We start from the raw sequence: 57149 nt of genomic DNA on the forward strand, positions 1-57149 counted from the left end.
GGGACGTGCCCCAAGCGCCAAAGGCGCTTGGCCGAACCGCTGCGGGTTTCGTCTTCTCCCCGCTTGCGGGGAGAAGGTGCCGGCAGGCGGATGAAGGGCAATCCAACGCAATTGCAGGAGCCATCCCATGCCCCTGATCGACATGCCCGACTTTGCCGCCACCCTTCTCGACGAATTCTCCGCCCGTGCCACCACCCGCGTCGACACGCCGGTGATCCAGCCGGCCGCTCCCTTTCTCGACATGGCCGGCGAGGACCTGCGTCGGCGTATCTTCCTGACCGAGAACGAGCGCGGCGAAAGCCTGTGCCTGCGGCCGGAATTCACCATTCCCGTCTGCCTGCGCCATATCGAAACCGCGACCGGAACGCCGAAGCGTTATGCCTATCTCGGCGAGGTCTTCCGCCAGCGCCGTGAAGGCGCGCAGGAATTCTACCAGGCCGGCATCGAGGATCTCGGCAATACCGGTGTGGCTGCCGCCGATGCAAGGGCTGTCGCCGACAGCGTCCAGATCCTCACACGCCTGCTGCCCGGCAAGCGCCTGTCGGTGATGCTCGGCGACCAGTCGGTCTTCGAGGCGGTGGTCCAGGCGCTCGGCCTGCCGGCGGGCTGGCAGAAGCGCTTGATCCAGGCTTTCGGCAATCCGGCCCAGATCGACCAATTGTTGCGCCGTCTCGCCACGCCGTCGCCGGTGCCGGGTCTCGCCGCGGAAGTGTCCGACCTGCTGTCGAAGGGCAATGAGGCGGCCCTTGTCGCCCATATCGACGAGACCATGCAGGCGACCGGTTATCTGACCAATGCCAGCCGTACGCCGGTCGAAATCGCCCGCCGGCTGAAGGAAAAGCTGGCGCTGGCCGAAACCCGCCTCGACGGCGCGGCTTTGCTGCTGCTGCGCGAATTCCTCTCGCTCGAGCTGCCGCTGGCGGAAGCCTCCGCCGCACTGGCCGGCTTCGCCGATGCCGCCGGCCTGAAGCTGGGCGCTGCCGTCTCGCGCTTCGATGAACGGGTGGCCGCCCTTGCCGATACCGGCATCGATCTGTCGGCGATCACCTACCGCGCCGCCTTCGGTCGTCCGCTCGATTATTATACTGGCCTCGTTTTCGAGGTGGTGGCCGAGAACCGCCCGGCGGTGCTTGCCGGTGGCGGCCGTTTCGACCGGCTGCTGACGCTGCTCGGCGCCGAAACCCATATCCCGGCCGTCGGCTTCTCGCTCTGGCTGGATCGCATCGAAACCGAGAGGGGCGACGCGGCGATCCGAGAAGTGGATGCCGATTTTCGGGCGGAATCGCCGCGCCAGCAAGCGAGAAAGCCATGACGATTACCATCGGACTTCCCTCCAAGGGCCGGATGAAGGACGATTCGTCCGCCGTCTTCGAGCGCGCCGGCATGAAGATCGTCGCCGTCGGTAATGACCGCTCCTATCGCGGCCGCGTCGAGGGCTTTGACGATGTCGAGATCGCCTATCTGTCGGCTTCCGAGATCTCCCGCGAGATCGGCAATGGCACGGTTGATTTCGGCGTGACCGGCGAAGACCTGATCCGCGAAGGCCTGGCGGACGCAGACAGCCGCGTCGAGATCGCCGCCCGTCTCGGTTTCGGCCATGCCGACGTGATCGTCGCCGTGCCGGAGATCTGGCTCGATGTCGATACCATGGCCGACCTTGGTGATGTCGCTGCCGAATTTCGCGCCCGCCACGGCCGGCGTCTGGCGATCGCCACGAAATACTGGCGCCTGACCCAGCAGCATTTCTCCGGCAGTCACGGAATCCAGCTCTATCGCATCGTCGAAAGCCTCGGCGCGACCGAAGGCGCGCCCGCTGCCGGCCAGGCCGATATCATCGTCGATATCACCTCGACCGGCTCGACGCTGAAGGCCAACCACCTGAAGATCCTCTCTGATGGCGTCATCCTCAAATCGCAAGCCTGCCTGGTGCGGGCGCGCAAAGCCGAGCATGATGGCAACCCGACCGTGGCAAGGATTATCGAGGCTGTGCGCGGGGTGCTTTAGCCAGCTGCAATCGTCTTTGCCCCTCACCCTGACCCTCTCCCCGCAAGCGGGGCGAGGGGACGGAGACGCTGCGGCCCTCTTCCTTCTCCCCGCTTGCGGGGAGAAGGTGCCGGCAGGCGGATGAGGGGCAGTAACAAGCTCAAACGAAAAAGCCCGCCGGATCGCTCTGGCGGGCTTTTCTGTAACCGATAAGGTCAGTCTCAGGCGGCGACGGCAGCCGAACCGCGGCGGGCGTCGATCGAGTAGGCGCCTGCACCGATGATGGCGAGCAGGATGTAGCCGCCGGCCAGCGTGATGTTCTTCATCAGCATGATCTGGTTCAGCGTGTTGATCCAGCCGAGTGCGCCTTCCGGCCAGCCTTCGATGGCAACGGTGCCGCTGTGGAAGACGAGACCGGTGAATACGCAGAACAGAGCGAGTGCCCAGGCGGTCAGCTTGGTCTGGAAGCCGACGAGAACGAAGAGGCCGGCGACCAGTTCGAACAGGCCGGCGGCATAGGCGAGCAGGGTCGCAGCCGGCAGGCCGGCGCCGGTGATCATGCCGGCAGTGCCAGACGGATCGGTCAGCTTGCCGAAGCCGGACAGGATGAAGATGAAGGACAGAAGGATGCGGGCGACAACAAGAAGGGTGTTGTTGGTGCTGGACATGAGGGAACTCCTTTGAATGGATGATGCTGAAACCCGGGCGAGGTGGGCTTCAGAAAGCTGTCCTCTAGATGCCTGTTTTTATCGTCATGCGATAGGTTGACGATAATTGACTGATCGTTCACAAAAACGAAACGATTGGCCTGTGCGTCCGCCCTTTGGGCGCTCTTCGCCTCCCGACCATACACCAGAAATGACGCAGTTGCCGTGCGGATGACGGGCGCAGCCGATCAGGCTGGGAACGGATCTGCTTCAGGCGCTGTTTGCCGCTGACAGTCGGAAACGGGGAAAAATGAACAGGCCGACGATTGTGCCGCCGTCATTGCCGTCGAAGCCGCCGGACTCACCGATACAGAACACCGGTTGACGCTGGGCGCTGCCGGACAGGATGGTGGTGGAGTAGCAGAACCGCGACGGCGCGGTGGCGGCCTGTTCGAACAGGCGCAGGATATGCCCACGATCGCTCTGGTCGTAGCAGCGCATCATGGTCAGCAGGCCGCATTCAGCGCCTTCCAGCCCGTGTAGCTGGGCCGCCTTTTCGCCGAGCTTCAACAGCCCGTTGGTCAGGTCACCTGTCCAGTCTTCCGATACACCGAAACGGGACGCATGTTCGCCCAGAGGGCTTTCGCCCTCGAGCAGGGGTGACGAGAAATTTGCGGCGAGATCTGCGTTTGCAATCTTAAACAAGGTAGTCCCCAAGTCGAAAGCCGGTACATGGCCCTATAAGTCTCGGATCAAATGTCTGTTCCAGAGCCAAACTTCCCCGTAAGGCCCTTCCGGCTATATGGCCGGACCCGACAAGCATGATGCTTGCCGATCTTCATTCCCCAGCGTTCCGGTTGAAACGCATTTCACCTCGACGCGCTACGCGCCATGCAACTCGCCCTCAGGTTACAATTCCGATCCTCACCTGCGTCATCCCGATTTCACATGCGAATGATCCGGTGAAGCGCGCCGAGTGATCGATTTCTTGCAATAACGCAAGAGTTGTAACTGAAGCTGCGTCCGCTAAACCAAGGCGGACTTCTTCTTATCTGCCTCTTCCCCTGCCGGCCGCAGCCGATCCTCGTATGTCTCATTTTGGGACAGGAGGAATAGGCTGGTGGATATCATGTTTCACAGCACATGAAAACGCCTCATGTTCTTCCCAAAGGAGAAATCATCTCCCTTTTCGGCTGATTTTCAGATATGCAATATTAGGATAATATAATTTAATGACCGCAGAAAATCGACGAGACGGCTTTAGTTGAAAACCGAAAATGTAATCTTGGATTTAGTAAGCTATCTTTTATATTCGGATAAGCTTTGTCAATTCCAGCTCCGAAAAGTTGTGTGCTTATTTTGGGTTTGTTCCCCGATCGTGCAAAACATGTAACGGCGCGCCCGCGGAATTAAAGGGGAAATGGTTAACGGATCAAGGTCTGATCCGGCAAGATCCCTTTTTGGTTTTCTAAACCAGCAAGAATCGTCATTCTGGGGAGTGTCGCAGTTATGCGACGCTAGGTAACGAAAAAGGGCGATCCGAAGACCGCCCTTTCCGTATTCTGACCGGTTGGCACCGATGTGAAGGCTTTTCGCCTGTCACATCATGTCCATGCCGCCTGTTCAGCGCGCTTGACGCGCTGAACCACTTGAAGTGATGGGCGACTTGTATGGCCAGATGTAAAGACCCGAAGGTCTTACATCATGTCCATGCCGCCCATGCCGCCCATGCCGCCTGGCATGCCGCCAGCAGCTTCCTTCTTTGGAAGTTCGGCGATCATGGCTTCGGTGGTGATCAGCAGCGAGGCAACCGAAGCTGCGTTCTGCAGGGCAGTACGAACAACCTTGACCGGGTCGACGATACCCATGGCGATCATATCGCCAAATTCGCCGGTCTGGGCATTGTAGCCGTAGTTGTCGTTGTCCTTGTCGAGGATCTTGCCGACGATGATCGAAGCTTCGTCACCGGCGTTGTCGGCGATCTGGCGAACCAGCGACTGCAGCGCCTTGCGGACGATGTTGATACCGGCTTCCTGATCGTCGTTTGCACCCTTGACAGAGATCTTGGTCGAAGAGCGCAGCAGAGCGGTACCACCGCCCGGAACGATACCTTCCTGAACAGCGGCGCGGGTCGCGTTCAGCGCGTCGTCGATGCGATCCTTGCGTTCCTTGACTTCGATTTCCGTCGAGCCGCCAACGCGGATCACGGCAACGCCGCCAGCGAGCTTGGCAAGACGTTCCTGCAGCTTTTCCTTGTCGTAATCCGACGTGGTTTCTTCGATCTGCGCCTTGATCTGGGCAACGCGGCCTTCGATGTCCGACTTCTGGCCAGCACCATCAACGATGGTGGTGTTTTCCTTGGTGATCGAGATCTTCTTGGCGCGGCCGAGCATGTCGAGCGTGACAGTTTCGAGCTTGATGCCGAGGTCTTCCGAGATGACAGTGCCGCCCGACAGGATGGCGATGTCTTCCAGCATGGCCTTGCGACGATCGCCGAAGCCAGGAGCCTTGACGGCAGCGATCTTCAGGCCGCCACGCAGCTTGTTGACGACGAGCGTTGCAAGAGCTTCGCCTTCGACGTCTTCAGCGATGATGACGAGCGGCTTGCCGGTCTGAACGACGGCTTCGAGAACCGGCAGCATGGCCTGGAGGTTCGAGAGCTTCTTTTCGTGCAGGAGGATGTACGCGTCGTCGAGGTCGGCGATCATCTTTTCCGGGTTGGTCACGAAGTAAGGCGACAGGTAGCCGCGGTCGAACTGCATGCCTTCGACGACTTCGAGTTCGGTTTCAGCGGTCTTGGCTTCTTCGACGGTGATGACGCCTTCGTTGCCGACCTTCTGCATGGCTTCAGCGATATCGCGGCCAACCTGGCTGTCGCCGTTTGCCGAGATCGTGCCGACCTGTGCGACTTCTTCAGAGGTCGAGATCTTCTTGGCCTTGGCCTGGAGATCCTTGACGACTTCCGAAACAGCCAGATCGATGCCGCGCTTCAGGTCCATCGGGTTCATGCCGGCAGCAACAGCCTTGTTGCCTTCGCGCACGATCGCCTGGGCCAGAACGGTAGCGGTCGTGGTGCCGTCGCCGGCGATGTCGTTGGTCTTCGAAGCAACTTCGCGGACCATCTGGGCGCCCATGTTTTCGAACTTGTCTTCAAGTTCGATTTCCTTGGCAACCGATACGCCGTCCTTGGTGATGCGCGGTGCGCCGAAGGACTTGTCGATGATGACGTTACGGCCCTTAGGACCGAGCGTTACCTTGACGGCGTCAGCGAGGATATCGACGCCGCGCAGCATCTTTTCGCGCGCAGTGCGGCCGAATTTAATTTCTTTAGCAGCCATTTTCAAAACTCCCGGGCATCAGCCCATTGGTGAATTGTTTAGAAGGGAAGGGTGAAACGGCTGATCAGCCGATAACGCCCATGATGTCGGCTTCCTTCATGATCAGAAGGTCTACGCCGTCGAGCTTGACTTCGGTGCCCGACCACTTGCCGAACAGGACGCGGTCACCAACCTTGACGTCGAGCGCGACCAGGTTGCCCTTGTCGTCGCGAACGCCGGAGCCGATAGCGATGATTTCGCCTTCAGCCGGCTTTTCCTTGGCAGTGTCAGGAATGATGATGCCGCCCTTGGTCTTTTCTTCAGATTCAACGCGCTTGACTACAACGCGGTCGTGAAGCGGACGGAAAGTTGTGCTTGCCATTGTCTAATCCCTCGATCAAATGACATTCGCGGACCGCAGAACGGGTCCGCATCGATACTGTTAGCACTCGCTCTTGGTGAGTGCCAGCGAGGTTGAGATAAGGAGAGGCCCCTGATGAGTCAAGCACGGGGCCAAAAAATTGTTGCCGTGACCGGCATGTTCCCGCTTGACTATTCTGCACGCGAATGTGGCGGCAGTGCCGGCGCCGATCCGCCTTTTTCGCGGCAATCCTTTGTCAGAGCGTCAACGCGTCATAGGTGCCGAACGTGCCCTTGATGCTGTGCCCGGCCATGAACGCGGCCGGATCGAACCCCAGCTTTTCGTAGAAACGGTTAACGGCGGCCTTGGCCTCAACAAGGGCCTCGCGGTCACGCCATTCGGCGACGGCGACGGTGACGATTGTCGCATTGCCATCGGCGTGGCTGACGCCGACCCGGCTGTAGAGGCAGCCTTCCAGCGTTTCCAGATAGCCGTGAATGATGGCCAGCCTCTCGGTGAACACGGAGAGATGGGCAACCGGGCAGGTGAAGTGATCGATGCGCATCACGCCGGATGGGCGCGCTGCTTGTGCAGCGCTGTCACCAGCGGCGACTGCGGCCGGCGTGGTGTCCTGAAGCAGAGTCTTTGCGTTCATCGGGTCTTCCTTTGCTGATTGCCCCTGCACGCCCGCTACGCTAAAACCTCAACCATGGTTGAGATCAAGCGAAATAATCGAAGGCCTGCCGAAGCGGCGCAAACCGCCCCGAAAGCCACTTCGAATGTGCCCCAGTCGCTCAGCGTCGGCGAGGTGGCCGAACGCGCAGGCGTGGCCGTGTCTGCGCTTCATTTCTACGAACGCGAGGGCCTGATCCAGAGCTGGCGCAATGGTGGCAACCAGAGGCGCTATCCGCGCGGAATCCTGCGCCGGGCGGCGTTGATCAAGACCGCGCAGCGCCTGGGACTGCCTCTGTCGCAGATCGCCGAAGCGCTGAGGCATTTGCCTTCCGACCGCCCGCCGACCGCTGCAGATTGGCGTAGGCTATCAGCCTCCTGGCGCGCCGATCTTGATAGTCGCATTGCTACGATGACCGCTCTGCGCGACCAGCTCGATGGCTGCATCGGCTGCGGTTGCCTGTCGCTCGATGCTTGTCCGCTGCGCAATCCGGATGATCGGCTCGGCCGATCCGGAGCCGGACCGCAGCTGTTGCGATAATGGTGAGCCCCCTCGCGATGCCCCTCGGCTTGCGATGTCGGGATGCCGCATCAGTGTGTTTGACAGCGTCCTGCAAATTTGAGAGGTTTCAGCCGTGGAGTGCGCGAAAGCTCCATGAGGCGCCATGCCGCAATTTCGCATCCGTCCGGATCAAAATTACGGAGCAAATCATGGCACCCTATGGCGCAATTTCCGCCGACAAGCTCTTTCGCTTGCTCGGTTCATCCCAGTCTCCTCTGATTGTCGACGTCCGCATTGCCGACGATGTCGCGGCGCATCCCTTCCTCATTCCCGGCGCCTTCCGCCGTGATCACCGGCAGATCGGTGAATGGGCGGCGCAAGTCGCCTCCACTCCCACATCCGTTGTCGTCGTCTGTCACCAGGGGCGCAAGCTGAGCGAAGGCGTCGCGGCCCATTTGCGCCTTCTCGGCATATCGGCCGAAGTTCTGGAAGGCGGCAATTCTGCCTGGGCCGCGGCTGGCCTGCCGCAGGTGCCAATCGACCGGCTCGGTGATGGCCAGGGCGCCGGCTCGTCACTCTGGGTCACGCGCAACCGGCCGAAGATCGACCGCATTGCCTGTCCCTGGCTTATCCGGCGTTTCATCGATCCCTTCGCCCGCTTCCTCTTCGTGGCCTCATCCGAGGTCGAAGGCGTTGCCGACAGGTTCAATGCCGTGCCCTTTGACATGGAAGGCGTCTTCTGGAGTCATCGCGGCGATCTCTGCACCTTCGACACCATGCTGTCGGAATTCCAGCTGGAAACGCCGGCATTGCTGACCCTGGCGGAGATCGTGCGCGGTGCCGATACCAACCGGCTCGATCTTGCGCCGCAGGTCGCCGGTCTGCTGGCGGTGTCGCTCGGCCTGTCGCGGCTCTATTCCTCGGATCTCCAGCAACTGGAGCAGGGCTTGCTTCTCTATGACGCCTATTACAGATGGGCGCGCGATGCGATGGATGAAAAACACGATTGGGTGACGCGCGGTGGGCGCGATGGAGTGAAATGACAAACGCTGCCGCTGGACACCTAGCGCTGCCTGCCGGGCAGCCGCCGAGCTTTGCCGAACTGACCGCCGCCTTTGCCCGCATCGGCGTCCTCAGCTTCGGCGGTCCTGCCGCCCAGATCGCGCTGATGCATCGCGTCTGTGTCGACGAGAAGCGCTGGATCGACGAGGATCGTTATCTGCATGCGTTGAATTATTGCATGCTTTTGCCTGGGCCGGAGGCGCAGCAGCTTGCCACCTATATCGGTTGGCTTCTGCATGGCGTGCGCGGCGGCATCGTTGCCGGCCTGCTCTTCGTCCTGCCGGGGCTCGCCGTCATCATGGGCCTCTCAACGCTATATGCGCTCTATCAGCAGGCCGATCTCGTTGCAGGCCTCTTCTTCGGTCTGAAGGCGGCCGTGCTCGCCGTCGTCATCGAAGCGGTGATCCGCATCGGCAAGCGGGCGTTGAAAACTCGGTTTCACCGGATCCTCGCAGCACTCGCCTTTCTCGCCCTGTTTGCCCTGTCGCTGCCGTTTCCGCTGGTCATCCTGCTGGCGGCGGTCGCGGGCCTCGTTCGCGCCCGGATCACCCCGACAGAAGATGTTCCTGCCCCCACGAACCTGAAGGCCCGCCCGCCGGCGCTGCGTCAGCTGCTGACGCTGCTGTTCTGGGTTGCCGTCTGGCTGGCGCCTCTGCCGATCCTTTGGCTGCTGGCGGCCGATACCGCCTTGCCGGATCTCTACGCCTTCTTTTCCAAGATGGCGCTGGTCACCTTCGGCGGCGCCTATGCCGTTTTGGCCTATGTCGCACAGGTGGCAGTCGAGCAGTATCAATGGTTGAAGCCCGGCGAGATGCTCGATGGTCTGGCGCTTGCCGAAACCACGCCGGGTCCGCTGGTCTTGGTACTCTCCTATGTCGGTTTCCTTGCCGGTTTCCGCCATGGCGGTGGGCTGGATCCGCTGTTGGCCGGCCTGCTTGGCGCACTGCTCACCGCCTGGGCCACTTTCATTCCGAGCTTCATCTGGATCTTCGCTGGCGCGCCCTATATCGAGCGCCTGCGCGGCAATCGCCTGATGAATGCCGCCCTGTCGGCGATCACCGCCGCGGTTGTCGGCGTCATCCTCAACCTGGCCATCTGGTTTGCCCTGCATGTCGTCTTCGCCCGCGTCGGCGTCTTCGAACGACCATTGGTCGGTCCTCTCGCCCCATGGCTGAATGTGTCGCTGCCCGTGCCGGACTGGACCTCGCTCGATCTGGCGGCCCTGGCCGTGGCCGTCATCGCGGCCGTGATGATCTTCCGCTTCCATCAGGGCATAGGACGGACGCTGGTCCTTGCGGCGCTGCTCGGCCTGGCGCTGCGCATGCTCGCCTGAGCCGCGATGCGGGCAGTCATTTTCTCGAAGAAACCGGCAAGGCTCTTGCCTTGCCGGCTTTCCTTTGCCATGTCAGCCCACACGATCTTGAAGTCAGGAATGAACATGGCACTCGGCATTTCCACCCTAGGCGACGTCACCGCGAACTATGATGTCATCCTCTGCGATGTCTGGGGCGTGCTGCATAACGGCATCGATGCCTTTCCGGCCGCCTCGGAAGCCCTGACGGCAGCCCGTAAGGTGGGTGTCACGGTTGTCCTGATCACCAATTCACCGCGTCCGGCGCCGGGCGTCATCACCCAGCTCCGCGCCATCGGTGTCGCCGATACCGCCTATGACAGGATCATCACCTCCGGCGACGTCACGCGCACGTTGATCGCGGCCGGTCCGAAGAAGGTCTTCCTGCTGGGTCCCGAGCGCGACATGCCGCTGCTCGAAGGGCTGGATGTCGAGGCCGTTGCCGCCGATCAGGCCGATTGCATCGTCTGCACCGGCTTCTTCGATGACGAGACCGAGGTGCCGGAAGACTATACCGCGATGCTGACCGAATTCGCCGCCCGCAAGGTTCCGTTGATCTGCGCCAATCCCGATCTGGTCGTCGAGCGCGGCCATCGGCTGATCCCCTGCGCCGGTGCCGTAGCTGCCTATTACAACACGCTCGGCGGCGAGACCCGCATTGCCGGCAAGCCGCATGCGCCGATCTATGCGGCAACGCTTGCCGCAGCCGGCGAGGCGCGCGGCAGCGCGATCGACACGGCCCGCGTTCTGGCGATCGGCGACGGCATGCCGACCGATGTGCGCGGTGCCATCGATGCCGGCCTCGACCTTCTCTATATCTCGGGCGGCATCCATGCGGCCGAGTATTCGCCGACCGGCACCACGGATGAACCGGCGCTGCACGATTTCCTCAAGCGCGAGAACGCCGCGCCGAAATTCTGGATGCAGCGGTTGGCATAAGGCAGACAGGCATGACCGTATTCCATCGCAACGAGAAGAAAGAAGCGCTGCCTTCGCTCCTGACCGGCGGTGTCGTGGCGATCGGCAATTTTGATGGCGTGCATCGCGGCCATCAGGCGGTGCTCAGTCGTGCATTGGAACGCGCCGAAGCCTTGGGCGTCCCGGCCCTTGTCCTGACCTTCGAGCCCCATCCGCGCTCGGTCTTCAATCCGCAAAAACCGGTTTTTCGCCTGACACCGGCCCCGCTGCGCGCCCGCATCCTCGAGGCCATGGGTTTCCAGTCGGTCATCGAATATCCGTTCGACGTCGATTTTTCCCAGCGCTCGGCCGAGGATTTCGTCCGCTCCATCCTGGTCGAATGGCTCGGCGCCCGCGAGGTTGTCACCGGTTTCGATTTCCATTTCGGCAAGGGCCGCGAGGGCGGTCCGGCCTTCCTGATGGAAGCAGGCAGCCGCCATGGCTTTGGCGTGACGCTGGTCGATGCCTTCCGTGACGAAGGCGCCGACGTGGTGTCGTCCAGCCGCATCCGCAATCTTCTCGCCGATGGCAATGTGTCCGAGGCGGCCGGCCTGCTCGGCTACCGCTTCACCGTCGAGGCGGAAGTGGTCAAGGGCAACCAACTTGGCCGCACGCTCGGCTTTCCGACCGCCAACATGAAGCTTGCGCCGGAAGCGACGTTGCGCGCCGGCATCTACGCCGTGCGCTTTCGCCGGGCGGATGGCGTGATCCGCGATGGCGTTGCAAGCTTCGGCTATCGCCCGACCGTTACCGACAACGGCGCCGCCTGGCTGGAAACCTTCGTTTTTGATTTTTCCGGCGATCTCTATGGCGAGACCTGTTCGGTCTCCTTCTTCGGTCACCTGCGCGACGAATGGAAGTTCGATGGCCTCGATCCGCTGGTCGCCCAGATCAGGAAGGACGAGCAGGAGGCGAGGGCGCTGCTCGCGGGCGTCCGGCCGATCGGCGAACTGGATGAAAAGATCAGCTTCTGAGATGCTTTCGGCGCATCCTTGACCATGCGTGCTGGCGCTGGATCTCTTGCCGGCAGGCGGCGCACCGCGCGCTGTTCCTTATGATTTCTTTACGTCCGCCCCCCAATTTCCAAATCGAGACTTTATCTCCATCGCCTTAAATTCTCATTGGCCGTCGATGACGGCGGTTGATGAGGAACGAAGCGATGAGAGTAGCAGGCGGAAACGGTGCATGGTCGGGCCTGGAGTTTCTGGCCCCGTTGCGCAGCATGCGTGATGATCGTGATGGCAAAACTCTTGAAGGCAAGGCTGACGAACCTTTAAAATCGCCATCTTCGGGTGCGGTCCGCACAGCAGCCAACACGGACCACCCCGGACCCGGCGGATACGAACCGCTGCACAATGTCGGCGGGCTGGACGATCTCGCCAAGCGCATCTCGGTGTCGCCGGTCCTGCGCGAGCACCTGATCTGGGCAGCAGTTCCGCTGCTGGAGCCGATGACCGGCCTGCGCGATGCCCCGTCTGATTTTCGTGCCTTTAGCGGGCTGATGGAGCGGGAGGCTCATGTCGAGGCGCTGCTGCTTCTGGCAAGCCGACTGGCGCCGAATATCGCCTTGTCCAGGCTTGTCCGGTCGCACGGCGTCTGGCTGTGCCGGGCCCAGGTGGTCTGCAAGGGCACGACGGGCGAACGGACCCAGCGGTGCTTCCGCGCTGTGCATTCCGATGCGCCTGCCGCCATGCTTCTGGCAATCCTCATTGCCGCAAGTCCCGCCTGGAGCACGGCCCGATGACACTGGCGCCCCAACGCATGACCGGGGTCTTCACCGATCTCGTCACGCCTTTCCGTCACGGAGCGCTCGATCTCATCGGTTTGAAGACGCTGGTGGAATGGCAGGTTCGCTCCGGTGTGTCCGGACTTGTCGTGTGCGGCGAGGGCGGTGAGGCACCTGTTCTGAATGATGCCGAGCGCGTTGCCGTGATTTCGACCACGCTCGAGGTTACGGCCGGAACGGTCCCGGTGCTGGTTGGCACCGGCACCAATGCGACGGAACGTACCATCGCGCTGACCCGCGAGGCGCGGGCATTGGGTGCAGATGCGGCCGTGGTGGTTGTGCCCTACTACAGCAAGCCGACCCAGGAGGGGCTGTTTCGCCATGTCGAGGCCGTGGCCAGCGCGGTAGACCTGCCACTGATCATCGTCAACCGGCCACGCCATACGGCGATTGACGTCTCGCCGGCCTTGCTCGAGCGGTTCGCCGGTCTGTCCGGCATCGTCGGCTTTGCCGACTACGCCGGCGACATCAGTCGGCCCTTGGTGCTGCGTGAGCAGGACCGGCGTCGCATACCCCGCAATGGTATGCCCCATGGCGGCCTGCCGGTGTATTCGGGGGATGATCGCACCGCGCTTGCGCTCGGCCTGATGGGTGCGCAAGGCACTTTTTCGCTGGCCGCCAACGTCGCGCCGCGCCTGGTCGTCGCGATGCATCATGCCTTCCATGGCGGAAACGTCAGCGCCGCCCGCACGCTGCAGCAGACGCTCTATCCGCTTTTCATCGCGATCGATGCCGAACAGGCGGTTGCCGCCACCAAGCAGGCGCTGGCCTTCGTGCTCGGCCTTGCTCCCGATGTCCGCCTGCCGCTCACCGAAGTCGAGCAGCCGGTGGTCGCCGAAATCAGGCAGGCTCTGTCCTTGCTGGCAGTCCCGGCCAAAGGCTTGGTCAGCGGCGATCCAAGCCTGCACAGACCGGCCTGAAACGCAATCACCACGCCGATATCATGAAACAACAGGAATTCACTGTCATGGGTTACTTCGATCATCAAACCTGGAACGCCAAGTCCGCCCCGCGCTTTACCGTCGGCCGCGATCACCATGGCTGGTGGGTCGTGCATGATCGTGAAGGCAGGGTCGGCGGACTGTTTGCCAGCGAGGATGCTGCCCTGCATTTTGCCGCCATCGAATGCGACAGGAAACCGGGCGCGATCTGCCGGGCGCCCGAAAGCGACGTCGTCGAACTGGGTTCCTTCACCAGCGATCGCTGGAGCGCTGGGGACGGCGGCGCGCCACGCCACTGATCCTCGGCCGTTGGCTGCCTGCAGAGCCGGCGCCGACCAAGCGACGACGCCGGGGCCTGTATATTGCCACGGCATCGATCACGTCCCGTGCCGGCCCCGTATATTCCTCTGCCGGCCCCCTTTCATTTTCCCGCAAAAACACATAGACAAACGCCCGATGACCAGGGCACGGACGCAGATATCCCTCCGAATTATAGGCCCGGCCTTCCGCGCGCTTTGAGCTGCCGGAGGGTCCGGGTTTTCAGCGCTTGCACAGCGCTTCTCCGTCCTAAACGACAGTTCCCGATTTTTTAGCGCTGCCCTCCCGGCGCGCATTCAATGGCTAGATCATGACCGATACCCCTGAAAAGCTCGATTATTCCAAGACCCTCTATCTGCCGGAAACCGAATTCCCGATGCGCGCAGGCCTGCCGCAGAAGGAACCGGAAATGGCCGCCAAATGGCGCCAGATGGACCTCTACAAGAAGCTGCGCTCGTCGGCTGCCGGCCGCGAAAAGTTCGTCCTGCATGACGGCCCGCCCTATGCCAACGGCAACATCCATATCGGACACGCGCTGAACAAGGTGCTGAAGGACGTCATCACCCGCTCGTTCCAGATGCGTGGCTATGATGCCAACTATGTGCCGGGCTGGGATTGCCACGGCCTGCCGATCGAGTGGAAGATCGAGGAAAAGTATCGCGAAAAGGGCAAGGACAAGAACGAGGTCCCGGTCAACGAATTCCGCAAGGAATGCCGCGAATTTGCGCAGGGCTGGATCGACATCCAGTCGGAAGAATTCCGCCGCCTCGGCATCGAGGGTGATTTCGACCGTCCTTATACGACGATGAATTTCCACGCCGAAAGCCGCATCGCCGGCGAACTGCTGAAGATCGCCATGTCCGGCCAGCTTTACCGTGGGTCGAAGCCGATCATGTGGTCGGTGGTCGAGCGCACGGCACTGGCGGAAGCGGAAGTGGAATATCACGAGGTCGAGAGCGATACGATCTGGGTGAAGTTCCCGGTGGTTGGTAAGTCGCCAATCGTTGGAAAAGGTGAAGATGGACGGTTTGAAGCGGGCCGCACGGAAGCTGAATATCAGCTTGGGAAAGCCTCGGTCGTCATCTGGACCACCACCCCGTGGACCATCCCGGGCAACCGCGCTATCTCCTACTCCTCGAAGATCGAATACGGCCTCTACGAGATCACCGAAGCCACGAACGATTTTGGCCCGCAGCCGGGCGAGAAGCTGATCTTTGCCAAGCGTCTGGCCGAAGATGCCGCCGCCAAGGCGAAGGTTGCGTTCAAGCTGGTTCGCGATGTGACCGCCGCAGAACTCGGTGCGATCACCTGCGACCATCCGCTGAAGGATCTCGGTTACGACTTCGCCGTTCCCCTCATCGATGGTGATCACGTCACCGATGATGCCGGTACCGGTTTCGTCCACACCGCCCCGTCGCACGGCCGCGAGGACTTTGAGGCCTGGACGGGTCACGCCAAGATGCTCGCCGAGCGCGGCATCGACACAAAGATCCCGTTCCCGGTTGATGATGCCGGCTTCTACACCGACGAAGCCCCCGGTTTCGGCCCGTCTGCCGAAGGCGGCGCTGCCCGCGTCATGGATGACAACGGCAAGAAGGGCGACGCCAACAAGCGGGTCATGGATTCGCTGATCGCTGCCGGAAACCTGTTTGCCCGTGGCCGCATCAAGCATGAATACCCGCATTCCTGGCGCTCGAAGAAGCCGATCATCTTCCGCAACACGCCGCAATGGTTCGTCTATATGGACAAGGAACTCGGCGACGGCACGACGCTGCGTTCGCGTGCCTTATCGGCCATCGACGACACTCGCTTCGTGCCATCAGCCGGCCAGAACCGCCTGCGCGCCATGATCGAGGGCCGACCGGACTGGGTGCTGTCGCGCCAGCGCGCCTGGGGCGTGCCGATCTGCGTCTTCGCCGATGCCGAAGGCAATGTGTTGAAGGATGAAGAGGTCAATGCCCGCATTCTCGAAGCCTTCGAGAAGGAAGGTGCGGACGCCTGGTTTGCCGAGGGCGCAAAGGAGCGCTTCCTCGGCAATGGGCACGACGGCGAAAAGTGGCAGATGGTCACCGACATCCTCGATGTCTGGTTCGATTCAGGCTCGACCCATACCTTTACGCTGGAAGACCGCCCGGACCTGAAATGGCCGGCGGATGTCTATCTCGAAGGCTCAGACCAGCATCGTGGCTGGTTCCATTCGTCGCTGCTCGAAAGCTGCGCGACGCGCGGCCGCGCGCCCTACAACGCCGTCGTCACCCATGGTTTCATCATGGATGAGAAGGGCGAGAAGATGTCGAAGTCGAAGGGCAATGTCACCGCCCCGCAGAGCATCATGAAGGACGCGGGCGCCGATATCCTGCGCCTCTGGGTCATGTCGTCCGACTATGCCGAGGACCTGCGCGTCGGCAAGACGATCATCCAGACCAATATCGACGCCTATCGCAAGATCCGCAATACGATCCGCTGGATGCTCGGCACGCTCGCCCACGACAAGGGCGAGGAGATTTCCTATGCCGACCTGCCGGAACTCGAAAAGCTGATGTTGCATCGCCTGGCCGAGCTCGACCAGCTGGTCCGCAAGGCTTACGACGAATTCGACTTCAAGCGCATCACCCGTGCGCTCACCGATTTCGCCAATGTCGAGCTGTCGGCCTTCTATTTCGACATCCGCAAGGATACGCTCTACTGCGATGCGCCATCGAGCCTGAAGCGCCGCTCGGCCCTGTTCGTCATCCGCAAGCTGTTCGATAGCCTCGTGCTGTGGTTTGCGCCGATGATGCCGTTCACTACGGAAGAGGCCTGGCTGTCGCGCGATCCGAATGCCGTTTCGGTGCATCTGGAACAGTTCCCGGTGATCCCGGCCGAATGGTCGAACGAGCCCGTGGCAGAGAAGTGGAAGAAGGTTCGCACCGTCCGCCGTGCCGTCACCGGCGCGCTGGAACTCGAGCGCAAGGACAAGCGCATCGGTTCGTCGCTGGAGGCAGCCCCGGTCGTGCATGTCGCCGATCCGGACCTGCTGGCGGCGCTCGAAGGCCTCGACTTTGCCGAGATCTGCATCACGTCGGATATCACCGTTGTCGGTGGCGAAGGCCCGCAGGACGCTTTCCGTCTGGACGACGGCACCAGGGTCTCGGTCGAGCCGAAGCTTGCCGAGGGCGTGAAATGCGCCCGCTCGTGGAGGATCACCAAGGACGTCGGCAGCGACGCCGACTATCCCGATGTCTCGGCCCGCGATGCCAAGGCCCTGCGCGAGCTGGCGGCAGCGCTCTGACGAAATATTGCCGGATGGTTTGCGCTTTGGCGGGTCATCCGGTAAAACTGCCTGAAAATGGCCGAAATTTACTGTCAGCGGACACGCTGGGAATTTCGACAAGACAGAACGAAATGCGGCGAGGCTGGTAGGCATTCATGAAATCGGCATATCTGTTCAGAGTTGGCTTTGGTGTAGCGGGCCTTCTCGGCGCGACGCTCGGCCTGACCGGCTGCCTCGGCAGCCCGACCTATGGCACCGACAAGACTGCGATCGAGCAGCTGGCCGATGACGTCGGCTCTGCCGTCTCGATCGCTGGCAAGGAACCCGCTAACAAGGGCACCAAATACAATCCGCGTCCGGAGCTGGTCATGCCGCCGTCTGTCGCCCAGGCCACGCTGGTCGCACCGCAGCAGTCGCTGGCCAGCAAGGAAAACCCGGAATGGGTCGAAGCCCCCGAACAGACGCGTGAGCGCCTTGTCGCCGAGGCCGATGCCAATGCGGACAACCCGAATTACCGTTCTCCGCTGCTCGCCGGTTACGGCACCGCCGGCACGATGACGGAAACCCAGAAATGGCAGGCCTTCCGCGAAGCCCGCAAGCTGCAGAAGGGTGCCTATCTCGACCAGCGCCGCCTGCTGTCGGATCCGCCGACGGAGTATCGCAAGACCGAGGAAACCGAGCTGGCCGATCTCGGCGAGCCGGAATTGAAGAAGCAGAAGCGCCGCAAGAAGGAAGCCAAGGCCGCCCAGCAGAGCAACAGCTCCTGGTGGATGCCCTTCCAATAAGATTTACAAAGATGACTTCGATCAGGGCAGGGCGGCAACGCCCTGCCTTTTTCGTATGGCCCGCCCTTTTCTTATGGATAGAGCACAATGACATTCACCATCCGCCCGGCAACGCCTGACGACGCTGCAACCATTCTAGGCTTCATCACCGAACTCGCCGTCTATGAAAAGGCCGGCCACGAAGTGGCCGCGACCGAAGACAGTATTCGCCAGTCGATCTTTGGCCAAGGTTCTGTCACCGAAGCCGCCATCCTCGAGGCGGATGGCAAGCCGGCCGGCTTTGCCGTCTGGTTTTACAGCTATTCGACTTGGCTGGCGCGCAACGGCCTCTATCTCGAAGACCTCTATGTCTCGCCGGACCATCGCGGCGGCGGTGCCGGCAAGCTGTTGTTGCGGCATCTTGCGCAGATCGCGGTCGACAAGGGCTGTGGCCGTTTCGAATGGAGCGTGCTTGACTGGAACGAGCCGGCAATCCGCGTCTATGATGCGATCGGCGCCGAGCCGCAGACCGAGTGGATCCGCTACCGCCTGTCCGGTGACGAGTTGAAGGCTTTCGCCGCCGGTTGAGCGGCGCCTAGCTCTCACGCTTCTCCTGGAAGAATGTCCTGAGCATGTCCGCAGCTTCGGTTTCGCGAAAGCCGGAATAGACCTCCGGCTGGTGGTGGCAGGTGGTCTGCGCATAAAACCGCACGCCATTGTCGACCGCGCCACCCTTAGGGTCGGCGGCAGCATAATAAAGCCGCCGGATGCGGGCAAAGGATATGGCTGCCGCACACATCGTGCACGGTTCCAGCGTCACATACAGATCGGCATCGACCAGGCGTTCGTCGCAGATGAATGCCCCGGCCCGACGGATCGCCAGGATTTCGGCATGCGCGCTGACATCGTTCTGCGCCCGCGTCTCGTTGCCGGCCCGCCCGATGATCTCTCCGTCATGCACGACGACGGCACCGATCGGCACCTCGCCACGCGCTCCGGCAGCACGCGCCTCGGCAAAAGCCGCCTCCATGAAGCCGTTTGTCTTAGTCATGCGTGAACTTTCCACTTAACCAGAGCCGCGCGACCTGATACGACAGCCCAAACCACAGGCAAATAGCAAATGACATTCAAAGACAAGTCCAAGCGACCGGCGGGCAAGCCCTCTGATCGCGGCGCAAAGCCGCTCTCTCGCAAGCCGGCCGCCAAAACCGAAATCAACCCCGCACGCGCAGCCCGGTCAGGCGCACCGGCCGGCGACGACGGGATGAAGCCCGAGCGCATCTCCAAGCTGCTTGCGCGCGTTGGCGTGGCCTCGCGCCGCGACATCGAGCGCATGATCATGGAAGGCCGGGTCAAGCTGAACGGCACCGTGCTCGACACGCCCGTCGTCAACGTGACGCTGTCTGACAAGATCGAGGTCGATGACCAGCCGATCCGCGGCATCGAGCGCACAAGGCTCTGGCTCTACCACAAGCCGGCCGGCCTTGTGACCACCAATTCCGATCCGGAAGGTCGCTCGACCGTGTTCGACAATCTGCCGGAAGAGCTTCCGCGCGTCATGTCGATCGGCCGTCTCGACATCAATACCGAGGGCCTGCTGCTGCTCACCAATGATGGTGGCCTGGCGCGCGTTCTCGAACTGCCGACCACCGGCTGGCTGCGCCGCTACCGCGTCCGCGCCTTTGGCGAGGTCGATCAGCCGGCACTCGACAAGCTCAAGGAAGGCATGGCCGTCGATGGCGTGCTCTATGGTGCGATCGACGCAACGCTCGACCGCAAGCAGGGCCATAACGTCTGGATCACCATGGGGCTTCGCGAAGGCAAGAACCGCGAAATCAAGAACGTGCTCGGCGCGCTCGGTCTCGAGGTCAACCGCCTGATCCGCATTTCCTACGGTCCGTTCCAGCTCGGCGACCTGCCGGAAGGCGATGTCCAGGAAGTCCGCGGCCGCATGCTGCGTGACCAGCTGGGTCCGCGCCTGATCGAAGACGCCAAGGCGAATTTTGATGCGCCGATCTTCGCCCATGGCGGTGCAGTTGACGATGAAGACGAGGATGCTCCGGCCAAGGCCAAGCCCGCCAAGGCGGAATGGGCGCGCGAAGAGCGTCGCGAAGAACGTCCCGCCAAGTCGCGCTTCAGCGAGAAGCCCGGCGACAAGCGCGAACGTGCGCTCGACCGCCTGGACACCCGTCGCGACGACAGCCGCACCAAGCCGGCCGGCAAGCGTGACGGCGACAAGCGTGGCTTTGGTGCCCGTGACGAAGGCAGCCGTTTCGGTGACAAGCCGAAGCGTGCGCCGATGGCGCCGAAAAGCCGCACCGCCAATGTCTGGATGGCCCCTGGCGCCCGTCCGGTGGCCGAAAAGAAGGCCGCCGTCGAGGGCGAAGAGGCCAAGGCACCGCGCGCCCGCCGCGAAGGTCTGCCGGAAAGCAAGCGTTACGGCCGTGGCAAGGATGGCAAGCCGACCAAGGGTTCGACACGCTTCAACCCGGACAGCAAAGGCCGCAATGATTTCGCCGACCGTGACACCGGTCCACGCGTTGTCGTGAGCCGTGCCCGCGACGAGGAAGGCGACTGGATCCGCGCCGATGGCCCGGACACCAAGCCCGGTGGTCGCGATGGTGGTCGTGGTGGCAGCCGCGACGGCGACAAGCGTGGTGGTTTCGGTGACCGCGGCCCGCGCCGCGAAACGGGCGACCGTGGACCCCGCAGCGATGCAGGCCCGCGCCGTGATTTCGGCGACCGGCCCGATCGTGGCGACCGTCCGGCCCGTACCGATCGTCCCCGCGGCGACAGCGCACGCAGCGATGCGCCACGTGGTGAACGTTTCGGCGCAGATCGCCCGCGCGGCGATCGTCCGGCTGGTGACCGTCCTCGTTCGGACCGCCCGGGCTCGGATCGTCCCCGTGATGACAGACCGCGCGGCGACAAGCCGTTCGGCGCAAAACCCTTTGGTGACAAGCCACGAGGTGCAAAACCGTTTGGCGACAAGCCGGCCGGTAAATCCTTCGGCGGCAAGCCGGGTGGAAAGCCCGCTGGCAAGTCGTTTGGCAAGCCCGGCGGACGCCCGGCAAGCACACGGGCCGACGGTGGCCCGCGCGGCGCAGGCGGCAAGCCTTCCGGCGCTGGCCGTGGTGGCCCGCCGAAGGGCAAGAGGTAAGCCGGCATGCGGGTTGTCGGTGGGGAATTCCGTGGCCGTGCTTTGGCCACGCCCAAGTCCAATGATATCCGGCCGACCATCGACCGGACGCGCGAGAGCCTGTTCAACATTCTCGCCCATGCCCATCCGGGTCTCCTGGACGGAACGCGCGTTCTGGATCTCTTTGCCGGCACCGGTGCTGTCGGCATCGAGGCCCTGTCGCGCGGCTGCAAATCGGCGCTGTTTGTCGAAAACAGCGTCGAAGGCCGCAGCCTGCTATGGGAAAATATCGACGCATTCGGACTGCATGGTCGCGCGCGGATCCTGCGCCGTGATGCGACGGATCTCGGTCCCTCCAACAACATAGAGCCGTTCGACCTGCTGTTTGCCGATCCGCCCTATGGCAAGGGCCTGGGCGAAAAGGCGATGCTCTCGGCCCACAAGGGCGGCTGGCTGGCACCCGGCGCGCTGGTCATTCTCGAGGAGCGCGGCGATGTCCAGGTGACGGTGGACCCGGTTTTTGCGTTCACCGAGGAACGCACCTTCGGTGACACGAAAATGTACTTCTTTTCCTATAGGCCTGCCTGATATCGTTCACGAGAAAAGGTGCCATGGATAGCATTGTCGAAACCGCGCTTCCGTCCCTGGGCTCCCATTCTCAACCCACCATAGGCCTGGCGCTTGGCGCCGGCGGTGCGCGTGGCTTTGCCCATGTGCCCGTGCTGGAAGTCTTTGACGAACTCGGCCTGAAGCCGTCGATCATTGCCGGGTCTTCCATGGGTGCCTTGATCGGCGCGGCCTATGCCGCGGGCATGAGCGGCCGCGACATCCGCGACTATGCACTGCATCTGGCCGACAATCGCGCCCAGGTTCTGAACCGTCTCTGGGGCCTGCGCCCGGCCAGCATGCGCGATGCGCTCGGCGGTTTTCGCCTCGGCCAGTTCAACCTGCAGCGTGTGCTGCAAGCCTTCCTACCGCCGGAAATCCCGACGCATTTTGCCGGCCTTGGCATTCCCCTGAAGGTGATGGCGACGGATTATTACGGCCAGTGCGAGCAGATCTGCGACCATGGCGATCTCTATGAGGCGCTCGCCGCCTCGGCCGCCATTCCGGCGCTGTTTGCGCCGGTCACCATCAAGGGCCGGCTGATGATCGATGGCGGCATCTTCAATCCGGTGCCGTATGACCTGCTGATCGGTGAGGCCGATATCACCATCGGCGTCGATGTCGTCGGCGCGCCGGAAGGCGACGGCTCGCTGATGCCCAACCGCATCGACAGCCTCTTTGGGGCCTCACAACTGATGATGCAGTCGAATGTCGCGCTGAAGATGAAGATCTGCCAGCCCGACATTTATCTGCGCCCGGAGGTCAATTCCTTCCGCGTGCTCGATTTTCTGAAAGCCCGCCAGATCTTCGAGGCCTCGGAAGGCCTGAAGGAGGGATTGAAGCGCGAGATTTCCGCCCGCATGGAAGACTTCGTCCGCCGCTGATCGGCCCCAATGGCTGTTCAGCTGTGCGGACCGGCCTCTTCTCCGACCATTGGCGCCACCGGGCGCTTCGGCTTGATCAGCGGTTCCGGCTTGACCGGCCGGTTGTGCAGCATGTCGCGCCCGGCCTGGATGCCTTCCTGTGCCTGGATCCGCAGCCGCTCCTCGTCGCGGCGGCGGATATCCTCGCCGATATCATAGGCTTCGTCTTCCGAGACGCCGAGACCTTCGAGCGTCCGGCGTCCGAACAGCAGGCCGGATTCCAGCGTTTCGCGCAGCTCGTAATCGACGTCGCGGGCGCGAAGCGACAGGCTGTGAATGCGGTCATAGGAGCGCACATACAGGCGGACATCGGGGTACTCGGCGCGGATCAGGTCAACGATTGCGTCAGTCACTTCTTTTTTCTGCGTGCAGACCGCGACGATCTTGGCCTTCTCGATGCCGGCGGCGCGCAGCACGTCGAGCCGTTTGCCATCGCCGAAATAGATACGGAAACCGAATTGCGCTGCCTGGCGGACGCGGTCGGCACTGTCGTCGATGATCGTCACGTCGCGGCCGCTGGCGAGCAGGATCTGCGCGGCGATCTGGCCGAAACGGGAGAAGCCGACCATCAGCACATCGGCGCCCGCGCCTTCAAAATCCTCTTCCATCTGTTCGCGTTCGCCACTGTCTTCGGAGACAAGCCTCTTGGCCAACAAGGTGGCAAGCGGGGTGAGCGCCATCGACAGGGTGACGGTCGAGATCAGCAGCGACGACGTCGCGCCGGACAGAATGCCGCTGGCGGCTGCCGTGGTGAACAGCACGAAGCCGAATTCGCCGCCCTGCGGCAGAAGCATGGCGATGCGGATGGCGTCATTGTGCGGCGATCCCGCGATCCGGCAGATGCTGTAAAGCACCGCCGCCTTCACCATCATCAGCACCGGCACGGCGAGCGTGATCAGCAGCAGGTTGTCGACGATCACCTGGATGTCCATCGACAGACCGACGGCCATGAAGAACAGCGCCAGCAGCAATCCACGAAACGGCTCGATATCGGCTTCCAGTTCGTGGCGGTAGGAGGATTCGGCCAGCATCACGCCGGCGAGAAAGGCACCCATCGCCATGGAGAGACCGCTGACCTGCATCAGATAGGCAGAACCGAGCACGACGAACAGGGCAGCCGCGATCATCACCTCGCGCGCACCCGTCCTTGCAATCACCTGGAACAGCGGCGTCAGGAGATAGCGTCCGGCCAGAATCATGGCGACGACCGCACCGACAGCCATGGCGATCTCGGTGAAGGCTGAAGAGCCCTGTTCGCCACCATTGCCGTCAAGGATCGAGATCATCGCCAGAAGCGGCACGATGGCGAGGTCCTGGAACAGCAGGATCGAGAACGAGCGCTGCCCGTGACGGCTGTTCAGTTCGCCATTGTCATTGAGGATCTGCAGGGCGAATGCCGTCGATGACAGTGCCAGGCCGAAACCCGCGACTACGGCGGCGCGCCAGTCGAGCAAATCCGTAAGCAGGATTATCCCGGTCATGGCGAGGCCGGTCAGGACGACCTGTGCGGCCCCCAGGCCGAAAATGTCGCGGCGCATGTGCCAGAGCCGGCTGGGTTTGAGTTCGAGACCGATGACGAACAGCAGCAAGACGACGCCAAGCTCCGCCACGGCCAGAATGTCGCCCGATCCGGCGATCATATGTAGCACGGGTCCGATCACCACGCCGGCGGCCAGATAGCCGAGAACCGTTCCCAGCCCGAGTTTTCGAAACAGCGGGGCAGCGACAACGGCACCGCCGAGCAACAGCAGGGGTTGGGTGAAAAGCGCTTCGGTTGCAGTGGACAAACACGGTCTCCTTTGTGGCATGCCGGGCTCGTGAACGGGAAAAGCCCGAACCGCCCTTGATGCCCTCTGGAATGCACAATAAATGGAGCGGGAAGGAAAGGCCAAGCCATGCCCAATGAAATTGATTCCGTCAATCTTCTCCAACGCGCCGAACAGCTCGTCGATCTGGCCCGCAAGGCCGGAGCGGACCGCGCCGATGCGGTCGTCGTGCGATCTCGCTCCAAGAGTGTCAGCGTTCGCATGGGCAAGGTCGAATCGACCGAAGCCTCCGAGAGCGATGATTTCTCCCTGCGTGTTTTCATCGGCAACCAGGTCGCCAGCGTTTCCGCCAATCCCGGCTTCGACCTGACGGCGCTTGCCGAGCGTGCGGTCGCCATGGCCAGGGTTTCGCCGGAAGATCCCTATTCGGGTCTTGCCGATGAACAGGATCTGGCCCGGAATATAGCCGATCTGGAGCTGTACGATCCGACGGAAGTCTCCAGCGACAGCCTGCGCGAGAGCGCGCTCGCCATGGAAGAGGTCGCCCGTAGCGTCAGTGGCGTCAGCAATTCGCTTGGCGCCGGCGCCTCTGCCGGCATGGGTGGCCTGGTTCTGGTCACCTCGCATGGTTTCTCCGGCAGCTATGCCGCCTCGCGTTTTTCCCGTTCCGTTGGCGTCATTGCCGGCGAGGGGACCAAGATGGAGCGCGACCACGATTTTGACAGCCGCCTCTATTACGCCGATCTCGATGACGCCGAAGTGATCGGCCGACGTGCCGCAGAACGGGCGATCAAGCGCCTGAACCCACGCCAGGTCCCAACCGCCTCCAATCTGACAGTCATTTTCGACCCGCGTGTCGCGCGCGGCTTCGTCGGCACGATTGCCGGCGCCATCAATGGCGCATCCGTTGCCCGCAAGACCTCGTTCCTGCGCGACAAGATGGGCCAGCAGGTCCTGAAGGCCGGTCTCAACGTAACCGACGACCCCTTGAAGGTTCGCGGTTCGTCCTCGCGCCCCTTCGATGGCGAAGGCGTCAGTGGCGAGCGCCTGACGATGATCGAGGACGGTGTTTTGCAGCACTGGTTCCTGTCGTCGTCGGCAGCGCGCGAACTGGGCCTGCGCACCAATGGCCGCGGCGCCCGCGGCGGCACGGCCGTTTCGCCGTCGTCGACCAATCTGGCGCTGGAGCCGGGCGATATCTCGCCCGAAGACCTGATCCGCAATGTCGGCACCGGCCTCTATATCACCGACATGATCGGCCAGGGTGTCGACATGATCACCGGCGAATACAGCCGCGGCGCTTCCGGCTTCTGGATCGAGAATGGCGAGCTGACCTATCCGGTGTCCGAGGTGACCATTGCCTCGAACCTCAAGGATATGTTCATGCGCGTCACCCCTGCCAATGACATCGATCGCAAATACGGTGTCGCGGCTCCCACGCTTGCAATCGAGGGCATGACCCTTGCCGGGCTCTGACAACAGCAAAGCGCCAATTCCAACGGCTTTGGTCGGTTTCGACTGGCAGGCCGATCTGGAGTTGATCACCACAGCCGCCCGCGAGGCCGGCCGTGTGGCGCTGTCCTTCTTCGGCCAGTCGCCGGAAGTCTGGTGGAAGAACGAAGGTCAGTCGCCGGTCAGCGCTGCCGACTACGCCGCCAATCTGTCGCTCGAGACCGTGCTGCGGAGGGCTCGCCCGAGTTATGGCTGGCTGTCGGAGGAGACCGACGATGATCCGTCGCGCCTCGACTGCGACACGCTGTTTGTCATCGATCCGATCGACGGCACCCGCGCCTTCATCGCCGGCAAGAACACCTGGTGTGTCAGCGTCGCTGTCGTCCACAAGGGACGTCCTGTTGCCGGAGTTCTCGTCGCGCCGGCACTGGATGAGGAATTTGCAGCGGTCCTGGATGGGCAAGCCTCACGAAATGGCGCGGCGATCCGCGTCTCACTGGCTCCAAGCGACGGGCCTTTGAAGATCGCCTGCGCGCAGGACATGATCGCAGGTTTTCAACCGGCAATCCGGTCGCGCATCGAACGCGTCGAGCATGTGCCGTCGCTCGCCTATCGTCTGGCGCTGGTCGCCGATGGCCGGATCGACGCGACGCTGGTCAAACGCAATTCGCATGACTGGGACCTCGCCGCGGCCGATCTGATCCTGTCATGTGCCGGTGGAAGCCTGACCGATCTGGCCGGCGAGCCGCTGGTCTACAACAGGCCGGATGTCACCCATTCTGTGCTTCTTGCTGCCACCAATCAGGTCTTGCCGGCGCTTTTGCAAAGCCTTACCCCAATTGCCCGGAGTTGACCTTTCAAATGAAATCGCGCAGATGAAATGTCTGCAGAAATTCTATGGGATGAAACGGATAAAATGACAGAGTCCAGCGACAAGAAGCAGCTTCTCCATCTCGTTTTTGGCGGTGAGTTGTCGAACCTCGAACAGGTTCAGTTTCGGAATCTGAACGACCTCGATATCGTCGGCATCTTTCCGGACTACGCCAGCGCTCTGGTGGCATGGAAGTCCAAGGCACAGGCGACCGTCGACAACGCACATATGCGCTATTTCATTGTCCACATGCATCGTCTGTTGAATCCGTCCGAGTAAGTGAATTTCAGCGTAGCGAACGTGCTCCCAGCCTTCGCCGCTTTGATCGACCCGCATCGAGGGTCACGTTTTTAACTCAGTCTTTGTGCATCTGTTGCTTTTTGCATGGCCCACCTTTTGAAAGGGCATATTGGCATTGTCGATGAAGATGAGCAGGTTTGGTCCATGGCGCTAAGCGACGGTTTGGCAAAGATCGCTGTCGCCTCCTACGGTTGGCTGGGGCTGGTTGCCTATCCGCTGTCGCGGCCTCTGCTCGCCTATCGCGCAGCCAAGGGCAAGGAAGATCGTGCGCGCCGCAACGAGCGTTTCGGCTACGCCAGTCTGGATCGCCCGGCAGGACCCATGGTGTGGATTCATGCCGCAAGTGTGGGCGAGACCGTTGCCGTCGTCCCCCTGATGCGCGAGCTTCGCCGTCGCGATGTCCATGTGTTGCTGACCACTGGTACAGTCACATCGGCGGAAGTGGCCCGCAATCGCTTGGGCGATACGGTGCTGCATCAATATGTGCCGCTCGATCTCCTGCCGGCCGTACGCCGCTTTCTCGACTACTGGCAGCCGGACGTAGCGATTGGCGTCGAATCCGAAATCTGGCCAGCGACGCTGATGGAGCTTCACCGCCGCCAGATCCCGCAGATCCTCGTCAACGCCCGCATGTCTGACCGTTCCATCGACCGCTGGCTGCGCTACAAGTCGGTCGCCGAAGCGCTGTTCGGCAAGCTCGCACTGGTCATCGCCCAGTCCGACGTCGATGCCGAGCGTTTCCGCGATCTTGGTGCCTGGCCGGTCGGGATTTCCGGCAATATCAAGGTCGATAGTGACGCCCCGCCCTGCGATGAGGCGGTGCTGGCGCGCTATATGCAGCAGATCGGCACCCGCAAGACATGGGCTTCCATCTCCACATTCGAGGGCGAGGAAAAGATAGCTGCCATGGTGCATCGCGCCCTGAAAGCGCATACCGGCCTCCTGTCGATCATTGTGCCCCGCCATCCCGAACGCTCCGATGAGATCGAGGCGATGCTGGTGGAAAAGGGCCTGAAGGTCGCACGCCGCACGCGCGGCGACGTGATCACGCCGGAAACCGATGTCTTTCTCGGCGATACGATCGGCGAAATGGGCCTCTATCTGCGCATGACCGATATCGCCTTCGTTGGCCGCTCCCTGTCTGCCGATGGTGGCCAGAACCCGCTGGAGCCGGCCATGCTCGGCTGTGCGGTTCTGTCCGGTCCGCAGGTCAGCAATTTCCGCGAGAGTTACCAGCGCCTGGTGCGCAACGGTTCCGCCCGGATCGTCCGCGACGCCGAAATGCTGGCCAAGGCTGTGCATTTCCTTATGACCAATGATCTCGCCCGCACCAAGATGATGGAAGCCGGCACCGAGAGCATGCAGGAAATGCGCGGCGCGCTGACCGCGACGCTGAAGGCGCTGGAACCCTATATCAGCCCGCTTTCGGTCAAGGCAAAGCTTGAGCCTCGCACTGCCAGCCAGAGCTGATCACCACTGCCTTTGAGGGATGCCGACATGAACACCAAGCCAGAGATTGCCGGTATCCTTTTCGACAAGGACGGCACGTTGCTCGATTTCGACGCGAGCTGGGGTCCGGTCAATCGCATGGTGGCGCTGATGGCGGCCGATGGCGATCAGGCCTTGGCCGATCGGCTTCTGGCAGCCTGCGGCATGCATCCCGTTTCGGGCGATATCGTGCCCGACAGCCTGTTTGCCTCCGGCAACACCCGCGAGATCGCCGAGGGCATGATTGTCGCCGGTTCACCGCTGGCGCTGTCGGATCTCGTGCCGCGCATCGATGACTGCTTTGCCGAAGCGGCCCAGCTTTCGGTGCCGATCACCGAGCTTCAGCCGCTGTTTGCCCGGCTGCACGGGCGCGGTCTGCGCCTCGGCATTGCCTCGAGCGACAACGAACGCTCGATCCGGGTGGCTGCAGACCGATTTGGCATAACTCAGTATGTCGATTTTGTTGCCGGTTACGACAGCGGCCATGGCGCCAAGCCGGAAGCCGGCATGGTGCTCGGCTTTTGCGCCGCAACCGGTCTGTCTCCCGCGCAGGTCGCCGTGGTCGGGGACAACAATCACGATCTGCACATGGGCCAGAATGCCGGCGCGGGCCTGAAGATCGGCGTCCTGTCCGGCACGGGGTCGCGCGAGACGCTGACGCCAGCCTCCGACATGGTTCTGTCCGACATCACCGAACTCGAAGCGGTGCTCGGCTGACCCGTTTTGTTTCCATTTGATACACCGATGCTTGACCTTCTGACGCGCTCAGGGCTTCTTGTTGCTCGCTGGAGTGGCGGGAGGAGCCGTGCATCCCGGCTGGGGAACCGCGTCGGGGGCAAGGGCAGCATGGTTTCGGAAGCACCGCCTTTCTGGTGGACCAAGATGGACTGGCGAGCGCGCTGCCTGCGGCCGGTCGGCTTCGTTTATGGGCGGATTGTAGCAAGCCTGATGAACCGTCGCCGTCGTCATGCGCTGGCCGTGCCGGTCATCTGCGTCGGCAATTTCACCGTCGGCGGCGCCGGCAAGACCCCGACAGCGATTGCCATCGCCCGTGCCGCCAAGACAAAAGGGCTGAAGCCGGGTTTTCTCAGCCGCGGATATGGCGGCTCGCTCGACGTGACGACCGTGGTCGATCCGCAGCATCACCGCTCGTCGGCCGTGGGTGATGAACCCCTGCTGCTCGCCCGCGAGGCGCTCACCGTGATTTCCCGTCGCCGCGTGGCGGGTGCCGAACGCCTGGTGGCGGAGGGCGTCGATCTGATCATCATGGATGACGGCTTCCAGAGTGCGCGGTTGAAGGTCGATTTTGCCCTTATTGTCATCGACACTGTCCGCGGCATCGGCAATGGCTGCACCGTTCCGGCCGGGCCCGTGCGCGCGCCCATCCGCACCCAGATGCGCCATCTCGATGCCATTTTGAAGGTCGGATCAGGCAGTGCGGCCGACGCGCTGGTGCGCCAGGCGTCGCGCGCGGGAAAGCCGGTTCTGGTCGCCAATGTGAAACCGCGCGATGCGCATGACCTGAAGGGCAAGCCCGTCCTCGCCTACGCCGGCATTGCCGATCCGGGCAAGTTCTATCGCACGCTGGAGGAGGTCGGGGCCGTGATCGCCGATCGCCAGGGTTTCCCCGACCATCATCATCTCGCCGATGACGAAATCGCCGATCTTCTTGAGCGTGCGGACAAGCAGGGATTGCGGCTCGTGACCACGGCCAAGGACCAGGTGCGCCTCGTCGGCGGCCATGGCCAGGCAGCAATGCTTGCCGAAAGATCGGTCGTGGTCGAAATCGACATGGCCTTTGACGATCCTAAAGCCCCGGATCAGATTATCGACAAGGCATTCGTCGCCTGCCGGGCGCGCAGGCTTGCTGCGAAAGCCTGACGATCAGCGAGACTGGTTCGGCAGTGCGCCGGCGCGTTTTTCCGCATCAAGCGAAGCCGCTGCATCCACATAGGCTTCCTGCCGCGCCACGCTCCAGTATTTCAGTTCGTCGATCAGGATCGGCCGGCCGGTCATGGCGCAGACCACATGGCTGCCGGGTGTCAGAATCTGGAAGTCCGCGTCGAGATAGCGGATCTTGGCCTCGCGGTTGCCGCTGCCTTCGAAACGGTTCATCTGTTGTCTCCTGCGCCTGTCACGGTACTGCAATACAGCGCCCTCCGGACGATTTCTAGAGCCGTCGGCGGAAAACAGCGCGCCTGCTTTTCCACGGCAAATACGGGTGCAGAGACGCGCCAGCCACGCTGCAATGACCATTCTCAACTGCGGCCAAACAAGCGTTCGATATCCGACAGCTTGAGCTCGACATAGGTTGGCCGGCCGTGATTGCATTGACCAGAGCCGGGCGTCTGCTCCATCTGGCGCAGCAGCGCGTTCATTTCCTCGACGCGGAGTTGCCGGCCGGAACGTACCGAGCCATGGCAGGCCATGGTCGCCGCCACATGTTCGAGCCGGGCCGAGAGCCTGTCGGCCGTATCCCACTCGGCAATCTCGTCGGCCAGATCCTTGATCAGTCCGGTCACATCCATTTCGCCCAGCATCGCCGGCGTCTCGCGCACCGCAATGGCGCCCGGCCCGAAGCGCTCGACGGCAAGCCCCAATTGCTCCAGCGCTTGCGCATGCATCATCAGCCGGTCGCAGTCCTCCTCTGGCAGGTCGATGATCTCCGGGATCAGCAGCCCTTGCGAGGGAAGGCGCCGCCCGGTCAGCGCCTTGCGCATCTGCTCGAACACCAGGCGCTCATGCGCGGCATGCTGGTCGACGATCACCAGGCCGTCTCCGGTCTGGGCCACGATGTAATTGGCATGGACCTGCGCCCTGGCGGCGCCGAGCGGAAAATGACCGGCGGGCTCCGCCGCCGACACAATTGCCGGCGCCTCGCTGCGTGCCGTCGGCTGGCTCAGGGCTTCGAATGCCGCCTGTCCCGCTTCGGCAAATGCAAAGCCCGAGCTGCTACTCGACGAAGGGTAGGTGGCGGGCATCGGAATTGCGTCATCACTGATCGGGCGATAGGGCGATGTCCCGGCTGACCAGTTTGCGGATGGCTGCGGGCTGAAGCCGGGGCGAAACGCCCGCAACATACCGCCGGCACCGGTGGTCGAGGACCGGTCGCCCTCGCGCTGCAGCGCCTGGCGCACCGCGCCGACAATCAGCCCGCGGACGAGGCCTGGATCGCGGAAGCGCACATCCGATTTCGCCGGATGCACATTGACGTCGACAAGGGCCGGATCAAGCGTCAGGGACAGAACGGCAACCGGATAGCGCCCATGCGGAATGGTCTCGGCATAGGCGCCGCGAATAGCCGACAGGATCTGCTTGTCCTGCACCGGACGACCGTTGACGAAGGCGTATTGATGGGCCGAGTTGCCGCGATTGAAGGTCGGAACGCCGGCAAATCCGGTCAGGCGCACATCCTCGCGCTCTGCGTCGAGCGCAATCGCGTTGTCGCGGAAGTCGGAGCCGAGGATCTGGGCGATCCGGGCCAGATGATCGTCGCCGGTGGAGGGAAACTCCAGCGTCGACCGGTCGGTGCCTGACAATACAAAGCGGATGGCGGGAAAGGCGATCGCCATGCGCTTGACGATTTCGGTGATCGCGCCGGCCTCCGCCTTTTCCGTCTTCAGGAATTTCAGCCGGGCAGGGGTGGCAAAGAACAGGTCGCGGACCTCGACCGTCGTGCCGGGATTGGCCGCGGCTGGCCGGACCGCGCCGACCTTGCCGCCCTGCACCGAGATTTCGGCACCCGCAGAGGCCCCGGCCGGCCGGCTGGTGATCGTCAGCTTGGCAACCGAGCCGATCGAAGGCAGGGCCTCGCCGCGAAAGCCCAGCGAGCGGATGTCGAACAGGGTCTGGCTGATCTTCGAGGTGCAGTGCCGGCGGATCGACAGTTCGAGATCCTCCGGCCCCATGCCGCAGCCATTGTCGACGATGCGCAGCAAGGTCTTGCCGCCACCGGCCGTCGCCACTTCGATCCGGGTCGCCCCCGCATCGATCGCGTTTTCGATCAGCTCCTTGGCAGCACTGGCGGGTCGTTCGATGACCTCGCCAGCGGCAATCTGGTTGATCAGGGTTTCGGAGAGTTGCTTGATCATCATGCCGTCATTTTCCGGGATTCGGGCTGCCGGGGAAAGGTCTAAATGCAGCGCCCTGATTTCGCTTGCATCATTAAGCGCGCCTTAACGGAAAGGCTCTAGTTTTCGAGACAACTTGAAATGTTTTCCACGGTGGGCTTGCGAGCCGATGGAGGAAGAGCGGATGGCCGGATCGCTCTTCACATACTCCCACCCGCCTCAAGTGATTGCCGGAATGTTCATTGCAGGCACGATTCCGATTCCAAACCTGTTGCGTTCAGTGATCAGGTTCTTTGAGGCAGCATTGTGAGCGAGTTTCCACCGGTCCCCGGCGAAAACAGGGGACATAACGGAATATCGGGCGAGACGTCAGACAGCTTTCTCCAGGCTGCGATGCTCGACGCCGTGTCGGAAGCGCTGTCGGCTGCCTTTCTCGTCTACGATCGCAATGACCAGCTGATCTTCGCCAGTCGCGCCGTGCGCAACTTTGTGCCCGCACCGTCGAGTTTCTTTGAGCCCGGGACGCGCCTGCGCGATTTCCTCGCCGCCGCCTACGACAACGGTTGGCGCGACCAGGGGGAAAACGCCGCCCAGAGCCGCGATGAATGGCTGAGCCGGCAGATATCCGCCCACTGGAAGGAGCGCTCCGAACAGCAGCTCTGCGACGATTCCAGGCGCTGGACCCGCTATTCCAAGCGTCGTCTGCCCTCCGGCTACGGCATTTGCGTCATTACCGATATCACCGAGCAGAAGAAGCGCGAAGACCAGTGGCGCGCCGACCTGGAACGGGTGCAATTGACAGAGGAAATCCTCGATAACCTGGCGCATCCGGTCTTCGTCCAGGACCGCAGTCTCCAGCTCGTCGCCGTCAACAAGGTCTTCTGCGCGGCAATGGCGGTCGGAGCGGACAATGCACTCGGTGGCAGCCTGAACGCTATTTTCGAGGCAGAGCTCGCCACGACGCTGACCAGCGTCAGCCGGCATGTGTTGGACACCGGCATAAGCTCGTCAGTCACGCTGAACATGCGACTTTATGGCGACCCGTCCCGGCCGATACTGACCCATGTCCAGCGTGTCGGGAAACCCGGCCGCTACTTCGTTGTCGCCAGCCTGGGCGAGATTGGCTCGATGACAACGACCGTCGATATCGACGTCGGCCAGACTGGTGGAGCGTCGAGCAATCTGTCGCCGGTTGTGGATCCAAAGCTCGATCAGCGGCTTCGCGGCCGCAAGGCGCTGCTTGTCACAAGCGACCGGGAGTTCGAGGCCGCCGCGCTTTTCACGCTTGAGGTTCTTGGCCTCGACAGCTGCTGCGTGCGCAATGAGGACGAGCTGGATGCCTTTCTCAATGTCGCCCTGTCCGTCGGCGTCTCCATCGATCTTGCCATCGTCGACGTTCAGATGGATGTCCGTTGCCTTGAGCTGATCCAGTCCGTGGATGTCGACTACATCACCATGGACGGCTATCAGCTATCGACCGAACTGACGTTTACGGTCCTCGATCGCCTGACGGCCCTGCAGGCGGCGCCGTCCCCGGTCGATGATTGGGAGATCAGCACCGAAGACAGCGTCGAGACGGCCAGGCCTCCAATATCGCCGTCGCTGGTTCTGGTGGCGGAAGACAATGAGATCAATCAGATCGTATTCGCCCAGATCCTCGAAGGACTGGGCTATGCCTATCGCATTGCCGCAACCGGCGAAGAAGTGGTGCGGCTTTGGCAGGAACTCGCTCCGGCAATCATCCTGATGGATGTCACCCTGCCTGATATCAACGGCTTCGACGCCGCCCGCCGTATCCGCCAGCTGGAGAATACGGCCCTGATCACGACACCGATCATCGGCGTGCTGAGCCAGGCTTTCGAGCGTGATCGTGAAGGCTGCTATTCGGCCGGCATGAATGACGTGATCCTGAAGCCCCTAAGCCCCGATATTATCGATGCGGCGCTGACACGTCTGGCGCCGAGTATAGCGAAGATCGCCTCTCTGGCTTGATCAATGTCAACCCCCCAAATAAGGGGTCACGCGGGCCTGTCCGGCAAGCGATATCGATATGATTATTTTAATGTTTCCGGCTCATTCTCGCTGTCGTGGAAGGAACTGAATCAGGAATCGTGAATGGGCCCCGCTGGATCTGCCAACGAGCAGTTTAACCAGAACGAATTGCACGCAATGGCCTACACCGATCATCTGACCGGTCTGGGCAATCGCCACCGGCTGCGTGACAAGGCTCGTCAACTGGCCGCCGATCGGGCTTCTGATCCCGCCCCATTCACTGTCTGTATCGTTAATCTCGATGGTTTCAAGCCGATCAATGACCTCTTCGGCCAGGCGGCCGGCGACGAAATCCTCTGCCAGGTCGCCCATCGACTGAAGGCCTGCGCGCCCGACGGTGCCACGGTCACTCGCCACGACGGCGACGAATTTGCCATCGTCCTGCCTCTGGTCTTCGAACGCGCTGGCGCCGAACGGGCCGGCCAGATGATCAAGGACGTGCTCTCGGCGCCCTATGATCTCGGCGACCGCAACGTGCGCCTCTCCGCCTCGCTCGGTTTTGCGATCTATCCGTTTGCAGGCAATGATTTCGAGGAGCTGATGAAGAGCGCCGAGACGGCGCTCTATCGCTCGAAGCGCCGTGGCCGTGGCCAGATCACCGTCTATTCCCGTGAGATCGCCCAGGAAATGAAGCGCGCCACCCAGCTGGAGCAGGCCCTTCGCAACGCCATCATCAACGATACCGTCGACGTGCATTTCCAGCCGATCGTGCGCCTGCGCGACAACCGTGTCGTCGGTTTCGAAGCGCTTGCCCGCTGGATCGATCCCGATCTCGGTTTTGTCTCCCCCGCCGTATTCGTGCCGTTGGCCGAAGAGCGCGGTTTCATCGATACCCTGTCTGAAACTCTGCTGCGCAAGGCGGCCGAAGCAACGCTCGCGTGGCCGCGCGACCTGTTCCTGTCGTTTAACCTGTCTTCATGCCAGTTGATGGATCCGCGCACCTCATTCAGCACTTTGGCTATCCTCAACAGCGTCGGCTTCGACCCGCGCCGGCTGGAACTGGAAATCACCGAGACTGCGGTGATGACTTCGGCCGATACAGCGCGCCGGATCATCAAGGATCTGAAGGATGCCGGCATCCGCATTTCATTGGATGATTTCGGCACCGGCCAGTCGAGCCTCGGCCGCCTGCGCGAATTCACCTTCGACAAGGTCAAGATCGACCGCGCCTTCGTCTCGGCCATCACCACCGACCGCACGTCCGAGCACATCATCAAGGCGATCGTCACGATGTGCGAGGGACTGGATCTCGAAGTGGTCGCCGAAGGCATCGAGACAGAGGCCGAAGCCGACAAGCTGCGTGCACTCGGCTGCGGCATGGGCCAGGGCTATTTTTTCGGCAAGCCGGTCGATACCGCAGCCACCTTGCGGTATCTCAGCGAACATCACCACGAATTCGCCCTCGTCGAGCGCGCTTCGGCCTAAACGCTGAACGCTTCAGGTCTGCGCCAGCAGCCAGTCGCGCACCCGCGTCGCTGCGCCATTGAGCTCGCGGGACCGCGGCCAGACCACGTAGAAGGCGTTGCCCGTCAGCAATGCGTGACCTCCGACCTCGACAAGTTGCCCCTGTTTCAGCAGGCGATCGACCAGATGTGTCCAGCCGAGTGCGATGCCTTCGCCGGCAAGCACGGCCTGGACCACCAGGACATAGTCGTTGATAGCCAGACGCCGTCCCGTCGGCTTGTAGTCGATCCCAGCCGATGCGAACCATTCGGGCCAGTTGCAGGCCTGCCGCACGGGCTCCTCCAGCCAGATCAGCCGATGCTGCGCCAGAGCAAGCGGCGTGTCGGGCCGGCCATGTGCCTCGACAAAGGCGGGGCTTGCCACCGCCGTGATCACTTCGGGCGCAAGCTGAGCCGCGTGATAATGCGGCCAGTCCTTCGGATCGCCACCACGCACTCCGAGCGGGATTGCCTCATCCTCCAGGTCGAGATCGCGCACGCTGGTCTGGATACGCAGATCGATATCGGCCAGATCCGCACGCAGTGCGGTCAGCCGGGGCAGCATCCACATCGAGGCAAACGCCGTCGATGCGGCGAGCGTGACGTTGACTTCGCGACCCTTGCTGCGGATGTCTTCTGCCGCCCGGCCAATCCGTGAAAGTCCGGCCGAGACATCGGCATGGAAGCGTTCGCCGACCTCGGTCAATTTGGCGGCCCTGTGCTGGCGTTCGAACAGCTGGGCGCCGAGCTGCTGCTCCAAGCCGCGGATGGCATAGGAGACCGCCACCTGTGACATGCCGAGTTCTTCCGCGGCGCGGGTGAAATTCTCATGCCGGCCGGCCACTTCGAAAATCACCAGCGCATTCGCCGAAGGGATCAAGCTGCGAAAATTTGTCATAAGGTCAGCTTATTGCATATCAAGACTTTTTCCAGCGTCACAGCCTCGTTTCCCAAGGCTAGCCTTCAGAAAAATCAGGGGAAAGCACTATGGATGGTGATCTGGTGGAAACTGGCCGGCCCCGCCGAACGCGACCGGCGCGGCGCGAGGCATCAGCCGCACCGCATCTGAAGGTGCCGTTCATCAGGCGCAATATCCCGACCTACGACATTTTGTCGGAAGAAAACCTCCAGCGGATCGAAAAGACGGCAGACCGCATCCTTGCCGAAATTGGCATCGAATTTCGCGATGACCCCGCGACGCTCGACCTGTGGCGCGGCGCCGGAGCCGAGATGGATGGGGTGAGAGTACGTTTTCCCCCCGGCATGTTGCGCGAAATCGTGGCTTCTGCGCCGCAGCGCTTTGTCCAGCATGCCCGCAACCCGGCCAACAATGTCGAGATCGGCGGCAGTGCCGTGGTCTTTTCGCCAGCCTATGGCTCGCCTTTCGTCATGGATCTCGACAAAGGCCGCCGCTACGGCACGATCGAGGATTTCCGCAATCTCATCATGCTCGCCCAGTCGAGCCCCTGGTTGCACCATTCCGGCGGCACGATCTGCGAGCCTGTCGATCTGCCGGTCAACAAGCGCCACCTGGAAATGGTCTACAGCCATATCAAATATTCCGACCGCGCCTTCATGGGCTCGGTGACGGCCGAAGAGCGGGCCGAGGAATCGATCGAAATGGCCCGCATCCTGTTCGGCGCCGATTTCGTCAATGAGAACTGCGTCATCCTCGGCAATGTCAATGTCAACTCGCCACTGGTCTGGGACGGTACCATGACCAAGGCACTGAGGGCCTATGCACGTGCCAACCAGGCAGCCGTCATCGTGCCATTCATCCTTGGCGGTGCCATGGGGCCGGTCACCAATGCTGGCGCGATTGCCCAATCCTTTGCCGAGACGCTTGCCGGCTGCGCGCTGACCCAGTTGGAGCGAAAAGGCGCGCCGGTGATCTTCGGCAACTTCCTCTCCTCAATGTCGCTGCGCTCGGGCTCGCCCACCTTCGGCACGCCGGAGCCGGCGATCGGCTCGATGGTGATCGGCCAGCTTGCCCGCAGGCTGAAGCTGCCGCTGCGCTGTGCCGGCAACTTCTCCAATTCCAAATTGCCGGATGCCCAGGCTATGCAGGAAGGCGTCATGTCGATGTTGTCGGCCGTGCATTGCGGCGCCAATTTCATCCTGCATTCCGCGGGCTTCGTCGATGGCCTGCTTGCCATGTCCTATGAGAAGTTCATGATGGACAGCGATTTCTGTGGTGCCTTGCATTCCTATCTCGCGGGCGTCGTCGTCGATGACAACACCCTGGCGATGGATGCCTTCCTCGAAGTTGGCCCCGGCAGCCACTTCCTCGGCTCGGCCCATACGATGCGCAACTACCAGACGGCTTTCTGGGATAGTGCTGTTTCCGACAACGAGCCGTTCGAGAAATGGTCGGAAGCCGGCTCGACCGACATGGCCAGCCGGGCCAATCTGCGGTGGAAAAAGACGCTGGCCGACTACTCCGCGCCGCCGCTGGACATCGCCATCAACGACGCCTTGCGCGACTATATCGATCGCACGAACCGCGCGCGACCCGACGCCTGGTACTGAACTGGAACCCATCACGCATGACAGCAAGCAAGGACCCGCTTCTTCAGCCGTATCGGTTGAAGCATCTCACGCTGAAGAACCGTATCATGTCGACTGCCCACGAGCCGGCCTATTCGGAAGCCGGCATGCCGACGGAGCGCTACAGGCTCTATCATGTGGAGAAGGCCAAGGGCGGCATTGCGCTGACCATGACGGCCGGATCGGCCAGCGTCAGTCGCGACAGCCCGCCGGCTTTCGGCAACCTGCTCGCCTACAAGGACGAGATCGTCCCGCATCTGAAGCGGCTTGCCGACGACTGTCACGAGCACGGTTGCGCCGTGATGATCCAGCTGACCCATCTCGGCCGCCGCACCAACTGGAACAAGGGTGACTGGCTGCCGGTGCTGGCGCCATCAGCGATAAGAGAGCCGGCCCACAGGCATTTCCCCAAGGAAATCGAGGACTGGGATATCGAGCGCATCGTCGCCGATTATGCCAGTGCGGCCGAGCGCATGCAGGCCGCCGGTCTTGATGGCATCGAGTTCGAAGCCTATGGCCACCTGATGGACAGCTTCTGGTCACCGGCGACCAACCGGCGCGACGACGCGTTCGGTGGCAGTCTGGAAAACCGCATGCGCTTCTCCGATATAGTGACCGAGGCGGTCCGCAAGGCCGTCGGCCCCGATTTCATCGTCGGCATCCGCATGGTCGCGGACGAGGACTGGGACAAAGGGCTGTCAAGGGAAGAGGGGATCGAGATCGCCCGCCGCTTTGCCCTCTCCGGCAAGGTCGATTTCCTCAACATCATCCGTGGTCATATCGAACATGATGCTGCCCTCAACAACGTCATTCCGATCCAGGGCATGGCGGCATCGCCGCATCTGGATTTCGCCGGGGAAGTGAGGGCGGCGACGAAATTTCCGGTCTTCCATGCTGCCCGCATCGCCGATGTCGCAACGGCCCGCCATGCGATCGCCGAGGGCAAGCTCGACATGGTCGGCATGACCCGCGCCCATATCGCCGATCCTCATATCGTCAGAAAGATCATCGCGGGGCGCGAGGCTGAGATCAGGCCTTGCGTCGGCGCCACCTACTGTCTCGACAGGATCTACGAAGGGGGCGAGGCGCTCTGTATTCACAATGCGGCGACCAGCCGCGAGGCATTGATCCCGCACGAGCTTCCGAAGGCCGGCATGACCCGCAAGGCTGTCGTCGTCGGCGCCGGACCGGCAGGCCTGGAGGCGGCCCGCGTACTGGCCGAGCGCGGCCATGCCGTCGAGGTGCTGGAGGCGATGGGCGAGCCCGGCGGGCAGGTCAATCTGCTGGTCCGCAATCCGCGCCGCAAGGAGATGGTCGGCATCGTCGATTGGCGTCTGGCGGAACTTGAACGGCTCGGCGTGCCGATCCACTACAACACCTATGCCTCTGTTGAGGATGTGCTGGAACGCAGCCCCGACCTCGTCGTAATCGCAACCGGCGGCATCGGCCAGTCGCCGGAGCTTGAGGCAGGCGACGATCTCGTGGTGTCGAGCTGGGATATTCTCGCCGGTACAACCAGACCCGAGGCCTCGGTCCTGCTGTTCGACGACAACGGTGGCCATCCGGGCATGAGCGCTGCCGAGGTGATCGCCAATGCCGGCGCCGAGCTGGAACTGGTGTCGCCCGAGCGTTTCTTCGCCCCCGAAATGGGTGGCATGAACCATGTGCCCTATGCCAAGGCTTTCGCCGAGAAAAATGTGCGCGTGACGATCAATACGCGCCTGTTCGCGGTCCGCCGCGATGGAAACGGCCTCGTCGCTACGCTCGGGTCGGACTTTTCCGATGCCCGCACGGAGCGCCGCGTGGCCCAGGTCGTGGTCGAGCACGGAACGATGGCCAATGCCGATCTTTATCTCGAATTGAAGCCGCTCTCGCGCAACAGGGGCGCGGTCGATTATGGCGAACTCATTGCACGCCGCGCGCCGCTGCCGCAAATCGATCAAGCGGCGGCATTCGATGTCATCCGCATCGGCGATGCGATCGAGAGCCGCAACATTCACGCAGCGGTCTACGATGCCTTGCGCTACTGCAGCCTGTTGTAGGGACAAAGAAAAGGCGGCGCTGGAAGCGCCGCCCGTTGAAACGTCAACACGTCCCTCGTTCCGGAATTAGTTCTTCGTCGACGAGGTAGTTGTGTTGTCGGCCGGCATGGTTGCCGGAGCCGTTGCGCTTGCATCTGCGGCCTGATCGTCAAGCGTCTTGAATTCAGGCGCATTACGCAGGCTTTCCGCAGTCTCCGTGGTGGTCAGGCGTACGTCGCCTTCGGCACCGTTTTCACCGGCTTCGCGGGTCAGCGTGATCTTGCTGAACGGTACGGCCACGTTCTTTTCACCGATGCCCAGGAAGCCGCCGACGCCAACAACGGCTGCGACGATGCCGCCATCCTTTTCGACCAGGAGATCGTTGATGTCACCGATGCTCTGGTTGTCGCCGGTGTAGATCGCCTGACCCATGAAGTCGTTGGCGCTCATCTGCGATTCGCTCTGGGCGGTGAGGTAGCTGTCGCTGGCGGCAGCGCCTGTGGTGGTCTGGGCCGTGGTGCCCATCGTGCTGCTGGCATCGGTACCAGTGGTCGCATCAGGAACTGCCGGGGTGGCAGCTGGCGCGCCCGTCGTGCTTTCGGTGCCGGCTGCAGGCGCAGTGGCGTCCTGTGCAACGGCGAAAGGTGCGATGGCTGTGGAACCCAGCAGCAGGGCTGCGGCGAATGTTTTAAAGGACTTGTTCATGATGGACTACCTTTCCTCTGAGATCGTCTTTCGACTGACGCCACCGTCCCGTTCGGGTTATTCAGGTTGCGTCGGTTCGAGAGGAAAATGCCTGGCAGGCCCTATCGTTCCCATTTTTTCACCGGTTTATTTTTGCCGGATCAAGGGAACATTCAGGACGCTGGTTGGTTTGCGGCGCCCCGCAGAAGGCGCCGCAAGTCATTGTAACACTTGAAGTCAGAGCTTGAAGCGCGGTTCCGCACGCCCCTGGACGGCAATGCCGAGCTCGAAGGTCGCACCCGCCAACGGGTCGGTTTTCAACGCCTCGGCCGACAGTCCCTCGAAGCAGGACGTGACCGCGAGGCGATCGAATTTCGCACCGAAAAACGCCGGGCAGGTAACGCGGCGCGCCGGCATTTCATAGCGCGCGATCTGGCGGCCATCCGGCGCATAGCGGTCGACGGCGCCGCCGTCCCAGTTCGCGTTCCAGATCGTCCCTTCGGCATCCACCACCGATCCGTCGATGACGCCCGTCGTGCGTGCCGACTGGTCGATCAGAACGCTCGGCTCCCCGGTCGGCAGGCCTGTCGCCGGATCGACGCTGACGCGCATCAGATGGTTGACCTTGGAATCGTTGAAATAGCCGATCGTCCCGTCCGGCGAGAAGCAGATCGAGTTCGGGATGCTGACGGCGTTGAAGAGTTTGGTCACGGTCGTGCCGGCCACGTGATAGATGGAGCCGGCGCCGGTTTCGGCCGTTCGGCTCATCGTGCCGATCCACAGCGCGCCACTGGGATGCATGCGCCCGTCATTCGAGCGGTTCTCCGCCTTGCCGGGTTCGATCTCGACATAGGGGCGCAGCGTACCCGATACTGCGTCACGCAGGAAAAGCCCCTTGTCGGATGCGAGCAGGTGCTGCTTGTCGTCAACGACAGCAAATACGCTGCCGAGGAACGGCAACTCGTGCTTGGTGAAGTTTCCAGACGCAATATGGAGCTGGCAAAGGGTCTTGCCGAGAATGTCGAACCACCAGAGGCAATCGGTCAGCGCATCATAGCTTGGGCCTTCGCCCAATTCTAGCCGCTCTTCCGTGAGAACTTTACCTGTGAATGGTACCATTGAAATCACTCTACTCTCCTGCATTGGCCGCCGCGACCTTTGCCGCTGCACCCCTTTGTTTGACAGGGGTTTACGGTAAAATAAAGAGGTTGCTGGACGCGGAGTGGTTTACAAGTCTATTGTGTGACAACTTGGGGAACGGATTCGTTGGTGCTGGATATCAGACCCGACATGAGGTCGCGTTCTCGATAAATCCCGCGATCGCGTACCAGACAAAAAACCTGAAAAGATGGTTTCGTGTGGCGTTGTTTGGGATTCGGAGTTGATGACATTTTGCCGCGCCAATGGTTGTAAGACAGACTGGCACTGCCATGGATTGGGAATACCGCCTTGGAAAATGTGGATCGTCATGATGGCCGAACATATCGTGCAGAAAATGATGCCATGACCACGAACGATACCCCCGACTCCAGTCGTATCGAGGCGCTGGTGATCGAGGTGAAAAGCTTCAAGACACAGTTCGACGTGTTTCGCTTCATGAAGCGGGCAACCGAGCAATACGGTTCGCGTGCGTTCATGGTGCTGAACATGCCAGGTGCGACTTCGCTGGATCTGTCCAGCAGTTCGATCATCACCAACTGGCCCTCCGACCTGCTGTCCGAATTCGATCAGGGGGCTCTTCTGTCCGGAAGCCCGGTCTTGGCCGTCCTGCGCCGTGCCTCCATCCCCTTTACCTACGATATCGATGAGGTCGCAGCACTGCGCGATCCGCGCAGTGCCGAGCTTTCAAAGACGCTGTTTCATCGCTTTCGCATGAACCGCGGCGCCTATTTCCCGGTGCATGATGCGACCGGCGCGCGCGGAGCCGTATCGTTCAGCGGCGAGCGCAAGCCGTTCACAGTGCGTGAGATGATGGAACTGAGCTATCTGTCTGCCCACGTTTTCAACCGGTTGGCGGAAATCCGGGACATGGACAGCCGCAACAGCGACATGCTGACCGAGCGCGAACTGGATTGCCTCAACTGGACGGCAGCCGGCAAGACCAGCGTCGAGATCGCCGAAATCCTGACATTGTCCGAGCACACCATCAATCACTACCTGAACCGCGCCACCAAGAAGCTCGACGCCGTCAACCGCACGCAGGCGGTCGCCAAGGCGCTTCGTCTCGGCTTGATCAAGTAAGTCCTATCTCTGGTGCTTTTTTGTGCGGCAAGCAGCGCGGCCGCCTAGATTGGCGGCAGGCGGATCCCTCGTAAGGGGTTTCTGCCGCAAAAACGGCTCGAAAAAGCCGATTCGCCTGCAATTTCCGGTCTGGCACGCTTCCTGCTTCCTGAATGTCAGTCCAGAGGGGACGCTGCATGGCACCCAGCCAAGGGTGCTGCAAGGACAAGCCGCCGCGGTGAACATCGGTTCCTGCTGGCGGCTTTCCTGTTTTAACAGCCGGCGTATTTCTCCAGTCGGCCTGTATTTCGGGACCTGCCGAGTTTTTCGCGCAAGCCTGGCTTCACCCGCTTTATCCACTCCTGTCGCCGTGGGGCGTTTTGTCTCCGCATTTGCGGTTGGCGAAGCCGCTCGCCTCCATTATCTACGCTGTCACGACACTCTATGCTTTGACGCCAGAGCCTAGATAATCAGCCAGGAAAGAGGATGTCATGACCGAGTTGACCCGCGAGCAGGTTCTGGACGCACTTGGACGCGTCCGCGGTCCCGATCTCGATCGCAGCATCGTCGAGTTGAAGATGGTTTCGGATGTCTTCATTTCCGATGGCAAGGTCTATTTTTCGATCACCGTGCCGGCCGAACAGGCCGAGGCGCTGGAACCCTTGCGCCAGGCGGCAGAACGCACGGTCAAGGCCATTCCGGGCGTCAAGTCGGTTTTGGCCAGCCTGACGGCAGAGCGCAAGCAGGGTTCGGCGCCATCATCCCGTCCGCAGCCGGCGGCGGCCCCAACCCAGGGCCAGGGCCACAGTCATGGTCACGGCCATAGCCACGCTCAGCTGCAGCAGCCGCGTACCAAGGCCGGCGTGCCGGGCATCGATGCGATCATCGCCGTTGCCTCCGGCAAGGGCGGCGTCGGCAAGTCGACCACAGCGGTCAATCTGGCACTGGGTCTCAAGGCCAACGGATTGCGCGTCGGCATTCTCGACGCCGACGTCTATGGCCCGTCCATGCCGCGTCTGCTCGGCATTACGGGTCGTCCACAGCAGATCGAAAACCGCATCATCGTGCCCATGGAGAATTACGGTATCAAGGTCATGTCGATGGGTTTCCTCGTTGACGAAGGCACGGCGATGATCTGGCGTGGGCCGATGGTGCAATCGGCGCTGATGCAGATGTTGCGGGAAGTCGCCTGGGGTGACCTTGATGTTCTGGTCGTCGACATGCCGCCGGGCACGGGCGATGCGCAGTTGACCATGGCCCAGCAGGTCCCGCTGTCCGGTGCCGTCATCGTTTCGACACCGCAGGACCTTGCCCTGATCGATGCCCGCAAGGGGCTGAACATGTTCAACAAGGTCGAGGTTCCCGTACTCGGCATCGTCGAGAACATGAGCTATTTCATCGCGCCCGATACCGGCAATCGCTACGATATCTTCGGTCATGGCGGCGCCCGTGCCGAGGCCGAGAAGATCGGCGTGCCCTTCCTGGGCGAAGTGCCGCTGACGATCTCGATCCGCGAGACCTCGGATGCCGGAACACCGGTGGTCGTTTCCGATCCGGACGGGCCACAGGCTGCCGTCTATCGCCAGATCGCCGAAAAGGTTTGGAGCGAGGTCAAGGCCCATTCGGGTCGGACGGCGCCGGCCATCGTCTTCGAATAATCGCACCCACGGGGACGCGTTCAGCGCGTCCGCCTGGTTCTGCAGGTGCCTGTTTTCGCTGGATTGTGAGCCGATCGCGGGCCTCTGTTGGCTGCGGTTAGGGCGCATTGCAATAAAGAGCAGTGTCTCCGGCACAATACTGCAGTGCAAAATTCGACTTGCCTTTTTCTAGCCATTTGTGTTTGGGTCCGGCCAATTTGCCGCTCGTTGGCAGCCATGAAGGTAACCTTGTCTTGATCCGGGCCTATAGAACTGACGGCAGCGCAGAGGTGATCGGTCCCGATGACGCCACAGGTGATTTCGATGCGTCGATCATCTGGCTGGATCTGGTCTGCCCGACGAAGGAAGAAGAGCAGCAGGTCGAGAACCGGCTCGGAATTCCCCTGCCGACCCCTGAGGAATTGAAGGATATCGAACCTTCAAGCCGCCTCTATGTCGAGAATGGCGGGGTCTACATGACCGCCTCGCTGATCTACAAGGTCGAGACGGATCTGCCGCGGTTGACCGATGTGGCATTCATCCTGCATGGCAAGCGTCTCGTCACCATCCGCTATGCCGAGCCGAAATCCTTCGCGCTCTTCAGCGCCAGCCTGCTGCGCGCCAGCGAAAAGTGCCAGACCGGGACCATCTTGCTCGGGCGCCTGCTCGAAACTGTGGTTGACCGGACGGCCGAAGTGCTGGAAATTCTGGCGACCCGCCTGGATGCACTGTCCGTTTCCGTCTTTGTCGATCGCAAGGCGGCCAGACGCCGCCCGCCGCGCTTTCTGGAAGACAAGCTGCTCGATATCGCCAGCCACCACCAGCTGGTCAGCAAGACACGCGACAGTCTTATCTCGCTGTCGCGCCTGGTCACCTTCCTGCAGTCTCAGCAGGTTGTGCGGCACGAGGAGGAGGCGGTCGAGCTCTGTCTGGTCGTGGCGCGCGACGTCCAGTCGCTGGCCGAGCATGCAGCTTTTGTCAGCAACAACATCACCTTCATGCTGGATGCTTCGCTCGGCCTGATCAATGTCGAACAGAATGCGATCATCAAGATCTTCTCGATTGCTTCGGTGGTCTTCCTGCCGCCGACCCTGGTTGCCTCGATATACGGCATGAATTTTCATGTCATGCCGGAACTGGACTGGAACTACGGCTACGCATTGGCGCTTGTTGGCATGTTGATCTCTGCCGTCATTCCGTTTCTTTTCTTCCGCTGGAAAGGCTGGCTCTGAAGAGCCTGACATCTTATGGAACAAGACAAGACCCATTCTTCGGAAGGTCACAAGGGCGCGCGCGGAATGTTTTTCCTCGCGCTCGGCTCGGTCGGCGTCGTCTATGGCGATATCGGCACCAGCCCGCTCTATGCGTTTCGTGAAGCGCTGAAGCCGATCAGCGAAGGCGGCGTGACCCGTTTGGAAATCATCGGGCTGATCTCGCTGATGATCTGGGCGCTGACCATCATCGTCACGCTCAAATATGTGCTGTTCCTGCTACGCGCCGACAATGACGGCGAGGGCGGAACCCTGTCCCTGCTCGCCTTGCTGTCGAAGACCGCCAATGGCCACGGCCCGATCCTGATGGTGCTCGGTCTGATCGGCGCGGCGCTGTTCCTCGGCGATTCGATGATTACCCCGGCGCTTTCGGTACTGTCGGCGGTCGAGGGGCTCAAGCTCGTGGCGCCGGACCTGTCCGACTACATCGTGCCGATATCGGTGGCGATCCTGATCGGCGTCTTTGCCGTGCAATCGCATGGCACCGCGGCCGTTGCCCGTTTCTTCGGCCCGATCACGGCACTCTGGTTCCTGGTCATGGCGGCCGGCGGCGTCAATCACATCTTCGATGACCTCGGCATTCTCTCGGCCTTCAACCCCTGGCATGCGGCCAATTTCATGCTGCGCGAAGGTTTCCTCGGCATTGTCGTGCTCGGCGCCGTTTTCCTCACTGTCACCGGTGCGGAAGCGCTATATGCCGACCTCGGCCATTTTGGCCGCAAGCCCATTCAGTGGGCCTGGTTCGTGCTGGTCTTCCCGTCGCTGGTCCTCAACTATCTCGGCCAGGGCGCGCTGGTGCTGCACAATCCCGACGCCATGGAAAACCCGTTTTATCTGATGTTTCCGCAATGGGCGCTGTTGCCGGTCGTCATTCTGGCGACCTTCGCCACCATCATCGCCAGCCAGGCCGTGATCACCGGCGCCTTCTCGCTGGTGCGCCAGGCGATCCATCTCGGCTTCCTGCCGCGCATGCAGATCCTGTTCACCTCGGAAACCCATACCGGCCAGATCTATCTGCCCTCGGTCAACGCGCTGCTGCTGGTCGGCGTTCTGGCGCTGGTACTGCTGTTTGAAAGCTCCGAGGCACTGGCCACCGCCTATGGCATCTCGGTCACCGGCGCCATGGTGGTCACCACGATCATGGCCTTCGAATTTGTCCGCAAGCGCTGGAACTGGAGCGTGACGACGGCCGTGGCCGCGCTGTTGCCGCTTCTTGCGCTGGAACTGGTCTTCCTGGGTGCAAACCTCCTGAAGATCCATGACGGCGGCTATATCCCGGTTCTGTTTGCCGCCGTCTTCACCGTCATCATGTGGACATGGCGTCGCGGCAACGGCATCCTGTTTGCCAAGACCCGCCACACCGATGTGCCCCTGGCGCCGTTCATCGCCTCGATCGAGCGCAAGAGCGATCATGCACCGGCGAATGTTCCGGGCACCGCGATCTTCCTGACCAGCGATGCCGAAACCGCGCCGGCCGCACTGTTGCACAATCTCAAGCACAATCATGTTTTGCACGAGCGCAACATCATCCTGACGATCAAGACGATCGGCCGGCCGCGCGCCACCGCCGACGAGCGGTTTGTCATCGAGCAATTGTCGGAGCGCTTTTCCCGCGTCGAAATCCGCTTCGGCTTCATGGAAAACCAGAATGTCTCGAAGGCCCTGGCCAACCTGCGCCGCTGCGGATTGAAGTTCGACATCATGTCGACCTCTTTCTATCTCGGCCGGCGCAAGCTGGTGCCGGATGCAAAATCCGGCATGCCCTATTGGCAGGACCGGCTTTATATCTCGCTTGCCAATGCGGCAGCCGACCCGTCGGACTATTTCCGCCTGCCAGCCAACCGCGTGGTCGAACTGGGCTCGCACGTCATCATCTGATCCCGTTGCGCGATGACGCATTCAAAGGCCACCGGATGATCCCGGTGGCCTTTTTGCGTTCCTGCAGCCGGGGTTTCATCGCCCATTGCAGTCGGCGTTAACCATGCATCAAGGTTAATGAGAGATGTTTTTCTAATGTATCTCGCGTCCTTGTGCTGGAGTTCGGTTTGCGTTCCTCATTTCGCCCTTCCAAGAAGGTCTTCTCCCGGCTGGAGACCTGGACCTCGCCTCTGCTCTTCGGCCTTGTCTCCTGGCTCGCTTTCCCGACAATTGCCGCCCAGGCGGATATGGCCGGCCTTCTGGCCGGCAGCGATCGCGGCGCCAGCAACTGGCGCATGGTGCTGACTTCGTCGCCGGCAGGTTCCATCCACCAGGCCGAACTGGCATTTTCTGCCGATGAAACATCGTCTGCTCTGTCCAATGACACCGGCCTAGTGCTGCCCGATGGCCGTCGTATCGCCTTTGACGGCGGCAAGCAGACCGCCGATCCGCTGCCGGACGAAATGCGCGTCACCCGCGACCTGAAGAAGGGCAGGGTGATTGCCGTCGAGCAGATGCTGCCCCCACGCGCCTTTTCGGCGGGTTCCATATTGAAGCGCACCAGTTCGCTCTTCGACCCCAGGGACCGCGCGACCGAGCGCACCGCCTTTGCCCGCGAAAAAACCGAGGCCAAGCCTGTCGAACTCGCAAGCTTCTATTTCAAGCGCAAGGAGCAGCCGGTCGACCCGGCACTGCCGTCCATGCTGGCCGGACTGGTCACCAACCGCAATCCGGATGTCCTGGCGACCGCCTATGCATCGCCGGCGCCCGACTATGCCAGCGTTTCGCCATTCGATGCGATCCTGACGGAAAAGCAGATGGCGCGTGGTCGCTTCACGCCCGAGATCGGCCCGCAGGATCACGCATGGGCCGCAACCGCATTGCCGGCCGGGGTGTTTTCCGACAAGGAGCAGAAATGCCTCGCCGAAGGCATCTATTTCGAAGCCCGTGGCGAATCGGTCAAGGGCCAGGCGGCCGTCGCTCAGGTCATCCTTAACCGCGTCCGCAATCCGCACTATCCCGCGACGATCTGCGGTGTCGTCTATCAGAACGAGGATTGGCGCAACCGCTGCCAGTTTTCCTTTGCCTGCGACCGCATTCCCGACCGGGTGAACTCGCCTTCCCATTGGCGCACGGCCAAGGAAATCGCCATGGCGGTCACCGCTGGCAAGATCTGGTTCAAGGAGGTCGGATCGGCCACCCACTACCACGCCACCTATGTAAAGCCGGACTGGGGCCCGACGATGAAGCGGGTCGATACGATCGGCAAGCATATCTTCTACCGCACCTATGGCGGTGGCTGGAGCTGACACGCCCAGGATATCAGCACCGGCAGGTGCTGGACTGGGATTGCGGCAGAGGTTCGCGGACTTTGGCGCGGACCGCACACAATTTCGATTTTCGCTGACTTGCTTGTGCCGCAATGTGGCATGGCGGAGCATCGATTATGGCAGATTCTCTCCACACATCGCGACCAAGTGACACGATTTGGTGTCTGTCATGTGAGTTGAATCGACAATATTTGACTAACCTACTGAATTTTATAGGTTAATTTGTCGTGAAACTTGACCCCCATATGCCTTGACTATGCAGGTCCTCAAAATTATGGTGCGGCCGACTTCAAAGCGGGCCACAAGGGTTTCTATCCTGCCGTTTCTGCATTCAAATCGGGTGTAAAATATGCCCTGTGAGATACGGATAGGGACGGGAGGAAGCCATGACGGATAATCGGGAAGAAGGTCTGGAAGAGCGTCGCCGGAGGCTGGCTGCCGAATTGGCTGTCCGGGACACCAAGGCGAAGAGCGAGGAAAGCGCGGAGATCAACGCAGAAGAAACCCGCAAGGGTTACGGAATGGCGATGAAGATCTCGAGCGAATTCATCTCCGCCATCGTTGTTGGCGCATTTCTGGGCTATCTTTTTGACCGCTTTGTCGGTACGGCGCCCTGGGGCATGATTGTATTGCTGCTCATCGGGTTCTGTGCCGGCGTGTTGAACGTCATGCGTGTCGTTGGGATTGTGGCTTCGCCCCATCCGGCCGATCGCAAGATGGACCTGAAAGACAAAGGCGACGGTCGCTGAGGCGATCCGAGCACGACGATAAGATATCCGCTTCGGCGGCAAAACGCGAAAGAGCAGAACGTGGCCAACGATCCTACTCATCAGTTTCTGATCCAGAAGATTGTTCCGATCGAAGTGGGCGGGATTGATTTTTCGTTTACCAATGCCTCGCTGTTCATGGTTGCAACCGTCGCAACCGCTTCAAGCTTCCTCTATTTCTCGACATCGAACCGCGGTCTCATTCCGACCCGCATGCAGTCTGTCGCTGAAATGGCCTATGAATTCATCGCATCGATGCTGCGCGAAGGCGCCGGCAGCCATGGCATGAAGTTCTTCCCGATGGTGTTTTCGCTGTTCATGTTCGTGCTGACGGCCAACCTGCTCGGCATGTTCCCGTACTTCTTCACCATCACCAGCCAGATCATCGTCACCTTCGCTCTGGCGCTGTTCGTCATCCTGACCGTGCTGGTCTATGGTTTCTACAAGCATGGCCTGAAGTTCCTGGGCATCTTTGCGCCGTCCGGCGTGCCGATTGCTCTCCTGCCGCTGGTTTCCACGATCGAGGTTGTTTCCTTCCTCTCGCGTCCGATCAGCCTCTCCGTCCGTCTGTTCGCCAACATGCTCGCCGGTCACATCACGCTCAAGGTCTTTGCCGGCTTTGTCGCGTCGATGAGTGCCATGGGCGCGGTCGGTGTCGGCGGCGCAATTCTGCCCCTTTTGATGACGGTCGCCATGACCGGTCTCGAATTTCTCGTTGCCTTCCTGCAGGCCTACGTCTTCGCGGTACTCACTTGCATGTACCTGAACGACGCAGTGCACGGCGGTCACTGAGAATATAGTCGCTGGCCCTGGCGCAACCGGGGCCAAAACAGCCGCAACAACCATTTCGAAGGAGTATCCATATGGAAGCGGAAGCAGCAAAGTACATCGGCGCAGGTCTCGCATGCCTCGGCATGGCTGGTACGTCCCTCGCACTCGGCCGTATCTTCGGTGATTACCTCTCCGGCGCACTGCGCAACCCGTCTGCCGCTGACAGCCAGTTCGGCCGTCTGGTATTCGGCTTCGCCGTTACGGAAGCTCTGGGCATCTTCTCGCTGCTCATCGCTCTCCTCCTCCTGTTCGCTGTCTAATAGACGGTTGGAGATTGGGATCACGGCGTGCCTTTCGCGGCAGCCGTGATCTCGTGCATTTGTGAATACACCTGGAGGTGAGCATGTTTGTGACCCCCGCCTATGCCGAGGAAGCGCCGGCAGAGGGCACTGTCCATACCGAGACCGGCGTTCCGAATACGGAACATGCCAGCGGTGTGTTCCCGCCGTTCGATTCGTCCACCTATGCCTCACAGCTGTTGTGGCTGGTGATCACGTTCGGCATCTTCTACATGCTCATGCAGAAGGTCATCGTGCCGCGCGTTGGCGGTATCCTGGAAAACCGCCACGACCGCATTGCGCAGGATCTCGACGAGGCAGCCCGCTTCAAGTCGGAAGCCGACGCTGCGATTGAAACTTACGAACGCGAGCTGAGCGCGGCCAAGGCGAAAGCCGGTCAGATTGCATCAGCTGCGCGCGACGAAGCCAAGGTCAAGGCCGACGCGGAACGCGCCGCCATCGAAGCGGATCTCGCCGCCAAGATCGCCGCTGCCGAAGTCCGCATTGGCGAGATCAAGGCCAAGGCATTTGCCGAGGTCGACACGATTGCAATCGACACGGTCGGTTCGATCGTCGAACAGCTGATCGGTACCAAGGCGACCGCCGCTGACATCAAGGCTGCCGTTTCCGGCGCCGCCAAGCAGGGAGCGTGATCGCCATGCATCTCGACGCAACATTTTTTGCCCTGGTCGGTCTGGTTCTCTTCTTCGTCCTGCTCGCCTACCTGAAGGTTCCGGGCATGATGGCCAAGGGGCTTGACGAGCGCGCTGACAAGATCCGCGACGAACTGGCGGAAGCCAAGCGCCTGCGCGAAGAGGCCCAGCACCTGCTGGCCGAATACCAGCGCAAGCGCAAGGAAGCGGAAGCAGAGGCAGCCGGCATCGTTGCCGCCGCCGAACGCGAAGCCGCTGCCCTGACCGCCGAAGCCCGGCAGAAGACCGAGGAATTCATTGCACGCCGCAATGCGCTCTCGGAGCAGAAGATCAAGCAGGCCGAGACCGAAGCGGTCAACGCCGTGCGCGTGGCAGCCGTCGATCTGGCAATTGCTGCGGCTGAAAAGGTTCTGGCCAAGAAAACCGATGGCGCCGTTCAGGACAACCTGTTCAAGAACGCTGTCGGCGAGGTCAAGTCCCGCCTGAACTGATCAGACGATCAGCGACAGAATTGAAAAAGCCGGGCATGTCCCGGCTTTTTTGTTGCCTGCGCTATGGGTTGCTCCCGAGGCTGAGATGGGGCCGAGACGGCGCAAGGCGGATGGAACAAGAGGGATGGCGCCGGGCGGATGGGGCCAGATGGAAGGGGCGGGCCGATTGAGACACACTGGAGCGCCGTGTCAGTCGGTGGTGACGTCGACTTGCCGCAGCGGCCGAAAGCTCATCCGGTGCAGCGGGCAGGGGCCATGGATGACGATCGCGCCCCGATGCATGGCCGTGCCATAGCCGGCATGCTGTGCGAACCCGTAGTGAGGATAGAGCAGCCCGGCCCGTGCCATCATCCGGTCCCGCATGACCTTGGCAAGGATCGATGCTGCGGCGATCGACACAGAGCGTGCATCGCCCTTGACCACGGCCGTGCCGGAACAGGAAAGTCCCTCCGGAACGTCCTTGCCGTCGGCCAGCACATGCATGGCGCTCAATTCAAGCCCGGCAACGGCACGCCGCATGGCGTCGAGGCTCGCCTTGCGGATATCGCGTGCGTCGATATGGCGGGGTGACGAAGAGGCGATCGAGACAGTGGCAGTGGCAAGGATCTCGTCATACAGCCGCTCGCGCTGGGCCGCGGACAGTTTCTTCGAATCGTTCAGTCCGTCTGGGATGCGCTTCGGGTCGAGGATGACCGCCGCTGCCACCACAGGCCCCGCCAGCGGCCCGCGACCGGCTTCGTCGGTTCCGGCAACAGGCCAGAGCCCGCGCCGCCTGGTGCGGCTCTCGATCGAAAAATCAGGAGCCAGCGGCGGATCGGGAAACAGGCTGGGAGAATCGGGTGGCGTGCGCGTTTTCATGCGGCAGAAATCGCACGCGCACCCGATCTCCTGCAAGCCCCTGGTCCCTTCCTCTCGTTGGACGCGAGAACAAGGGGCGGCTGACCAGGGACACATCCGGCGCGAGGCGGCGGATAACCGCGCCGGAAGACGAAACCCGGCCTGGACCGGGAGGCGCAATGTCGAGGCGGTGCCAGCCGCCCGGACATCACGATAGGGATCCTGCGCCTTGGTGCGGCGCAAGTTTCACAGCAGCGACAGCTGCACGCCATGGCTGTTCGGCGACAGGAACAGATCCTCACGCAGATGCAGGCTGCGGCGGGTCAGGCCAAGACGCTTGGTTGCCATCTCGAAGCGGCGGCTGATCTGCCAGGCATAGGGACCGGCCCCCTTCATCCTTTTTCCGAATTCGGCATCGTAGTCCTTGCCGTCGCGCATCGAGCGGACCAGCGACATCACATGCCGATAGCGGTCCGGATAATGCTGCAGCAACCAGTCGCGAAACAGCGGGCTGACCTCGAGCGGCAGGCGCAGCAGCACATAGCTGGCCTCCGTCGCGCCGGCCGCCTTGCCGCTGTCGAGAATGCGTTCGATCTCATGGTCGTTCAGCGCCGGAATGACCGGCCCGAGCATCACGGCAACCGGGATGCCAGCCTCCGACAGCCCCTTAATCGTCTCCAGTCGCCGTGACGGCGTGGCCGCGCGCGGCTCCATCAGCCGGGCGAGCTTGCGATCGAGCGTCGTCACCGAAATGCCGACCTTGGCAAGACCGCGCTCCGCCATCGACTTCAGGATGTCCACGTCGCGCAGCACCAGCGCCGACTTGGTGACGATCACCACAGGATGATTGGCCTTGTCGAGCACTTCGAGGATCTGGCGCATGATCCGCCATTCCCGCTCGATCGGCTGATAGGGATCGGTATTGGTGCCGATCGCGATCGGCCGTGGCTTGTAGCCCGGCTTCGACAATTCCCGTTCCAGAAGCTTCGGCGCATCCGGCTTGGCAAACAGCCTGGCCTCGAAGTCGAGACCGGCCGAAAGCCCCATATAGCTGTGTGTCGGGCGGGCGAAGCAGTAGATGCAGCCATGTTCGCAGCCACGGTAAGGATTGACCGAGCGGTCGAAGGGAATGTCCGGCGATTCGTTGCGGGTGATGATGGTTCGCGGCTTCTCGACCTGCACTTCCGTCTTGAACGGCGGCATGTCCTCGAGGCTCTGCCAGCCGTCGTCGAAGGCAACACGTTCGGTCGGCTCGAAACGTCCGCCCGGATTGAGCGTCGCGCCGCGACCACGACGCCGGTCGATCTCGATCCGGAGCCCGGAAGAGGTCATCACCGCATCGGCAATATCTGCCGTATTGCCAGGCTGAAAGGCAGCCCGGCCCACAAGAGACAGCTCGTTCATGTTTAGCTCCTCGCGGGGTCAATCAGTCCCGCCGAATGACTATATTCCTACCACCAACAATGAGAACAATGCAAGAACAAAATAGAAAATTGGCCAATCGCAAAGCTGTGGCAAATCTTTGTGCAATGCGATAGAGATAGGCAATGTTGACAGTGATCATGGAATGCCGCGATCAGGAGCCAGAGCTCGCTCAGACGCTGTCGGTTCTTGTAGCCGGCGCCGTGGAAGGGCTTGTGAGCGATGTTATTGTCCTGGACCATGGCTCCAAGGACGGCTCGTCCTTCGTGGCGGATGCCGCAGGCTGCCGCTTTTATCAGCAATGGGACATGAAAGAATTGCTCGGCTCGGTGCGCGGCGAGTGGCTGCTTCTGGTCGAGCCTGGCGCCCGGTTGACCCAGGGCTGGATCGACGAGGTCGCCGAATATGTCGCCCTCAACAAGGTGCCCGCTCGTTTTTCCGAATCGCGCGCCTATCGGCTACCGTTCTATCGGCGTTTGACCCGGTCACGCCCGCCGCTCGAAAATGGCCTCCTGCTGCCCAAGCGCCACGCACAGTCACTGGTCCGCTCGGGCATGGATCTTCAGCATCTGGCCCATGGCCAAAAACCGCGCCGGCTGGCCTCCGAGATCATCCCGTCCTGGGTTGCTCGCGAAGCCAGGCGCTGACAGCCGTCCGGCAACACTATTTGCCGCGCGTGAGGTGCTCGTCGAGCCGTGGCATGATCTCGACGAAATTGCACGGCATGTGCCGGTAGTCGAGCTGCAGCTTCAGGATCCCGTCCCAGGCATCCTTGCAGGCGCCGGGCGATCCCGGCAGCACGAAGATGAAGGTCGCATTGGCGACCCCGCCGGTTGCCCGCGACTGGATGGTCGAGGTGCCGATCTTGTCATAGGAAATCCGGTGGAAGACCTCGGAAAAGCCGTCCATGCGTTTTTCGAACAAGGGTTCCAGCGCTTCGGGTGTCACGTCGCGACCGGTAAAGCCCGTACCGCCGGTGGTGATCACCACATCGATGGCGTCATCTTTGGTCCAGGCCTGAACCTGGTCGAAGATCGCCGCCTTGTCGTCCTGGACGATGGCGCGGGCGACGAGCGTGTGACCAGCCTCCGCGATCCGGGCGACCAGCGTGTCGCCGGAGCGGTCGTCTTCCAGGCGCCGTGTGTCCGAGACCGTGAGCACGGCAATGCCCACCGGAATGAAGGGGCGGCTTTCGTCGATCCGGCTCATGCGTCTTCTCCTTGCTCGCGCTCATGGGCAACCGTGCGGGTCAGAAGCACATACCATTGCGGCCGATAGGTCGATAACGCCAGTGCCGCCTTCAGCGCCGCCGCCTCGCTTTCGTAGAGGCCGAAGCAGGTGGCACCCGATCCCGACATGCCGGCAAAGGCCGCAAGGCTCTCGCGCAACAGGCCACAGGCCTCGGCGATTTCGGGCACAAGCGTTTCGGCCGGTGGCTGCAGGTCGTTGCGAAGCTGTGCGAAGGCCGCGCGCCATGCTTCTGCATCGGGTGCTGTGGGCAGGTCCGCCATCGGCGCATTGTCGCGTCGCTCCAGCCGGCGAAAGATCTCCGGCGTCGAGACAGGCATCAGCGGATTGAGCAGCACCATGGGAAAGGAGGGGAGGGCGACCGGCGTGATCGCCTCGCCAATGCCCTGGGCCCTGAGGGGGGCCGAGCGAAGGCACATCGGCACATCGGCGCCGAGCGACAGCGCAAGCTCTGCGAGCGCGTCGGCGGGCAGGTCCGCCTGCCAGAGCCGCATCAGCCCGCGCAGCGTTGCCGCCGCATCGGCCGAGCCGCCGCCGATCCCGGCCGCAACTGGCAGGTTCTTTTCGAGCGTGATGGAGACGGGCGACCAGTGCTGCCCATGCTGATCAAGAACGGCGCGCAAACGGTCGCGTGCCTTGAGAACGAGATTGTCCTCGGGCTTAGCCGGGCCAAGCGAGAGGCTGCGGGCAAAGGGCCCAGCCAGTGTCAGGCTGTCGGCCTCCGCCGGCCGGAAGGTCAACTCGTCACCGTCTTCGGCAAAAGTCACCAGGCTGTCGAGCAGATGATAGCCATCCGCCCGGCGCCCGGTTACATGCAGCGCGAGATTGACCTTGGCGCGCGCGGTCTCCTCGACCGGGGCTCTCGCCTGATCGTCGAGACCATTCATCGGGTCAGGTCTTCTTGTCGTCTTTCTTCGGCGCGTCCACCGGCTTCGGATCGATCTTGGCGGCGTCGGCTTCGACCGGCGGCA

At 61.9% G+C, this 57149-nt stretch carries 54 protein-coding genes (1 of these 54 running past the window's edge); 37 read left to right on the forward strand and 17 right to left on the reverse strand.

Annotated features, from left to right (window positions below; all coding sequences use genetic code 11):
- Nucleotides 1–127 precede the first annotated feature (127 nt).
- A complete protein-coding gene (locus PDO_RS02835) occupies nucleotides 128–1312 on the forward strand; it encodes an ATP phosphoribosyltransferase regulatory subunit (RefSeq protein ID WP_007597514.1) in 1185 nt (394 codons plus the stop codon).
- Nucleotides 1309–2004, forward strand: a complete 696-nt coding sequence (hisG, locus tag PDO_RS02840; RefSeq protein WP_007597516.1) for an ATP phosphoribosyltransferase — start codon at nucleotides 1309–1311, stop codon at nucleotides 2002–2004. Before PDO_RS02835 ends, hisG begins: the two co-directional genes overlap by 4 nt.
- A gap of 200 nt (nucleotides 2005–2204) precedes the next feature.
- Here the strand turns inward: hisG and PDO_RS02845 are convergent, their stop codons facing one another.
- From PDO_RS02845 to PDO_RS02865, 5 genes are all read right to left on the reverse strand, one after another.
- Entirely contained in the window at nucleotides 2205–2651 is a 447-nt protein-coding gene (locus tag PDO_RS02845; RefSeq protein WP_007597517.1) for a DoxX family protein, read from the reverse strand.
- 249 nt (nucleotides 2652–2900) lie between these two features.
- Nucleotides 2901–3335, reverse strand: coding sequence for a hypothetical protein (locus PDO_RS02850; RefSeq protein ID WP_007597528.1), 435 nt, complete (start codon nucleotides 3333–3335; stop codon nucleotides 2901–2903).
- 992 nt (nucleotides 3336–4327) lie between these two features.
- Nucleotides 4328–5968 carry a chaperonin GroEL gene (gene groL / locus PDO_RS02855; RefSeq protein WP_007597531.1) on the reverse strand — a complete coding sequence of 547 codons (1641 nt, stop codon included), beginning with the start codon at nucleotides 5966–5968 and terminating at the stop codon, nucleotides 4328–4330.
- A gap of 64 nt (nucleotides 5969–6032) precedes the next feature.
- Nucleotides 6033–6329: a co-chaperone GroES gene (gene groES, locus PDO_RS02860; RefSeq protein WP_007597533.1), complete on the reverse strand. Its 297-nt coding sequence runs from the start codon at nucleotides 6327–6329 to the stop codon at nucleotides 6033–6035.
- 235 nt (nucleotides 6330–6564) lie between these two features.
- The gene (locus tag PDO_RS02865; RefSeq protein WP_007597535.1) at nucleotides 6565–6963 is read right to left on the reverse strand and encodes a hypothetical protein; all 399 of its coding nucleotides are present in this window, start codon (nucleotides 6961–6963) and stop codon (nucleotides 6565–6567) included.
- A gap of 54 nt (nucleotides 6964–7017) precedes the next feature.
- Between PDO_RS02865 and soxR the strand changes: the two genes are divergently transcribed.
- From soxR to PDO_RS02920, 11 genes are all read left to right on the forward strand, one after another.
- On the forward strand, nucleotides 7018–7521 hold the full coding sequence (gene soxR, locus PDO_RS02870; RefSeq protein WP_007597537.1) for a redox-sensitive transcriptional activator SoxR: 504 nt from the start codon (nucleotides 7018–7020) through the stop codon (nucleotides 7519–7521).
- A gap of 170 nt (nucleotides 7522–7691) precedes the next feature.
- Nucleotides 7692–8525, forward strand: coding sequence for a chromate resistance protein ChrB domain-containing protein (locus PDO_RS02875; RefSeq protein WP_007597545.1), 834 nt, complete (start codon nucleotides 7692–7694; stop codon nucleotides 8523–8525).
- A complete protein-coding gene (chrA, locus tag PDO_RS02880) occupies nucleotides 8522–9877 on the forward strand; it encodes a chromate efflux transporter (RefSeq protein ID WP_007597547.1) in 1356 nt (451 codons plus the stop codon). Before PDO_RS02875 ends, chrA begins: the two co-directional genes overlap by 4 nt.
- A gap of 105 nt (nucleotides 9878–9982) precedes the next feature.
- Nucleotides 9983–10834: a TIGR01459 family HAD-type hydrolase gene (locus PDO_RS02885; protein WP_007597550.1), complete on the forward strand. Its 852-nt coding sequence runs from the start codon at nucleotides 9983–9985 to the stop codon at nucleotides 10832–10834.
- An 11-nt stretch (nucleotides 10835–10845) separates the two neighbouring features.
- Complete coding sequence (locus PDO_RS02890; protein WP_007597552.1) at nucleotides 10846–11826, forward strand: bifunctional riboflavin kinase/FAD synthetase; 981 nt, start codon at nucleotides 10846–10848, stop codon at nucleotides 11824–11826.
- Nucleotides 11827–12011: 185 nt separating this feature from the next.
- Nucleotides 12012–12596 carry a hypothetical protein gene (locus PDO_RS02895; RefSeq protein WP_007597554.1) on the forward strand — a complete coding sequence of 195 codons (585 nt, stop codon included), beginning with the start codon at nucleotides 12012–12014 and terminating at the stop codon, nucleotides 12594–12596.
- Nucleotides 12593–13558 carry a 4-hydroxy-tetrahydrodipicolinate synthase family protein gene (locus tag PDO_RS02900; RefSeq protein ID WP_007597556.1) on the forward strand — a complete coding sequence of 322 codons (966 nt, stop codon included), beginning with the start codon at nucleotides 12593–12595 and terminating at the stop codon, nucleotides 13556–13558. The genes PDO_RS02895 and PDO_RS02900 overlap by 4 nt, the downstream gene beginning before the upstream one ends.
- 47 nt (nucleotides 13559–13605) lie before the next feature.
- A complete protein-coding gene (locus tag PDO_RS02905; RefSeq protein ID WP_007597562.1) occupies nucleotides 13606–13878 on the forward strand; it encodes a hypothetical protein in 273 nt (90 codons plus the stop codon).
- Nucleotides 13879–14207: 329 nt separating this feature from the next.
- Entirely contained in the window at nucleotides 14208–17168 is a 2961-nt protein-coding gene (ileS, locus tag PDO_RS02910; protein ID WP_007597563.1) for an isoleucine--tRNA ligase, read from the forward strand.
- A 137-nt stretch (nucleotides 17169–17305) separates the two neighbouring features.
- Entirely contained in the window at nucleotides 17306–17935 is a 630-nt protein-coding gene (locus tag PDO_RS02915) for a hypothetical protein (RefSeq protein ID WP_007597564.1), read from the forward strand.
- An 87-nt stretch (nucleotides 17936–18022) separates the two neighbouring features.
- Complete coding sequence (locus tag PDO_RS02920; RefSeq protein ID WP_007597565.1) at nucleotides 18023–18502, forward strand: GNAT family N-acetyltransferase; 480 nt, start codon at nucleotides 18023–18025, stop codon at nucleotides 18500–18502.
- A gap of 7 nt (nucleotides 18503–18509) precedes the next feature.
- On the opposite strand, the gene PDO_RS02925 is transcribed toward PDO_RS02920, so the two are convergent.
- Entirely contained in the window at nucleotides 18510–18965 is a 456-nt protein-coding gene (locus PDO_RS02925; RefSeq protein ID WP_007597566.1) for a nucleoside deaminase, read from the reverse strand.
- Between the two features lie 69 nt (nucleotides 18966–19034).
- Here PDO_RS02925 and PDO_RS02930 point away from each other — a divergent pair, with 69 nt between their 5' ends.
- Genes PDO_RS02930 through PDO_RS02940 form a run of 3 tightly spaced genes read left to right on the forward strand, consistent with a single transcriptional unit; the run spans nucleotide 19035 to nucleotide 22543 of the window.
- A complete protein-coding gene (locus tag PDO_RS02930) occupies nucleotides 19035–21074 on the forward strand; it encodes a pseudouridine synthase (RefSeq protein ID WP_007597571.1) in 2040 nt (679 codons plus the stop codon).
- Between the two features lie 6 nt (nucleotides 21075–21080).
- Nucleotides 21081–21641, forward strand: coding sequence for a 16S rRNA (guanine(966)-N(2))-methyltransferase RsmD (gene rsmD / locus PDO_RS02935; protein ID WP_007597573.1), 561 nt, complete (start codon nucleotides 21081–21083; stop codon nucleotides 21639–21641).
- A 23-nt stretch (nucleotides 21642–21664) separates the two neighbouring features.
- Entirely contained in the window at nucleotides 21665–22543 is an 879-nt protein-coding gene (locus tag PDO_RS02940) for a patatin-like phospholipase family protein (RefSeq protein WP_007597574.1), read from the forward strand.
- A gap of 17 nt (nucleotides 22544–22560) precedes the next feature.
- On the opposite strand, the gene PDO_RS02945 is transcribed toward PDO_RS02940, so the two are convergent.
- The gene (locus PDO_RS02945; protein WP_037072461.1) at nucleotides 22561–24390 is read right to left on the reverse strand and encodes a monovalent cation:proton antiporter-2 (CPA2) family protein; all 1830 of its coding nucleotides are present in this window, start codon (nucleotides 24388–24390) and stop codon (nucleotides 22561–22563) included.
- Nucleotides 24391–24477: 87 nt separating this feature from the next.
- Here PDO_RS02945 and PDO_RS02950 point away from each other — a divergent pair, with 87 nt between their 5' ends.
- The 6 genes from PDO_RS02950 (at nucleotide 24478) to lpxK (ending at nucleotide 30340) form a co-directional block, all read left to right on the forward strand.
- Nucleotides 24478–25824 carry a TldD/PmbA family protein gene (locus tag PDO_RS02950; protein WP_007597579.1) on the forward strand — a complete coding sequence of 449 codons (1347 nt, stop codon included), beginning with the start codon at nucleotides 24478–24480 and terminating at the stop codon, nucleotides 25822–25824.
- Nucleotides 25811–26653 (forward strand): 3'(2'),5'-bisphosphate nucleotidase CysQ, encoded by an 843-nt coding sequence (locus PDO_RS02955; protein ID WP_007597580.1) that lies wholly within the window; start codon nucleotides 25811–25813, stop codon nucleotides 26651–26653. Before PDO_RS02950 ends, PDO_RS02955 begins: the two co-directional genes overlap by 14 nt.
- A gap of 63 nt (nucleotides 26654–26716) precedes the next feature.
- Complete coding sequence (locus PDO_RS02960) at nucleotides 26717–26950, forward strand: DUF4170 domain-containing protein (RefSeq protein WP_037072465.1); 234 nt, start codon at nucleotides 26717–26719, stop codon at nucleotides 26948–26950.
- A gap of 165 nt (nucleotides 26951–27115) precedes the next feature.
- Entirely contained in the window at nucleotides 27116–28441 is a 1326-nt protein-coding gene (gene waaA, locus PDO_RS02965; RefSeq protein ID WP_007597582.1) for a lipid IV(A) 3-deoxy-D-manno-octulosonic acid transferase, read from the forward strand.
- Between the two features lie 27 nt (nucleotides 28442–28468).
- Entirely contained in the window at nucleotides 28469–29176 is a 708-nt protein-coding gene (locus PDO_RS02970) for an HAD family hydrolase (RefSeq protein WP_007597583.1), read from the forward strand.
- 129 nt (nucleotides 29177–29305) lie between these two features.
- Nucleotides 29306–30340: a tetraacyldisaccharide 4'-kinase gene (lpxK, locus tag PDO_RS02975; protein ID WP_007597592.1), complete on the forward strand. Its 1035-nt coding sequence runs from the start codon at nucleotides 29306–29308 to the stop codon at nucleotides 30338–30340.
- Between the two features lie 3 nt (nucleotides 30341–30343).
- On the opposite strand, the gene PDO_RS02980 is transcribed toward lpxK, so the two are convergent.
- Both PDO_RS02980 and mutL read right to left on the reverse strand, forming a co-directional pair.
- A complete protein-coding gene (locus PDO_RS02980; protein WP_007597594.1) occupies nucleotides 30344–30574 on the reverse strand; it encodes a DUF2093 domain-containing protein in 231 nt (76 codons plus the stop codon).
- Nucleotides 30575–30717: 143 nt separating this feature from the next.
- Nucleotides 30718–32553: a DNA mismatch repair endonuclease MutL gene (mutL, locus tag PDO_RS02985; protein WP_007597596.1), complete on the reverse strand. Its 1836-nt coding sequence runs from the start codon at nucleotides 32551–32553 to the stop codon at nucleotides 30718–30720.
- Nucleotides 32554–32835: 282 nt separating this feature from the next.
- On the opposite strand from mutL, the gene PDO_RS02990 reads away from it, so the two are divergent.
- Nucleotides 32836–34521, forward strand: coding sequence for a response regulator (locus tag PDO_RS02990; RefSeq protein WP_007597602.1), 1686 nt, complete (start codon nucleotides 32836–32838; stop codon nucleotides 34519–34521).
- A gap of 123 nt (nucleotides 34522–34644) precedes the next feature.
- The gene (locus PDO_RS02995) at nucleotides 34645–36006 is read left to right on the forward strand and encodes a putative bifunctional diguanylate cyclase/phosphodiesterase (RefSeq protein WP_007597611.1); all 1362 of its coding nucleotides are present in this window, start codon (nucleotides 34645–34647) and stop codon (nucleotides 36004–36006) included.
- Between the two features lie 12 nt (nucleotides 36007–36018).
- On the opposite strand, the gene PDO_RS03000 is transcribed toward PDO_RS02995, so the two are convergent.
- Nucleotides 36019–36921, reverse strand: coding sequence for a LysR substrate-binding domain-containing protein (locus PDO_RS03000; protein ID WP_007597613.1), 903 nt, complete (start codon nucleotides 36919–36921; stop codon nucleotides 36019–36021).
- Nucleotides 36922–37010: 89 nt separating this feature from the next.
- Between PDO_RS03000 and PDO_RS03005 the strand changes: the two genes are divergently transcribed.
- Both PDO_RS03005 and PDO_RS03010 read left to right on the forward strand, forming a co-directional pair.
- A complete protein-coding gene (locus tag PDO_RS03005; RefSeq protein ID WP_007597615.1) occupies nucleotides 37011–38552 on the forward strand; it encodes a trimethylamine methyltransferase family protein in 1542 nt (513 codons plus the stop codon).
- Between the two features lie 17 nt (nucleotides 38553–38569).
- A complete protein-coding gene (locus PDO_RS03010; RefSeq protein WP_007597617.1) occupies nucleotides 38570–40612 on the forward strand; it encodes an oxidoreductase in 2043 nt (680 codons plus the stop codon).
- A gap of 66 nt (nucleotides 40613–40678) precedes the next feature.
- Here the strand turns inward: PDO_RS03010 and PDO_RS03015 are convergent, their stop codons facing one another.
- Together PDO_RS03015 and PDO_RS03020 are read right to left on the reverse strand one after the other, a co-directional pair.
- Entirely contained in the window at nucleotides 40679–41296 is a 618-nt protein-coding gene (locus PDO_RS03015) for a PRC-barrel domain-containing protein (RefSeq protein WP_007597619.1), read from the reverse strand.
- Nucleotides 41297–41512: 216 nt separating this feature from the next.
- The gene (locus PDO_RS03020) at nucleotides 41513–42403 is read right to left on the reverse strand and encodes an SMP-30/gluconolactonase/LRE family protein (RefSeq protein WP_007597631.1); all 891 of its coding nucleotides are present in this window, start codon (nucleotides 42401–42403) and stop codon (nucleotides 41513–41515) included.
- Between the two features lie 375 nt (nucleotides 42404–42778).
- On the opposite strand from PDO_RS03020, the gene PDO_RS03025 reads away from it, so the two are divergent.
- From PDO_RS03025 to PDO_RS03070, 10 genes are all read left to right on the forward strand, one after another.
- Nucleotides 42779–43516, forward strand: a complete 738-nt coding sequence (locus PDO_RS03025) for a helix-turn-helix transcriptional regulator (RefSeq protein WP_007597632.1) — start codon at nucleotides 42779–42781, stop codon at nucleotides 43514–43516.
- Nucleotides 43517–43986: 470 nt separating this feature from the next.
- Nucleotides 43987–45153 (forward strand): iron-sulfur cluster carrier protein ApbC, encoded by a 1167-nt coding sequence (apbC, locus tag PDO_RS03030; RefSeq protein WP_007597634.1) that lies wholly within the window; start codon nucleotides 43987–43989, stop codon nucleotides 45151–45153.
- A gap of 233 nt (nucleotides 45154–45386) precedes the next feature.
- The gene (locus PDO_RS03035) at nucleotides 45387–46364 is read left to right on the forward strand and encodes a magnesium transporter CorA family protein (protein ID WP_007597636.1); all 978 of its coding nucleotides are present in this window, start codon (nucleotides 45387–45389) and stop codon (nucleotides 46362–46364) included.
- Nucleotides 46365–46379: 15 nt separating this feature from the next.
- Nucleotides 46380–48281 (forward strand): potassium transporter Kup, encoded by a 1902-nt coding sequence (locus PDO_RS03040; RefSeq protein ID WP_007597646.1) that lies wholly within the window; start codon nucleotides 46380–46382, stop codon nucleotides 48279–48281.
- A 167-nt stretch (nucleotides 48282–48448) separates the two neighbouring features.
- A complete protein-coding gene (locus tag PDO_RS03045; protein ID WP_007597647.1) occupies nucleotides 48449–49630 on the forward strand; it encodes a cell wall hydrolase in 1182 nt (393 codons plus the stop codon).
- A gap of 407 nt (nucleotides 49631–50037) precedes the next feature.
- Entirely contained in the window at nucleotides 50038–50400 is a 363-nt protein-coding gene (locus tag PDO_RS03050) for an AtpZ/AtpI family protein (protein WP_007597648.1), read from the forward strand.
- 60 nt (nucleotides 50401–50460) lie between these two features.
- Nucleotides 50461–51210 carry a F0F1 ATP synthase subunit A gene (locus PDO_RS03055; protein ID WP_007597649.1) on the forward strand — a complete coding sequence of 250 codons (750 nt, stop codon included), beginning with the start codon at nucleotides 50461–50463 and terminating at the stop codon, nucleotides 51208–51210.
- A gap of 71 nt (nucleotides 51211–51281) precedes the next feature.
- Nucleotides 51282–51509 (forward strand): F0F1 ATP synthase subunit C, encoded by a 228-nt coding sequence (locus PDO_RS03060; protein WP_007597650.1) that lies wholly within the window; start codon nucleotides 51282–51284, stop codon nucleotides 51507–51509.
- Nucleotides 51510–51592: 83 nt separating this feature from the next.
- The gene (locus PDO_RS03065; protein WP_007597651.1) at nucleotides 51593–52180 is read left to right on the forward strand and encodes a F0F1 ATP synthase subunit B; all 588 of its coding nucleotides are present in this window, start codon (nucleotides 51593–51595) and stop codon (nucleotides 52178–52180) included.
- A 5-nt stretch (nucleotides 52181–52185) separates the two neighbouring features.
- Complete coding sequence (locus PDO_RS03070; protein ID WP_007597653.1) at nucleotides 52186–52671, forward strand: F0F1 ATP synthase subunit B; 486 nt, start codon at nucleotides 52186–52188, stop codon at nucleotides 52669–52671.
- Between the two features lie 189 nt (nucleotides 52672–52860).
- On the opposite strand, the gene PDO_RS03075 is transcribed toward PDO_RS03070, so the two are convergent.
- Both PDO_RS03075 and PDO_RS03080 read right to left on the reverse strand, forming a co-directional pair.
- Nucleotides 52861–53529 carry a ribonuclease HII gene (locus tag PDO_RS03075; protein ID WP_037072471.1) on the reverse strand — a complete coding sequence of 223 codons (669 nt, stop codon included), beginning with the start codon at nucleotides 53527–53529 and terminating at the stop codon, nucleotides 52861–52863.
- Nucleotides 53530–53754: 225 nt separating this feature from the next.
- Nucleotides 53755–54912, reverse strand: a complete 1158-nt coding sequence (locus PDO_RS03080; protein WP_007597656.1) for a PA0069 family radical SAM protein — start codon at nucleotides 54910–54912, stop codon at nucleotides 53755–53757.
- A 143-nt stretch (nucleotides 54913–55055) separates the two neighbouring features.
- Here PDO_RS03080 and PDO_RS03085 point away from each other — a divergent pair, with 143 nt between their 5' ends.
- The gene (locus PDO_RS03085; protein ID WP_007597658.1) at nucleotides 55056–55577 is read left to right on the forward strand and encodes a glycosyltransferase family protein; all 522 of its coding nucleotides are present in this window, start codon (nucleotides 55056–55058) and stop codon (nucleotides 55575–55577) included.
- 16 nt (nucleotides 55578–55593) lie between these two features.
- On the opposite strand, the gene moaB is transcribed toward PDO_RS03085, so the two are convergent.
- The 3 genes in view from moaB to PDO_RS03100 are tightly spaced (at most 4 nt apart) and all read right to left on the reverse strand, a layout consistent with a single transcriptional unit that may run on beyond the window.
- Complete coding sequence (gene moaB, locus PDO_RS03090) at nucleotides 55594–56139, reverse strand: molybdenum cofactor biosynthesis protein B (RefSeq protein ID WP_007597660.1); 546 nt, start codon at nucleotides 56137–56139, stop codon at nucleotides 55594–55596.
- On the reverse strand, nucleotides 56136–57065 hold the full coding sequence (locus PDO_RS03095; protein ID WP_007597669.1) for a 4-(cytidine 5'-diphospho)-2-C-methyl-D-erythritol kinase: 930 nt from the start codon (nucleotides 57063–57065) through the stop codon (nucleotides 56136–56138). Before PDO_RS03095 ends, moaB begins: the two co-directional genes overlap by 4 nt.
- 4 nt (nucleotides 57066–57069) lie before the next feature.
- Nucleotides 57070–57149: the 3' end of a tetratricopeptide repeat protein gene (locus PDO_RS03100; protein WP_007597671.1), read on the reverse strand. It continues 1732 nt past the right edge of the window; only the last 80 of its 1812 coding nucleotides appear in the window; the start codon falls outside the window, past its right edge; it ends in the stop codon at nucleotides 57070–57072.

It is taken from the genome of Rhizobium sp. PDO1-076 (assembly GCF_000247475.1).
GTDB lineage: Bacteria > Pseudomonadota > Alphaproteobacteria > Rhizobiales > Rhizobiaceae > Allorhizobium.

Coding starts and splice junctions, on each gene's coding strand:
- PDO_RS02920 (WP_007597565.1), top strand. CDS start 18,023: ATGACATTCACCATCCGCCCGGCAACGCCTGACGACGCTGCAACCATT.
- lpxK (WP_007597592.1), top strand. CDS start 29,306: ATGGTTTCGGAAGCACCGCCTTTCTGGTGGACCAAGATGGACTGGCGA.
- groL (WP_007597531.1), bottom strand. CDS start 5,968: ATGGCTGCTAAAGAAATTAAATTCGGCCGCACTGCGCGCGAAAAGATG.
- PDO_RS03070 (WP_007597653.1), top strand. CDS start 52,186: ATGCATCTCGACGCAACATTTTTTGCCCTGGTCGGTCTGGTTCTCTTC.
- PDO_RS03005 (WP_007597615.1), top strand. CDS start 37,011: ATGGATGGTGATCTGGTGGAAACTGGCCGGCCCCGCCGAACGCGACCG.
- PDO_RS03040 (WP_007597646.1), top strand. CDS start 46,380: ATGGAACAAGACAAGACCCATTCTTCGGAAGGTCACAAGGGCGCGCGC.
- PDO_RS02900 (WP_007597556.1), top strand. CDS start 12,593: ATGACACTGGCGCCCCAACGCATGACCGGGGTCTTCACCGATCTCGTC.
- PDO_RS03095 (WP_007597669.1), bottom strand. CDS start 57,065: ATGAATGGTCTCGACGATCAGGCGAGAGCCCCGGTCGAGGAGACCGCG.
- PDO_RS02915 (WP_007597564.1), top strand. CDS start 17,306: ATGAAATCGGCATATCTGTTCAGAGTTGGCTTTGGTGTAGCGGGCCTT.
- moaB (WP_007597660.1), bottom strand. CDS start 56,139: ATGAGCCGGATCGACGAAAGCCGCCCCTTCATTCCGGTGGGCATTGCC.
- chrA (WP_007597547.1), top strand. CDS start 8,522: ATGACAAACGCTGCCGCTGGACACCTAGCGCTGCCTGCCGGGCAGCCG.
- PDO_RS03025 (WP_007597632.1), top strand. CDS start 42,779: ATGACCACGAACGATACCCCCGACTCCAGTCGTATCGAGGCGCTGGTG.
- apbC (WP_007597634.1), top strand. CDS start 43,987: ATGACCGAGTTGACCCGCGAGCAGGTTCTGGACGCACTTGGACGCGTC.
- PDO_RS02925 (WP_007597566.1), bottom strand. CDS start 18,965: ATGACTAAGACAAACGGCTTCATGGAGGCGGCTTTTGCCGAGGCGCGT.
- PDO_RS03085 (WP_007597658.1), top strand. CDS start 55,056: ATGTTGACAGTGATCATGGAATGCCGCGATCAGGAGCCAGAGCTCGCT.
- PDO_RS02960 (WP_037072465.1), top strand. CDS start 26,717: ATGACAGAGTCCAGCGACAAGAAGCAGCTTCTCCATCTCGTTTTTGGC.
- groES (WP_007597533.1), bottom strand. CDS start 6,329: ATGGCAAGCACAACTTTCCGTCCGCTTCACGACCGCGTTGTAGTCAAG.
- PDO_RS02895 (WP_007597554.1), top strand. CDS start 12,012: ATGAGAGTAGCAGGCGGAAACGGTGCATGGTCGGGCCTGGAGTTTCTG.
- PDO_RS02890 (WP_007597552.1), top strand. CDS start 10,846: ATGACCGTATTCCATCGCAACGAGAAGAAAGAAGCGCTGCCTTCGCTC.
- PDO_RS02905 (WP_007597562.1), top strand. CDS start 13,606: ATGGGTTACTTCGATCATCAAACCTGGAACGCCAAGTCCGCCCCGCGC.
- soxR (WP_007597537.1), top strand. CDS start 7,018: ATGGTTGAGATCAAGCGAAATAATCGAAGGCCTGCCGAAGCGGCGCAA.
- PDO_RS02970 (WP_007597583.1), top strand. CDS start 28,469: ATGAACACCAAGCCAGAGATTGCCGGTATCCTTTTCGACAAGGACGGC.
- PDO_RS02950 (WP_007597579.1), top strand. CDS start 24,478: ATGCCCAATGAAATTGATTCCGTCAATCTTCTCCAACGCGCCGAACAG.
- waaA (WP_007597582.1), top strand. CDS start 27,116: ATGGCGCTAAGCGACGGTTTGGCAAAGATCGCTGTCGCCTCCTACGGT.
- PDO_RS02875 (WP_007597545.1), top strand. CDS start 7,692: ATGGCACCCTATGGCGCAATTTCCGCCGACAAGCTCTTTCGCTTGCTC.
- PDO_RS03065 (WP_007597651.1), top strand. CDS start 51,593: ATGTTTGTGACCCCCGCCTATGCCGAGGAAGCGCCGGCAGAGGGCACT.
- rsmD (WP_007597573.1), top strand. CDS start 21,081: ATGCGGGTTGTCGGTGGGGAATTCCGTGGCCGTGCTTTGGCCACGCCC.
- PDO_RS02865 (WP_007597535.1), bottom strand. CDS start 6,963: ATGAACGCAAAGACTCTGCTTCAGGACACCACGCCGGCCGCAGTCGCC.
- PDO_RS02930 (WP_007597571.1), top strand. CDS start 19,035: ATGACATTCAAAGACAAGTCCAAGCGACCGGCGGGCAAGCCCTCTGAT.
- ileS (WP_007597563.1), top strand. CDS start 14,208: ATGACCGATACCCCTGAAAAGCTCGATTATTCCAAGACCCTCTATCTG.
- hisG (WP_007597516.1), top strand. CDS start 1,309: ATGACGATTACCATCGGACTTCCCTCCAAGGGCCGGATGAAGGACGAT.
- PDO_RS03010 (WP_007597617.1), top strand. CDS start 38,570: ATGACAGCAAGCAAGGACCCGCTTCTTCAGCCGTATCGGTTGAAGCAT.
- PDO_RS02835 (WP_007597514.1), top strand. CDS start 128: ATGCCCCTGATCGACATGCCCGACTTTGCCGCCACCCTTCTCGACGAA.
- PDO_RS02945 (WP_037072461.1), bottom strand. CDS start 24,390: ATGCCACAAAGGAGACCGTGTTTGTCCACTGCAACCGAAGCGCTTTTC.
- PDO_RS02885 (WP_007597550.1), top strand. CDS start 9,983: ATGGCACTCGGCATTTCCACCCTAGGCGACGTCACCGCGAACTATGAT.
- PDO_RS02995 (WP_007597611.1), top strand. CDS start 34,645: ATGGGCCCCGCTGGATCTGCCAACGAGCAGTTTAACCAGAACGAATTG.
- PDO_RS03060 (WP_007597650.1), top strand. CDS start 51,282: ATGGAAGCGGAAGCAGCAAAGTACATCGGCGCAGGTCTCGCATGCCTC.
- PDO_RS03075 (WP_037072471.1), bottom strand. CDS start 53,529: ATGAAAACGCGCACGCCACCCGATTCTCCCAGCCTGTTTCCCGATCCG.
- PDO_RS02980 (WP_007597594.1), bottom strand. CDS start 30,574: ATGAACCGTTTCGAAGGCAGCGGCAACCGCGAGGCCAAGATCCGCTAT.
- PDO_RS02845 (WP_007597517.1), bottom strand. CDS start 2,651: ATGTCCAGCACCAACAACACCCTTCTTGTTGTCGCCCGCATCCTTCTG.
- PDO_RS03080 (WP_007597656.1), bottom strand. CDS start 54,912: ATGAACGAGCTGTCTCTTGTGGGCCGGGCTGCCTTTCAGCCTGGCAAT.
- mutL (WP_007597596.1), bottom strand. CDS start 32,553: ATGATGATCAAGCAACTCTCCGAAACCCTGATCAACCAGATTGCCGCT.
- PDO_RS03050 (WP_007597648.1), top strand. CDS start 50,038: ATGACGGATAATCGGGAAGAAGGTCTGGAAGAGCGTCGCCGGAGGCTG.
- PDO_RS03000 (WP_007597613.1), bottom strand. CDS start 36,921: ATGACAAATTTTCGCAGCTTGATCCCTTCGGCGAATGCGCTGGTGATT.
- PDO_RS02940 (WP_007597574.1), top strand. CDS start 21,665: ATGGATAGCATTGTCGAAACCGCGCTTCCGTCCCTGGGCTCCCATTCT.
- PDO_RS03015 (WP_007597619.1), bottom strand. CDS start 41,296: ATGAACAAGTCCTTTAAAACATTCGCCGCAGCCCTGCTGCTGGGTTCC.